Origin of the sequence: Oryzibacillus soli (assembly GCF_051594765.1) — a bacterium.
Taxonomy (GTDB): Bacteria; Bacillota; Bacilli; order Paenibacillales; family NBRC-103111; genus Paenibacillus_AR.
This window is the reverse complement of sequence record NZ_JBPPGJ010000004.1, coordinates 171,125-228,795: the sequence shown is the minus strand read 5'-3', so window position 1 is coordinate 228,795 and position 57,671 is coordinate 171,125. Positions and strand designations below refer to the sequence as shown.

Sequence of the window (57,671 nt, the reverse complement as noted above, 5' to 3'; positions counted from 1 at the left end):
CCTCGTGGCCGTCCCCGGCCGGACGAACGTTGACGATCACCGCGACGCTGTCATCGTCCATATCCACCGCCTCCGCCTTGCAGGAGCCTTCGGACAGAATCTCCGCGCCAATGTTCATAATGGCGAATTTGTAGAGGGGCAGATCGCTGCCCCGCTTGGCCTTCAGCTGGTGGAAGCGGTCGATCTTCAGGAGCACGAGCCGGTAATCCTCCTGGAACGAGAAGGCGATGCCCAAGCTCTTCAGATGCTCCAGCCTCTGGACGCTGGATAGGGTGCGCGTGCCGAGCAGCAGGGCCCGGAGGGCATTCTGCTTCAGGGTCTGGGAGTTGTTGCGCTTCTCCGTCTCTAAGGAATTGATCTTATTCACGATCCGCCGGATCGGCACATAGAGGATGCCGGAGAGCAGCCAAGAGATCAGAAGTCCGGCCAGCAGGATGAAAGCGGCGATGGTGACCGTCGTATTCCGCACCGTCCGGATGGTATCCGTAATCGTGTGATAGGGGGTCACCCGGATGTACTGCCAGCCCAGGGCGTCCTTCTCCGTTATGGAGATCAGAGACTTCTCCTGGTTGAAGGTCTTGATGAAATACCCCGTCGTGTTGTTCGCCGCGGCGCCGGCGATCAGATCCGCCTCCGCCTCCGTCCACAGAGGGGGGAGCAGGGTTTTGGCGGAGAGCATGCGCCCCTGGTCATCCAGGATGAACGTCTGGCCTGGCTGTTGCCCATTGTCGGGAGCGGCCTCCTTGTGGATCCAGGCGGCGGATATATTCACGATGACGGCCGAATTGATGGATTGATTCTTATTGATGGCGTCGTAGCACAGGTATGTGTAAGCGCTTATATTTTCCGGGTTGTCAGCATCCGTCCGGTAGGTTCTGGGAATGGGGGTGAACGGCTTGTATTCCCGGAAGTGCTCCAGGATGTCCATAATGTTCTTGTCGGCCAGCTCCTTGCGGCTGAAGATGCCGTTCTGCCCGCTGTGGGCGGCGATATAGAAGGTCTCCGAGGCGGAGTTGTAGACCAGGATCGATTCGATGAACGGCATGGAGTTCAGGTAGTTCGAGATCTCTCCCATGGCGGCCGTCACGTCGAAAATATGCGGCACGGGATAGTACAGGAGCTTGGCGATGGTGCCGTTGCGGTAGATCTGGAAGGCCAGGGACTGGGCGCTGTCCGTCATGCCGCTGATCTCCTTGCTGGTGCGGCTTAAGCCGTTCAGGTCCGACTGATAGGCCTGCTTCAGGGCGATTCCGGAGTAATTTCTATAGTAGAGATACGAGGAGCTGAGCAGGGTCACGACAATGCACAGGGTGATGGAGAGCAGGAAGGTGGTGAAGAGCCTGCGGTTCTTGACAAAGGATCGAGCTTTCATGCACCGGCACCCCCGATATTATGAAGTTCTTCTCTATACTGGAGAATCGTATCATAAACCGCAGGACCCCATCTAGTGTAAAAAGGTGACCGATGTGCACTTTTCATACCTCGTTGAACAAACCGAACTTGTTCAAGCTGCCACCGGGAATGTTCACTTGCCGCCGGATCGTTCACCCGCTCCGGCTCCGGCCGTTTCACACCTCGGCGGATCGTTCATGCGCACTTCCGCAGAATAGTTCACCTCCCGCCGGAAGCTTCACTTTTCGCCCTTGCCGGCAGGGCCTATACTTCGAATCAAGCAAGCCCGACGCAGCAGACGGCGGAACCCTTAAGGAAGGTGATGAACGTTGAACCCAGGCACCCTAGCAAGAGAAAGCGCGGACCGTGCGGCAGGCATGACCGTCATCAAGAAGAAGAAACGAGGCTTCTGGTATGAGCTGATCACGAACCGGATCATGTTCTTGATGCTGCTGCCCGCACTCCTGTTCTTTCTGATCAACTCGTATTTCCCTATGGTGGGCATCTATTATGCCTTTACGAAATTCGATTTCAACAAGAGCTTGTTCGAGAGCGATTTCGTCGGGCTGGAGAATTTCAAATTCCTATGGAGGTCCGGCATTCTTGTCCGGCTGACGCTGAATACCTTCGGTTACAACCTGGCCTTCATCGTGTTGGGGAACGTACTGGCCGTCGCGCTGGCCATTATGCTGAGCGAGCTCAGGCTCAAGTGGTTCAAGAAGCTGACCCAATCGGTCATGTTCCTGCCCTACTTCGTCTCCTTCGTCATCCTGAGCGTCATCGTGTACAACATCTTCAATTATGAGACCGGCTTCCTGAACACGACGCTGAAGAGCTTCGGCATGGAGCCCTTGGATGTCTACAGCAAGCCTGTCGTCTGGATCTTCCTCATCATTCTCTTCTACCTGTGGAAGAACATCGGATACAGCATGGTCATCTACCTGGCCTCCATCACCGGCATCAACGACGAGTATTACGAGGCGGCGAAGATCGACGGGGCGAATATTTTCCAACGAATCTGGTACATTACGGTTCCCATGCTGAAGACCACCTTCGTCATGCTCCTCCTGTTCGCGCTGGGCAGCATCATGAAGGGCCAGTTCGACCTGTTCTACCAGCTGGTGGGCAACAACGGCCTGCTCTACAACACCACGGACATTCTCGATACCTATGTATACCGGTCGCTGAAGGTCACCTTCGAGATCGGGATGGCCACCGCCGCAGGGGTCTACCAATCCGTATTCGGCTTCGTGCTGATCATGACGGTGAACTGGATCATCCGCCGGATCAACGACGAATATGCACTGTTCTAAGGAGGGAGTCCCTTGAAGATCAAAGACGAGAAGTACTACCGGTCCTTCCAGGCCGTCGCTTATCTGGTCATACTGCTGGCCGCCGCCGCCTGCCTGTTCCCATTCCTGCTCATCATCGCCGCATCCCTCACGGACAATGCCACCATCATCCGCCAAGGGTATCACCTGATTCCGCCCAAGTTCTCCCTGGAGGGCTACCGGATGGTGTTCAAGTTCCCGGACGAGGTTCTCCGGGCATACGGAGTTACGACCTCGGCCACCCTGATCGGTACTGTCTGCGGGCTGTTCTTCATGACCATGGCGGGATATGTCCTGCAGCGCAAGGATTTTAAGTACCGGAACCAAGCGGCGTTCTTCATCTACTTCACCACCCTGTTCGGCGGGGGGCTGATCCCCTGGTACATCATGCTGACGAAGTACTTTAAGCTCATGGACCGATTCGCCGTGCTGGTGCTGCCGGGTCTGATGACTCCGTTCCTCATCATCCTGATGAAGAACTTCATCCGCTCCGCCGTGCCGGACGAGATCATCGAATCGGCGAAGATCGACGGGGCCAACGATTTCACCATATATTGGAGAATCGTGCTCGCGCTGTCCATGCCCGGCATCGCCACCGTAGGCCTGTTCCTGGCCCTGCATTACTGGAACGACTGGTTCACCTCGTCCCTGTTCATCAACGACAAGGCGCTCTACCAGCTCCAGTATTACCTGTACAACATCATGAACACCATCTCGTTTATGACCAACATGGGAGCGGGCACAGGAATCACCCTGGCGGAGGAGATCCCGACGGAATCCACCAAGATGGCCATGGCATTGATCGTCACCGGACCCATCGTGCTCTTGTACCCGTTCGTCCAGCGGTATTTCGTGAAGGGCTTGACGATCGGCGCGGTCAAAGGTTAAAACCGGATTAGGTACCTCCGTCCGGCTAACATATCTATCCAGGTAAAGGGAGGATTCACATGGTACACAAAAAGGGTAAGGTCACCGCATCGCTCGTGACCGCAGGCTTAGTGGCCGGCATGCTGGCCGGCTGCTCCGGCGGGGATAAGGACGCAAGCTCCAGCCCGGCGGTTACGGCAGCCGCAGGCGGGACATCGCCGCAGGCACAAGCTACGGCCACGGCCAAGCCGGGTCTCGACACCTCCAAGAAGGTGGAGCTCCAGTTCTACATGCTGGGGGGAGCACCGAAGGATCTGCCGGTCATCGAGGAAGAGGTGAACAAGCTGGCGCTGGCGGACCTGAACGCCACGGTGAAGTTCAACTTCACCACCTGGACCGACTGGGAGCAGAAGTATAAGCTTCTCCTGTCCTCCGGCCAAGCGGTGGACCTGATCTATACGGCGGAATGGACCAAGTTCCAGGCTTATGCCAAGAGCGGCGCCTTCCTGGCTCTTGACGATCTGCTGCCCAAGGCTGCACCCAAGCTCCAGTCCTTCGTGCCGAAGGATATGTGGGAAGCGGTGAAGATCGACAACAAGATTTATACCGTGCCGGCCACCTATAAGGAGTATGTCACCGACGGCTTCGTCTGGCGGGAGGATCTGCGGAAGAAGTACAATCTGCCCAAGCCGGTGGATCTGGCCTCCTTCGAGGCGTATCTCGACGGCATCAAGAAGAATGAGCAGGGGATGATGCCTCTGGCCCTGAACTCCGACATCAGCGGTGGACTTATCGATCGCATCCGGGAGCTGAACAAGTGGGTCGGCGGACCGATTCCATACGGCGTGGGCATGAAGTATGACAAGCCTAACGAGGTCTATTCCTACTGGGGCTCCGACGAGCAGAAGCAGGACCTGACCATGATCAAGCGCTGGGCGGACAAAGGCTTCTTCCCGAAGAACGTCCTGAACGTGAAGGATACGCTGCCGGACCAGATCGTCAACGGCAAAGCGGCCGCCATCATCGGAGATAACCCGACCCGCTTCAACGACTCGCTGGCCAAGATGAAGTCGGCGCACCCAGACTGGGATCTGGCCTACCATCCGTTCCCGCTGACCACCGGGTACGCTACGCCGGTGCATCCGATCCACAACGGCTTCGCCGTGCCGAAGAGCAGCAAGAACGCCGAGAGGGCTCTGGCTTTCTACGAGAAGCTGGTTACGGACAAACGCTACAATTGGCTGACCCAATACGGCATCCAAGGCAAGAATTTCGACATAGAGAACGGCTATTACAAGATGCTGGGCGACAGCACCTCCAACGGCTTCCCACGTGAAGGCATGCAGGGCTGGGCTTGGCGGAATCCGGAGTTCATGCTGTTCGATAAGGGCTATGACAATGTGAAGGCCATCTTCCAGCAATTGGACAAAATCCAGAAGCCCGACATCTTCATGGGCTTCGCCGAGGACTACAGCTCCTACCAGGCGGAGCGGGCGGCGCTGGAGCAGGTGGAGAAGCAGTACCTGTACCCGCTGCAGGCCGGTCTGGTGGCGGATATCAACGACGGCTTGAACACCTTTATGAGCAAGGCCAAGACGGCCGGACTCGAGAAGGTGCAGGCGGAGTACAAGAAGCAGTGGCTGGAGTACACCGCAGGCAAGGGCATTAAATAAACGATTGGCAACGCAGCAGGACCGGCGGATCTGGAGGATCAGGAGAAGCCGGTCCTGCTTTTTGATTCTAATCATGTGAGGAGGAGTAATGATGAGAAGCAAGATGTGGCCGAAGCGGGCAGCCTGGTGGCTGAGTCTCCTGCTGCTGCTGGTCCTGTACCCGCAGTCGGGAATGGCCGCCGGGGTGACGATTACGAACGGTCCGGTCTGGTATGACACCACGGGGGGCACCATTCAGGCCCACGGAGGAGGAATCATCAAATCGGGCTCCACCTATTATTGGATCGGGGAGGACAAGATCCACAATTCCGCCACCTTCCGTGATGTGGTCTGTTACTCCTCCACGGACCTGAAGAACTGGAAGTGGGTCAGCTATCCGCTGAAGACGACCTCCGCAGCGGAGCTGGCCAGCAGCAAGGTGGAGCGCCCCAAGGTGATCTACAACGCTTCGACGGGCAAGTACGTCATGTGGATGCATTACGAGAACGCGGCGGATTATTCCCTGGGCCGGGTGGCGGTGGCCTCCAGCGACTCGGTGTGCGGGAATTATACGTATCACGGCAGCTTCCGGCCTTTGAATTATGAATCCCGGGATATGACCGTATTCAAGGATGATGACGGGAGCGCGTACCTGATCACCGCGTCCAACTCGGGGGGCGGCGCCAACGATTCCCTGGCCTCGTTCAAGCTGACCTCCGACTACCTGAATGTGGCTTCGTTCCAGGGCTGGGTGTTCCAGAACGGGCATCGGGAGGCGCCGGCCATCGCCAAGCAGGGCGGCAAGTACTTCATGATCACCTCGGGAGCCTCCGGCTGGTACCCGAACCAGGCGATGTATGCCACGGCTTCCTCCATGGCCGGCCCATGGTCGGCGCTGCAGCCTCTGGGGAACACCTCGGCGTTCTTCTCGCAGTCCACCTTCATTCTGCCGGTTCAGGGCAGCTCCGCGACGACCTATCTCTACATGGGGGACCGTTGGAACTCCGGCCAGCTGGGCGATTCCCGCTACATCTGGCTGCCGCTGACCTTGAACGGGGCGGCGGGGACGGCCGCGCTGGAGTGGAGCAGCAGCTGGACCCTAGATGCCGCGACGGGTGTAACGACGGCCAACGGCATGACGAACCACGCCCTCAACAAAACCGCCACCGCCAGCTCGACCGCTACCGGTTATGCGGCATCCCGGGTTAATGACGGCAATTACCAGACGGAATGGAAGGCATCCGCCGTGACGTGGCCGTCCTGGTGGCAGGTCGACCTGGGAGCTGCGAAGAACATCCGGGAGGTGGATATCTCCTGGTTCATGTACAAGGGCTCCGAAGGGTATTATCAGTACAAGATCGAATACAGTACGGACGGCACCACCTGGACCGCCATCGACAAGACCTCGAACAAGACGTATGGCTTTACATCGGACAGCGTTAACTTCACCGCCAGGTATGTGCGCATCAACATGGTCAATGCCGTGCTCTGGAACAATCCGAATAATTGGTACACCCCGACGCTCTATGAAGTGAAGCTGCTCGGGAATTAAGGACGGACCCTGCGCGGATGGCGGCGCAGGGTTTCTTTTGTGGGATCGGTACGGGGGGTTGATTTTCGGCAGGCTGGAAATACTTAGTGGAGAGGATGATGGTTCAAGAAAGGAAGTCCCATGATCTACATCTACAATGATTTCGGCGGAACGCATACGAGCGTAATGGCCGCCTCCTACCATCTGGGCCGTCTGGATGAGAGCCGGGAGCCGACCGAAGAGGAGATCCTCGGCGTGCCCTACTTCAACGAGCTGGAGTACCAGGACCGGGGCCAGCTGATCTTCCATGGGGAGGATTCAGAGGGGCATCGGGTCTACACCATGGCGAGAGGCCGCTCCAAAATCCTGGTGCCGGGACTCTGCAATCTGATCCGGACTCTTCAGGAGACCGGGGAGCTTCAAACCCGGATCGTACTGTCCAATACGTCCCCAACCGTCCCGCTGCCGATGACCATCGGCGGCTTCCTGTCGCGGATGCTCCGCATTCACCTCCTCGGCGTGCCCCTCCTGCTGATGGGGGCGAAGATGACCTATCCCCGGATCATCCGGCTGGTTCACCGGACCAAGGAGACGGCGCGAGCGGCGAAGTCGGAGCTGGTCATATTGAACAATTCGGATTTGTAGCCCGCCCGAAAGCGAATCCTCCCTTCTCAGCACCGGAGGCTTCGGCTTCCGGGCTGTTTTTTTGAAGGGGGGAAGGTGCGCGGGTGGAAGGAAATGTTAGAGGGGATGAAGAAGTAATAGGGATGGTTTGATGCAGACATCGGGCAGGAGGGATGGGTGATCGGGTGACGATCATATATTTCGTACGGCATGCGGAATCGGTGTATATTCCCCATCGGGAGAGGGAGCGGGGACTGACGGAGAAGGGCCGGGAGGCTGCGAATCGGATGGCGGACCTGCTGGGGGAAGCCGACATCGATGGTATGCTGTCCAGCCCGTATGAACGGGCGATCGAGACGGTTCGTCCCATGGCAGAGAGGCGCAAGCAGGAGATCCGGCTGGTGGAGGATCTGAGAGAGCGGGCGATCGGGGAGATTCCGGAGGATGGCTTCCAATCGGCCAAGAAGCGGGTGTACGAGGATTTTCAGTACGCCTATCCGTCGGGTGAATCGGGCTATCAGGCTCAAGACCGGGCCTTGCGGGCGCTCCTGTCGATTCTGGAGGAGTATGATGGGAAGCGAATCGTGATCGGGACCCATGGGGATATCCTGACGTTGATGCTGCATGCATTCGATCCGTCATACGGGTATGACTTCTGGCAGGCATCTACCATGCCGGATCTGTACCGGGCGACCTTCAGCGGCCGGACGCTGGAGCGGGTGGAGCGGTTGTGGGGGCAATCTTGAAGGGAAGGCCGGCTGATAAAGCTTTGACTGACTGGACTCTAGTGAATGGGAGGAATCATTACGATGGATCCTAATGTGTTGGCCCGCATTCAAGCCAGCGGACTACAGGAGCCGGTGCTGGTCCGGCAGGCGCTGGAGTCGGTACGGCTGTGGACGGAACCGGCGGAGGAGGAGGACATACCCGCGGCTCATTCCAAAATAGGAGGGAGGCCGGATCTGCCTCCTTCCGCCGAATGGCCGGCTTATGAGGGCCGGCCGCTGCATTTTATCGCACAGGTGAATCTGGAGCAGCTCGGCTGTGAGCCGCCAGAGCTGCCCCGTAAGGGGATGCTGAGCTTCTTCTATGACGCGCTGGAGCAGCCTTGGGGCTTCGATCCGGCGGACCGGGGCAGGTGGAAGGTGCAATACTTCGAATCCCTGACAGACCTGGTGCGGCGGGAGGAACCGGAGGAGCTGGTAGAGCAGGGCACTTTCGGGGCTGCAAGGATCGGCCGGTGCTCGGTGCAAACCACGCTGCCGGACTATGAAAGCTTCTGCCTGCGGTCGATGGATTGGTCCCCGGAGCAGAGGGAGCGCTATCTCCAATTGGCCGAAGAAGTGGGAGAATATAACCGGACCACTTCGGTGACCCATCAGCTGCTCGGCCATCCGGGCTTGATCCAGGGGGATATGCAGCTGGAATGCCAACTGGCCAGCAATGGCCTGTATTGCGGAGACGGGAGCGGCTACAGGGATCCCCGTCGGGCCGAGCTGGAAGCCGGTGCAGCGGCATGGAGGCTTCTCTTGCAGGTCGATTCCGAGGAGGAAGCTGGCATGATGTGGGGCGATTCCGGACGGCTCTACTTCTGGATCCGTGAGGAGGATCTGCGGGAGAGACAGTTTGACCGTGTCTGGCTGAGCCTGCAGTGCTGTTAGCTACCGGGACACGATATTGGAGAAAGGGCGGGTTGATGATGCATCCAAGCGCTATCTATCCGGTTGTGGACCGGCTACGGAAACACCGGATTCGCTTTGCTCTGGGCGGGAGCGGCATGCTGCACGCTATGGGCTTGGTTCAAGTGGTGAATGACTGGGACTTGTCCGTGGAATGTAAGAAGGAAGAGCTTCTTCAAGCGCTCCATGGCTTAGATTGGGAGGAGCTGGGCTGCGGTACGGCCCCGTTCGCCAGCGGGTATCGCATCAGCATCCCCTCCTTGAACGCGGATGTGATCGGGAATTTCGCCATGCAGACGGAGCTCGGGAAGGTGGAGCTTCCGGTCCGGGTCGGATGGGAGTGGGAAGGCATTCCCGTTTCTGCCCCGGAAGTCTGGTTCGTCGCCTACAGCCTGATGGGACGGGAAGAAAAGGCGGCTCTCATCCTGGAGCATCTGAAGAGACATCCCGAACGGATCCATGCCGGGCTAGTGGAGGCACTGCTGGAGTCTCCGGCACTACCGGCTCTGGAGCGGCAAGAGCTGGAGGGACTTCTAGTCTTGTCTGGCTCGAGGGGGAATATCATGGACACCGAAAGGCTGCGAATCAGGCGGTACCAGGTAGAGGACTTGGCAGAGCTTCATGGCCTCTTGTCCGATCCGTTGACAATGAGCTTCTGGCCGGCGCCCTTCGACTTGGAGCAGAGCGAGCGTTGGCTGAAGGACCGGGCATTAGCCCTCTATCCTTCGGGTATGGGCCGGATGGCGGTCGAGTTGAAGGATACGGGGGAGCTGATCGGGGATGTGGGTCTGATCCGCCAGGAGCTCGACGGTGCGGCCGAATACGATCTGGGCTACATCGTGTCCTCCCGGCATTGGGGCCACGGCTACGGCCTTGAGGCGGCGCGGTCCATGCTGGAGTATGGACTGAATACGCTGCGGCTCCCACGGATCTGTGCGAATATGCCCGCGGACCATACCTCCTCCAGAGCGGTTGCCGAGAAGCTGGACTTCACGCTGGAGAAGACGTTCCGCAACAGCCGGAACCGGAACATCGAGACTTGCCTGTATGTGAAGGAAGGGCTTTAAGTGATATTGAACCTGCTGAGAATGCCCGGACCCCAACATAGTTGGGACTCGGGCCGTCTTTTTGTCTGCGGGCATGTTCAGTTTCATGAATCAAGTGCGCTGTTCGGTGAGATACGTTTTGACTGAAGGAGCCTTATATATGGAGAATTGCTTCAGGATCCCTTCTGGCGTATCATCCGAAATGACCATAGCACGATACTTTGACTGCATGAAATGGTTGCGTTCCATCGTATCAAACATGGATACAATGGGATCAAAATAATGATTGATATTTAGTAATCCACATGGCTTTTGATGCAATCCTAACTGACCCCATGTAAAGATCTCAAAATACTCTTCTAACGTTCCGGGTCCACCAGGAAGAGCAATAAATCCATCTGCCAATTCAGCCATCTTTGCTTTACGCTCGTGCATGGAGTCTACCATGATAAGCTCTGTTAAGCCCTTATGCGCGATCTCACGATTCTGGAGAAATTGAGGGAGCACTCCAATAACAGAACCTCCGTGTTCCAGAACAGCATCCGCAACAATTCCCATCAGTCCGACATTAGCTCCGCCGTAAATAAGAGTGATTTGATGTTTGGCAAGCTCTTGGCCCAATTTTATTGCGCTTTCTTTGAAAATGGAGGAGCTTCCTTCACTAGAACCACAAAATACTGCGACTGATTTCATAACCGATCTCCCATTTCATTAAGTTTCTGAGTAACGTGCTTGAAGCTTTTGTTTATGCGAGATTAAGATATCTTCAAGAGAGATATCATACTTATTAGCAATCACAATGAGGTTTCCTAACACATCACCAAGTTCTTCCGTCAATTCCATCTTGTTCTCTTGAAATGTGCCTGAAACCTCATCCGGACGATCCCTGCCAATCTCTAATGCACGAATTGCGCGAGCTACTTCCCCGGTTTCCTCAGCAAGAAATCCAATACGGACAAAGATATCTAAGTCTGACCAGTTGCGATTCTTGTAATACTGTTTAACCCATTGTTGAAATTCAATAATATCCATGTATCCCTCCAAGATAACAAGAAAGTTCGAACTCAAAACTTTGATAAAATCGTCTCGCATTCAAGCAATCGCAAACACGTGTTCCCATAAATGTTACCATTTTCTTGGGCATAAAAACAAGGGCAAAATATGCTGCCCGTTATTGTCGCAATAGCCGACGTTGGTTTGGCTGCGGGACCGGGTGTTGGCTCTCTACCCTTCGGGCATGGGCCGGATGGCGGTCGAGCTGATTTGTTGCTGCAATCAACTTATCCGCCTTGAATCAAATCGTTCTTAACTAAATCGAAGGCTACTGCGATTTTAATCTGAAAGGTTTTACTTAGACCCTTCATCCAATTCTCAATTGGATACACTTCAACTATTGGAGCCATTGTTTTTTCATAACGATCCAGCTCAACAGTTATAACGGAGTGAGTATCAACAAGAAAGCTAATGATATCTTCACCTTGTTCAGGTGTCCAAGATAAGACGTGCGCTGTCGTCATCGTAGGAAATGTCTCTCTAATTACGTTCAAAAACCTACGCATGGATGAGTCATTGAATAAATGATGTTTAGATGCTATTAATTCTTTTCGATATGCTTGTTCTGTCATCGTCCCTTTGAGTTTCATGTGGCACCACCTAAGCGCTATCGTAATCTCATGGGTGAGTTACTCGAAAAAATCCATTTTACTGCATCATTTATATTTTGAGCTATAAAATCTGGAGTGGTTTCGTCCCATTTATATCTGTACTCCGTAAGCGACCCTTCTCCCCACCCGGTTTTTACCATAATCTTCATTGCACCAACCGCATGTGCAGCAAGCATATCGGTATCCCCGACATCTCCAATAACGATACATTTCGTTAAATCCAACCTATATTGTTCCGCAGCTCGATACAGCATTCCTGGTTTTGGTTTTTTACAATCACAGCTTTCGTTGCTGCCATGTGGACATATGAATGAATCGTCAAAGCCGAACTCAGAAAATTGCCTTTTAAAATCGTCTATAGAAGCTTGCCCTCTAGATATCCTGTGTTGATTGGTAAATGCAAATACTCTTATACCAGCCGCTTTAAGTTCGTTAATGGCATCCTGTGCACCTTCAAACAAGGAGAAGTCCTTCGGATGAATGAAGTGTCCCGTTCCGCCGATTGTTCCGTCCCTATCTATAAAAACTGCTTGTAAAATAGGCACTTCCTTCCTCCTTTTTAACAATCCCTTTATCATCCATTTATTCGGTTGAAATCGGGGAATCCCTTTATTGGGGGTGATAGCGGTACACCCCATCATGCAAGGCCACCGGTGAGTTGAATGGAAATTGAAGGATATAGAACCCTCGCTGTCAAAATACACGAGGTGAACATCAGGCTGGAAGGGAGATCTAAGCAAAATTATGAAAAGAATACCGGACAATTTCCATGAGAAAATGGTATCCGTATACGGTTCGCATGTTGAAGAATGGGTTCGTTCGCTGCCACAGTTGATCGCTAAGAGTGAGGCGCATTTTGGCATTAAGGTGGAGGCGCCATTTGACAATTTGTCTTATAACTATATCGCGCATGGAGTTAATAGAGAGGGGAAGGCAATCGTACTCAAACTCTCGTTCATGAAAGACGATCTTGCCAAAGAGATGCGAACCTTGACCGCGTTCGAGGGGAAAGGGGCCGTTCAAGTGATTGAATGGAATGATGAACTCGGCGCAGCTGTGCTTGAACGTGCTATCCCAGGTACACCACTGTCCGCTACGGTGGATGACAGGGTGGCGACAGAAATTTTCTGTGAGGTTTTCAGACGTCTTCGTAGTCCGTTTGTCGGCGATGATGGGGATTTCCATACGATGCGAAAATGGTTTGGTGGAATAGCCCGTTATCGCAACCGCTTCGGTTCCAATGGTCCACTACCCGAGCATTGGGTCGTTCGGGCTGAAGAGGCATTAGAGGAGCTGCTTACGACAACCACCGAATCGGTGCTCATTCATGGCGATCTGCATCATGGGAATATTCTACGCAAGGGTGATGACGACTGGGTGGTCATCGATCCAAAAGGTATAATGGGAGATATTTACTTTGAGACGATCCAGTTTTTACTCAATTATGTCGATAGGGACGGTGACTGCGATACGGTCCTCATCCGCCGTGTGGAGATGATGTCGGAGCGACTTGGACTTGATCGCAGCCGCATTGCTCAGTGGGGCATTGCTCGCGGTGTGCTTGAAGCATGCTGGGCAATCGAGGGGAGAGCGGACTGGAAGGAGGGCATCGATATCTCAGTGCGCTTTGCGAAGCTGCTGAACGAAGCGTGAATCACATGATACTTTAACTCGCTTACGGCAGCTTCTTCACCTGAGTCTCAAACAGGACTTATTCCTGGACAATCGAAGCTGTTGTTTTCTCTGCCTCTCCGTGTCCAGCTCCGAATAAGTTTAGTACAACTACCCCAATAACGATGAGAGCAATTCCGACGATGCTTCCTGTGTTTAATTTTTCTTTCCAAATCCATACAGAAATGAGTGCTGTTGCAACTGCTCCTATTCCTGACCAGATGGCATAAGTCATGTTTAAGGGAAGTGTTTTTAAGGTAAGAGAGATAAAGTAGAACGAGCAAACATAGGCGACAAGCGTGAAGAACGTGGGATATAACTTGGTAAAACCTTGAGATGCCTTAAGCATCGATGTGCCGATTAACTCGCTAATGATAGAGATTGCCAAGTATGCATACGCCATTAAATTACTCCCTGCCAGTCCGACTTTTCAGCAAACCAACTAATGGCCTACCTGAATCGTTAAGGACTTGAATTTTGTTAAATCACTTTTTCCACCTCTTACAATACTGTATACGCCTGCTATCACAATATCAAGCACGCTGCCGCGAAAGCGCATTTACCTGTGATACACCGGAATGAAGCCGGTCAGCCGGTTGCATCACGAATGTCTCTTGGGGAGGGATCCCGATCTCTGCATCAGCAGGTGATGGATCTGAGAAGTGAGGAGTACGAGCAAGACGCTGGTGGACATGATTCAGCCTGGAAACTTTTCCAGCTTCGAGGTATTCTGGTTAAGACAGTTCTTCATTCCGTATTATCGATAATCGTTACGAAAGGATAATGTCTCATGTTGTTCGGAAACGTATGGCTGCACAATATAGAGGAAGCCGCGCCGGTGGAGGGGGGCTTCATGCTGGAGCGGGTCCCCCGGAGTGTCGGGGCCTTGCTTCGGGAGAGCACTCAAGCCCAGTACCGGCGGGCGGGAGCAAGCGAGATCCGCTTCGTGAGCATCGAGGGGAAACCCGTCACCGTCACCCTGTCCTGTCCGGACGGGAATGGGACGGCCTATCTGTATTACGGGGATTTCCCTTGCGGAACGGTGCCGTTGACCCCGACTCCCGTCCCGGTCCGGATGGAGCCTCAGCATCCCTACCACCTGCTGCATGAAGCGGTGAAGCCGGAGCCGCTGGCATTCTCGAGGCAGGTCTGGCGGATCCTGCTGCACGGCAGCCGGGTCTGCCTCCATGGTATCGAAGGGGAAGCCGTCCGGCCACCGCTGCCCGGCGAAACACCGGAGCTCACGTATTTGGCCTACGGCACCTCCATCACCTTCGGGGAGGCGGCATCGGTGCCGGACGTCACCTATGTGATGCAGGCCGGGCGGCACCTGGGGGCGGATGTGCTGAATCTAGGTGCGGCTGGCTCCTGCCACTGCGAGCCGGGCTTGGCCGACTACATAGCGGTCCGCCGGGACTGGGACGTGGCCAGCCTGTGCATCTCCATCAATATGCTGAACCAAGGGATAAGTTTGGCGGAATACTCGGACAAGGCCTCGTATATGGCATACACCGTGGCCAGTCGGAACCCGGGCAAGCCGGTGGTGTGCATCGGGCTGTTTCCGAGCTTCGCTGACTTCGGCTTGGCATGGCCGGATCGGCACCCGGCGGCCACGGCCCAGGAGTACCGGGACACGCTCCGGCGGATCGTGGAGGAGTCGGGGTTGTCCAACCTCCACTACATAGACGGCCGGACGCTCCTGACCCGGTACAGCGGCCTGTCCCATGATCTGCTTCATCCGAATCACCACGGCATGATTGAGATCGGACGGAATCTGGCAGAGGCCATCGGGCCTCTGGTGCGCAGGAAGCCGGAGCATTGACGGCGGCTGCATCGGATATGCAGCAATTAACCTGAATCAGCAGATGGGAGCCAGCCGGCCTATAAATCACACTTTCGGTGCAATGGGGAGCAAATCCGCCGGCCGGAGGCGCGTATCTGCAAGGTTCTGATCTGATGATTATGGTGATTGCGCGGGGGATCGCTCTATAATGACAATGGTCAGACGAATGCGCAATGTGAGAGCCTTGTCATTCTACCATGGGTACATAAGGAGCGATTCGAGTATGAGTATAAGCAGCAACGGCAACCGCAGCAGGTTCAGCCGCAAGTATCCCGCTAAGGTGTTATCCGCCGCAGTGGCCTTCACCTTGGCCGCCGGTCCGTGGACCGTATCCGCCGCTTCCGCAGCGGAAGCGGCAGGTCCCGTAACCCGGGCATCCTTGCTGGAGGCGGTCACCCAGGCATTGAACGTGAAGGAGCAATCGGCGTTCTCGGCTCCCTTCAAGGATGTTCAAGCGAATTCTTCGGACAGCATCCTGCTGGGCAAAGCACGCTACGCCGGTCTGATGAACGGCTTCCCGGACGGGACCGCCCGTCTGCAGGAAACGGTCACCCGGGAACAGGCGGCCGTTATCGTGGCCAAGGCGAAGAAGCTGGCTCTCAATGCTGCTGCGGCGGACGTATATAAGGATGCCCAGGCCATTTCCTATTGGAGCAAGGCGTATGTGGGCGCCGTGACGGAGGCCGGTCTGATGGCGGCCCTGCCGGACGGTACCTTCGGTCCCGAGGCCGTGCTGAGATCGGATGAGCTGGCCCGTCTGAAGAAGGCCATCGAGGAAGTGCGATATATGGAGGTGCTGAGCGCCAAGGCCGTGAATGCCCATACCGTAGAGGTGGTGTTGAACGGGAAGGTCAGCGACTTCAAGGCCTCCGACCTTCAGCTGTCCGCTCCGACCGCCAAGTGGGCCGACCTGAATCCCGCGCTGGACCGGACTCTGACGGTGAAAAGCGTGAAGGCGGCCGCAGGCGCCAACGGCCAGACCGTCGTCACCCTGGAGGTCCAAGAAGCCTTGGAGGCGGACGGGACCATTCTGCCGGCAGCTGCCCCATCCTCCATCCCTTATCTGAAGGCCGCCTATTACACCGGTGATCTGGAGAAGGACAAGAAGACGGCCGACCAGATCCTGACCTATCAGCTGGACGGCGGCTGGAGCAAGGAGACGCCCAAGCTGGTTCTCGAGAAAGGCGCCTGGGACGGCAAGGAAAAACGTTCCAGCTGGATCAATAATAACGGTGTGGAATTGGCCACCATCGACAACAATGCTACCACGGACGAGATTCTGTTCTTGTCCTATATGTACGGCGCAACCAAGGATGTCCGCTACAAGGAAGCGGCTCTGAAGGGCATCGGCATGCTCCTGAAGATGCAGTACCCCACAGGCGGGTGGCCTCAGGTGTACCCTGCGCGGGGGAACTATTCGGATTATGTGACGTTCAACGACAATGCAATGGTTCGCGTCATGTACGTGCTCTCCATGGTGAAGGATAAGAAGTTCCCCTTCAACACCGATCTGGCGGACGCTGCCGGCATTCAAGCCGTTCAGTCCTCGCTCGATAAGGGTCTCGACTATATTCTGAAGTCCCAGATCACCGCCAACGGCCAACTGACCGCTTGGTGCGCCCAGAGCGATCCGGTCACCTACGAGCCCCGGCCGGCCCGAGCCTACGAGCATCCGTCCATCTCCGGCTCCGAGTCCGTCGGCATCATCGCTTACCTGATGTCCCTCCCGGATCAGACGCCTGCGGTGAAGAAGGCTGTGGACAGCGCCCTGCGCTACTTCCAGGATGTCCGGGTGGACGGCATGAAGTTCGACAAGAAAGATCCGAAGGGCATCTACATCCTGCCGGATCCATCGAAGACCTTATGGTACCGCTTCTACGAGATCGGCACCAACAAGCCGATCTTCTCCGGACGGGACGGCGTCATCAAGCATCAGGTGAATGAGATCGAACTGGAGCGCATCCAGGGCTATTCCTGGACCGGCGAATGGCCGGCCAAGATCCTGAATATCGCGGCCACTACCGGCTACTACGAGAACCGGGTCTACGTGCAGGTTGCCGGCACCGCATCCAAGAGCGAGTCGGGCCTAACCCTCCAAAAGGGGAAGATCACCCTGGTTACGGGTGCCAAGTAGCACCGCACGGAAAAACGCCAAAGAACCCGTTCCCTAGCGCTAGGGAACGGGTTCTTCCATTAGGGTGGTGCTTATCGGGAAACGGACCAGATGAGACCGCCGTGCTCCACCCGGAGCTCCTCGGGGGACACGGTCAAGACTGGAGGCTTCGGCCATAAGGATACGGGAGCTTCGGGAGCGATGCTCCCCAGTACGGCGGAAGCCAGCCAATGGGTGCCCGGCTGAAGGAGGCCTTTCAGGGTAGGAATCGCCGTCTGGGGATGGATCAGGTTCGTATTCGGCTCCACGTTGATCAGCTCGGGCGTCAGGCTGCCGTCGGCAAACAGGTTCACGATCCCGCTGGTTCCCCATGGATAGTGGGCCATGACGCCGTTCTCGTCCTGCGTAATGCCGTCCTTCACGGAGAGCTTCTCCAGTCCGACCCGCTTCAGAGCGAAGCCTCCTTCTGCGGTGTGGAGCTCTCGTTCCGACACGATCCGGTGTAACCGGACATGCCACATACCGGCGGGCAGGAGCCAGGTTTCCACCTGCACGTTCTTCCACGGCTTCCAGCGGGAGTACAGACTGCCTGACTCGACCCGGTACTCCTCGCACTCGTGGCGGGTCCGGTAATAGGAGCCGTCCTCGCTTAAGGCCAGCATGGAGTCGAATGCGCCCTGCACCAGATTCAGATTGGACTTGGTGATGCTGAAGCCGAAGGCGCTGGAGTAGGCGAACTTGGCGTACTTAGCCCCGTAATGCATGGGCCGGAAGCCGGCGGTTTGCCCGGAGGTCAGCGCAACGACATGGCCGGGCTCTTTGGTGAGAATCATCCGCGCGTGTGTCTGTACGGAAACCTCGGCCCGGGCAGGCAGCTCCTCCTCTTCGGCGGTCCAGAAGGGGTGTCCGTCTGCAAGCGCCAGCGGCAGGAACGCCTTCATGGCCCAATACGGAGAGCCGGGAGCGTTATAGCCCTCGCTCATATGGAGGTTGGAATACGCGTAACCAATGGTGAGCAAGCCGTCGGAGGTGAAGATGTTCTTCTGGAACCACCACCGGAGGTTGCGCAGCAGGAGCCCCTTCATGACTCCCCAGCTGAATACTTCCACGTCGGCATAGGCGAGTGCGCCCCAGAGGGCCGACATGGCGAACCGGTAGGTCAGACTCCGGCCGTAGGGCAGCGCCGTACCGTCCTCGGCGAACCAGTGGATGAAGTCCTGCGCGAACAGACGGGCTCTCTCCTTGTAGCGTGCGGAGCGCTCCGGGTCGCGGTGTTCCATCAGCTTGGCGTAGATCAGGCTGTAGAAGTGCATGGCGAAGGGAATGTAATAGTCCAGCTGGTCGGTCTTCCCGTCCGAATACCAGCCGTCTCCCACATAGAAGGTGTCCAGCAGCTCCAGAGCACGTTCTCTCGAGCCGGCGTCGAACTCGGCGCCTACCCGTTCCAGTCCCGTATTGACGAATACGATGAAGAACCGCCAATTGTTCGGGGGCATATCGTAATGGTTGATCTGATCCAGCCAAGTCCGGAAGCGCTTCTTCTCATCCTCCGTAAGAGGCGACCAGACCTTCTCAGGCGCAAGACATAATGCCAGACCCAATGCGGCCATCTCGACAAAACGCTGGTCATAAACGTCGGTGACTCCCCAATATTCCGGATGCTCCGGGTTCGTTCCGTTGCGGATGCCCTCTGCGTAGGTATCCCACAAGGTGCTTTCACCGCCGCCCGCGGACAAGGGCACGAGTCCCCACAAGGGCCGTGCGAATGCTTCCACCAGCGCGGATACCTCCTCATACTGCGCGGCGGAGCTGCCGAGCGTAAGCCAGGCTTTTCCTTCGCTGAAGTGGGGCTCCAGCGGGCGGCACAGCTGCCGGACGGCCTCCTGGAGATCTTCCTTGGTCTTCAAGGGGTTATGGCGAATAGGCAGATCAAAGATTGTCATAGCTGTCAGGACCTCCGGAGGTTCGATAGATTCATGGCATTTAAACGTTTTAATTGTGCTGGTTTCTATTTTACCTCATGAAGGAGGGGGAGTGTACCGTTTTTGTGCTTGATTACGCAAACGTTCATGATTGTTGGGGCTATTCGTCTCTGGCCGGACAGGCTGTATAATGGTGGAAAAGACTGCGATTCTTCAAATCATCGAACCGGGGAGCTGCTGTGGAATGAACGCTACGCTATACTTGAACGGAAATCTTCGGTTTCCGGCACCGGAAGGACCCGATGCCAGGCTTCTGTCCTCCGCAGCGGACGCCGTGTATGTGGAGAACGGCATCATCCGCGCCGTCGGCCCAGGGGCGGAGCTGAAGCTCCAGTTGACGGGACGAGACTACCGTACCGTGGACTGGGACGGAGCTTATGTGCTGCCCGGGCTGACGGATTCCCACATGCACCTGGGCATGTACGGATTGAAGAGGAGCATGCTGGATTTCACCGGAATCGCCTCGAAGGAGGAGATGCTCTCCATGATCCGACGCCGGGCGGCCGTAACGCCGACCGGAGAATGGATTCTCGGGCTCAACTGGAACGAGAATCTATTCCGTCCGGCAGAGGCTCCTCATCGGACCGAATTGGATGAAGCGGCCGGCAGCCATCCCTTATTCTTGACCCGCACCTGCTATCACGCCTAGTTGGCCAATTCGGAAGCCTTCCGCCGTGCGGGCATCACGGATTCCGTCTCCGACAGCAAGGACGGTGCATACGGCCGCGACGCCGGCGGGAGATTGAACGGCTGGATCTACGAGGAGGCGTCGGTGCCGTTCCAGAGCGTGCTGCCGCAGCCGGATTATGCCGCGAAGAAGGAGGCGGTGCGCCGCGCCTGCCAGGATGCGCTGAGCCTGGGACTCACAGCCGCCCACACAGAGGATCTCCGTTTCTTGGGCAGTGTAGAGACGATGCTCCGGATTCACAGAGAGCTGCAGGAGGAGGGGCTTGCCTTCCGGACGCACCAGCTGCTCTTCCATACGTTCCTCCGGGAGGCGCAGGAACGGGGGCTCCGAGCGGGGGATGGCGATGCTTGGTGTCGCATTGGAGCAGTGAAGCTGTTCGCGGACGGAGCCATCGGCGGCCGGACGGCCCTTCTCAAGGAGCCTTACAGCGATGCTCCCCATACGAGGGGCACGGCGATCCATTCCGAAGAGGAGCTCCACGCCATCGTCTTCCGGGCGAGGGAAGCGGGATACCCGGTGGCCGTCCATGCCATCGGCGATGCGGCCGCGGAACTGCTGGCGGACGTCCTGGAGCGGCATCCGCTTCCTGGAGGTTCCCTGCTGCCGGACCGGTACATCCATGCCCAGGTCCTCCGGGAGGAGACGCTGACTCGCCTTGCGAGGCTGCCGCTGGCCGCCGATATTCAGCCCCGGTTCGTGCCGAGCGACTTCCCTTGGGTGCTGGATCGTGTCGGTCCCGGACGGACCGGCGGCTTGTACGCCTGGCGGACGCTCCTGCGGGCGGGAGTGGCTTGTGCGGGAGGCAGTGACGCGCCCATTGAGCCGCTCGACCCCTTCTTGGGCATTCACGCCGTCGTGACGCGGCGAAAGCCGGAGGAGGTCCACGAAGGTTATCTTCCCTCCGAGAAGCTGACGCTGGGGGAAGCGGTCCGCCTGTTCACGGAGGGAAGCGCCCTGGCAGCCGGCGAAGCCGATCTGCGGGGGGGAATCGGTGCGGGCAAGGCGGCGGATTTTACCGTGGTGGACCGTCCCTTGGAGGGAGATCCCGATGAGCTCTTGAAGGTGAAGGTGCGGATGACGGTGGTGAATGGCAAGATGGGCTATGAGTCAGGGGCGTGAGAAGAAGGGCGTGACGTTGGGGGAAGGAACCGGTAAACAGTGTACGAGGAAGTGCATGGTGTGGGCATAGGTGCGGATCATACCCGGAAAAACCGGCGGATCTGCTCCCATTGCTCCTCCTTGCGCAGAATATCCAGCTGCTTCGGGCCCAGCAGATCGAAGTGGGGATAAGGAGGGCGATGGTGGATATAGGCAGGGTTCAAGCCATGTCTTCGGCACCATGCCGACAGTCTGTCAAGATCGCTGCAGCCCACCTTGGTCACCGTCCGTACAGCCGGAAACCGGGGGTCCGTCCAATAATGGGTCAGGAAGGCGATCTCCCCGCGGGCAACCGCCTCCTTCCACAGCTGCAGCTCTTGCCGTTTGATTCCGAATGCCATAGTTAACCCTCCCGGCGGAATGTGATCTGGTTGCTTGGTCTATTCAGTGTACCATAGGAGGCGCAGTGTGATGAAACCAACGGACAGAGAGGCGGGAATGTCATGGAGAGAATGAACGGAGCGGAGCCGATGAACGTGATCCTGACGGGAGCGACCGGCATGGTGGGGGAAGGGGTGCTGCACGAATGTCTGCACTCCCCGGAGGTGGGCCGAGTTCTGGTACTGGGACGCAGATCATGCGGGGCAACCCACCCCAAGCTTCAGGAGCTTGTGCGGGAAGATCTGTTCGAGCTGGCGGCGGATGAGGAGCTGTTATCGGGCTATGATGCCTGCTTCTATTGCCTGGGCATCTCCTCGGTCGGAAGGACGGAGGAAGATTACAGCCGGATCACGTACGACTTGACGCTCCGTCTGGCGGAAACGATGGCACGCTTGAATCCCCGGATGGTGTTCTGCTACGTGACCGGTGAAGGTACCGGGCGGGGCGGGAGCATGTGGGCCCGGGTGAAGGGGCGAACGGAGCAGGCGCTGCTGCAGCTGCCCTTCCGTGGGGCTTATATGTTCCGGCCCGGCTACATCCATCCGACCCCCGGGCTGAAGAACACCCATGGCTATTATCGGGCCATCGCCTGGATGTATCCGGTGCTGCGCAAGCTGTTTCCTAGGCACGTGACGACGCTCCGGGAGCTGGGGACCGCTATGATCCGGTGCGGAATCCGGGGAAGCGGCCAAGCTGTCCTGGAAAATCCCGATATCGCCGCATGGGCCGAGAATTGATGCCCGAACAGAAGAATGGACCGTCGGACTCCGGCTTGCAGCCGGGACTGACGGTCCATTGTCCTTTACTTCTTCTTCGCGGCGTCCGTTACGTTGCCGGCGATGGCGGAGGCGCCTTGGCCGATCGACTTGGCCGCTGCTTTGGCGGTGTCGCCGATGACATCGCCTGTATCCTGAACGACGTCAAGGCCATCCTTCGCCCAATCCTTCGCTTGGTCCATCATGGAATCCTTCCCGGTCATCTTCGTTTCCCTCCCATCCGATGGATTGGAATGCGTCTATTAGGGTGCTTGATTCACAGGTTCTCCATACATACTCCATACTTTCTCCATTCTTTTCGGTTAGAATAACGGGAAACCATATCTATCCATTGGGGGTTAAGGCGTTGAAACGAAGATGTGCAGTTTGGAAGTTCCTTGCAGCCGGACTGACCCTCTTTCCGGGCACCATCTGGGCGGATGCGGCACATGGGGAGGCCCAGACGGACGCTATGGGCTGGAGGACTTATCTGCTCTTAGCATTCCTGGTGCTGTGGATCGTCTTCCTGGCCGCTTCCTTCCTGCCGGACACGAAGAGCATTCGCAGAAGCCGGAGCTTCCGGCGTCTGAGCTGGGCGGCCCTTGCCGGCCTGGTGCTGATGGGCAGTTGGAACGTATGGGCGTCCCGGGAGCTTAAGGACTCGGTCACCCTGCAGCATATACACGGCATGGGATATACGGCGGACGGACAGAAGCTGTTGTTCGCAGCACATGACGGACTGAAGGTGCTCTCCGGAGGACATTGGTCCTCGGGTCTAGGCGAGAAGCATGACTATATGGGCTTCTCCGTCACGGATCAAGGCTTCTACAGCAGCGGTCATCCGGCACCCGGCTCCAAGCTGAAGAACCCGCTGGGAGTAGTCCGGAGCACGGACGGAGGGGCAACGCTGGAGACGCTGGCCTACTACGGGCAGATCGACTTTCATCTGCTTGCTGCAGGCTACAAGAGTCATGCGGTTTACCTCTACAACCCCGCCCCGCAGACCGGCTTGAAGGAACCGGGACTATACCTCACCACAGATGACGGCAAAAGCTGGACCCGAGCCTCCGGGAAAGGGCTGGGTGGGGAAGTGACGGCCTTGGCGGTTCATCCCGACCAGCCGTCGGTGGCTGCCGTCGGCACCGTCTTAGGGGTGTACCTGTCCAAGGACTCCGGCGGCTCCTTCGAGCCCCTCTTGACCGGCAAGCAGATTACGGCTCTTAGCTTCGCCCCGGACGGCACCCTGCTTGCTGGCACCTATGCGTCCAATCAGGCCGGTCTGGTGCGGATCACGGTGGATTCGAAGCAGATGAAGGACATTCGGCTTCCGGCTCTGACCGGGGATGCGGTGGCCTATGCAGCAGTGAATCCGGCACGGCCCGGAGAAATGTCCATTGCGACTTACAATCTTCAAGCCTACACCTCTACGGACGGCGGTGCTGCCTGGACTCTCATTCTGGAGAAGGGGAAGAATCCGTAACTCGGCGAATGTTCGCTTCCCGAAGCGCACAAAAAAAGGATTGGACGGAGCTCATGGCTCCGTACCAATCCTTTTTGCATGGGGTTATTCCATGTCCATGCTGAACCACGGACTGCCGTCCGGGCGAAGGATGCTTAAGCGGCCTTCATGCACGGCTGCGACCGGCATAGCGGCGGAGTCGTCCGGCGCTCCCTCTCCGCTTCCATAGAACGCGGTCACCAGCCAAGAGGTGCCGGTCTCTAGGGAAACCTTCACAGTAGGGATGACTGTCCGGGGGAACATCACGCTGGTATTGGAATGGGGCTGGACCAGTGCGGGCGCGCCATTCCCCCAGAGGACTGCTGCGGCGCATGTGCCGAATACGGTCCGCACCGATACGGCGGCATCGCTCTCCGTTACCTGCCCTCGGCTGGTATGGTATGGACTGTCCTCCAGCCCCAGGGCGAAGCCTCCGTCGGCCGCATCCAGCGGACGCCCCGACTCGATGCGGTGGATCCGTACGTGCCATGGCAGCCCCGGGAGAATCCAGGTCCGGACAGATACGTCGGACCAGGGGCGCCAGACGGCATATACCATTTCCCCGGAGACCTCCGACGCCTCCGTCCTGCGCTTCACCCGGTACAGGTTGTCGCCCTCGCTTAGTGCCAGCATGCTGTCGAAGGCGCCTTGGGCCAGCCCCCATTCGGCCCGGGGAACGCTGAAGCCGAAGACGTTCGAATACACGAACTTTTCGTACTTGGCGGAGGTGTGGGTATGCTCGTTGCTGGAGGGGTGGCCGGAGTTGAAGGCCAGCACCTGGCGGTCCGAATCCCGGCGCAAGAGCACCAGATGGGGCGGCTTCTGAACAGACACCGGCGGCAGGTCGGGCATCGGCAGCTCCTCCGCGGTCCAGAACGGGTGGTCCTCGCCCAGAGCCAGCGGCAGAAAGGACTTGAACGCCCAATAGGGAGAGCCCGGCGAGTTGTAATTCTCCGCCATGATCAGATTGGGATACGCATATCCGACGGTCAGGGTCCCGTCCGTATGGAAGATGGGACGCTGGAACCACCAGCGAAGATTACGGAGCAACAGACCCTTCATGACCCCGATGGGGAACGGCTCGATGCCCGCGTACACCGCCATCCCCCAGAACGAGGACATGGCGAACCGGTAGCTCAGGCTTCTGCCGTACGGCAGAGCGGAGCCATCCTCGGCGAACCAGTGGATGAAGTCCCGGGCGAATTCTTCGGCGCGGCTCTTATACAGCCGGGAGCGCTCGGGATCCTCCTTCTCCATGACCTTGGCGTAGAACAGTCCGTAATAATGGATGGCGAACGGCCCGTAGTAATCGCAGTGGCCGCCATCGCCGTCCGAATACCAGCCGTCCGAGAGATAGTAGGCATCCAGCGCCGTCAAGCATTCCTCCATCCGCTCACGGTCGTAAGGCTGTCCGACGGAGCGGAGCCCCAGATTCACCAGCACCGCGAAGAACAGCCAGTTGCAGTCCCACAGCTTGCAGCGGTTGATCTGAGTCAGCCATGCGGCGAGATTGGATTTCTCCCGTTCGGAGAGCGGCTCCCAGACGGCCTCCGGCGCAAGCACGAGCGACAAGCCGAAGGCGGCCATCTCCACCAGCCGTTGGTCGTAGTCGTTCAGATCGCCCCAATATTCTTCATGCTGGGGGTCCGTTCCGTTCTTGATTCCGGTCAGGTGGCGGGACCAATGCTCGTAGAAGCCGCCTCCGGCCAAGAGGGGGGCCAATCCCCAGAGCAGGCGGGAGAAGCCTTCGAACCCGGCAATCCGGGGCGGGTAGGCGGCGCCGCTGCCGGCCAGCTCCAGACGGGCGAAGCCTTCGCTGTAGTAGGGTTGAACCGAACCGCACAGACCCTTCAGGGCGGCGGCCAGATCTTGGCGGGTGAGTAATGGATTGGTGTGTACGGGGTGCATATTGGGATGAGCCATGTCAGAGAACCTCCATCACGACAAAATAGGGATCTATCATTCATCAGCAAGAAGAAGACGCTCTTCTCACTATAACGACGGATCCCGGCGGTAGCATGCGAATCCTTTGATCGATTTGCAACTATTTTGACCAATCTGGCTCTATACTTGGAAGGAAATGGTGAACAGGGTACCCTTGGGGGAGGAATCCACCGTGAGCTCGGCATGGTGACGGGAGGCGATGTCATAGCAGATGCCGAGTCCCAGTCCGGTGCCCCCCTCCTTGGTGGTAAAGAAGGGCTTGCCCAGCTTCTCTATAACCTCGGGTGGCATGCCGTGCCCTTCGTCCTGTACGGAGAGCATCACCTTGCCGTCCTGATGGCGGGTCCGGATCGTGACGCTTCCGGGGGAAGCCATAGCCTCCAGAGCGTTGCGGCACAGATTCAGCAGGAGCTGGCGGATTTCCTTCTCATCCAGCGGAAGCAAGGGGACTGGCTGCAGGTCCAAGATCACCTGATGAGAGCTCAGGTTCGCTTCGGCTTCGATCAGAGGATAGACGGGACGGATAATCTCGTTCAGGTCGCCGGGCTCCAGCTGCATCGGTTTGTACCGGGCCATCCCCAGAAACTCGGTTAGGATGCCGTTGGCCCGGTCCAGCTCTTCGATCATGATGTCGAAGTAGGGCCGTTCCTTAAGATATTGCTCCTTGCGGCTCAACAGCTGCAGGAAGCCCCGGATGGTGGTCATCGGATTGCGGATCTCATGGCCGATGCCGGCAGCCAACTGCCCGATGGAGTTCAGACGGTCCATCCGGTTGATCTCCTGCTGCATCCGGCTCTTCTCCAAGGCTTCCTCGTGGAGCTGTCCATGAAGCTGCACCAGGCTCTTGGTGCGTTCCGCCACCATAACTTCCAGCCGGGTCTCCAAGGCGCGCCGGTCCGTAATGTCCATGATGGCCACTACCGCGCCCAGAATTTGTCCACCCGAGCCGATGATCGGGGCTGCCGAGTTCATGATGGTGGCGGTTTCTCCGTCGAAGCGCACCAGGTCCAGCACTTCGCCGACGGTGGTCTCGCCGAAGCGGATGGCTTTGGCAAGGGCCCAATCCTCCGGATCAAGCTTCTCGCCCGTGTCTGTCCACGACGCCTGGAATTGCCCGTAGTCCTGGATCTTCAGGATAGGCGAAGCGGGAGCTCCCGCACAGATTTCAATGAACTGACGGTTGGTCTCCACGATCCGGCCGTTGGCGTCGGCGATGATGACACCGACAGGAAGCGAATCCAGGATGGCCCGGATGGTGCCCTTTTCCTCTTCGATCTCCTGGACCTGGCTGCGGATCTGCTCGAGCATATGGTTGAAGGCTCGCCCGGTGGAGCCCAGTTCGTCCATGCCCAGATCAGGCACCCGGGCTTCCAGGTCGCCGCCGCCATAGCGCTTCGCCGTATAGAAGAGCTGCATCACCGGATTGACGATGGTGCGCCCGAACAGATACGCTGCCGCCAACAGCGCACCGGCCGTAACGGCCGACAGAATCAGGATGTCCTTCAGAGCCTTGGAGCGGGTTTCGGTCAACAGCTCGTTCAGGGAAACCGTGATGTAGCAGGCCCAGCCGATCTCAGGTATCGGGTAGTCCACCCCGAACCGGGCCGATCCGTCGAAGCTGGAATTCCGGGATTGGGTCAGCACCAGCTCCCCACGGAGCGCACGCCAGGTCGGCGAGGTGTCGGAGATCTTGCGTTTATCCTCCGGCACGGTATCCAGACCGGATCTGTACACGAGGGTACCCGTAGGATCCACCAGTCCGAACCGGGCGCTGCTCCGCAGCTTCATGGACTTGAAGACCGTTCCCACCTTGTCGTCGTCGAGAATGGCGACCATGATTCCCATGAGTTGGTCCCCCTGATAGATGCCTCTTGCAATCGGGATGATGGCTCCGTTATCCGCCTTGCTCATCACCAGCGGCGAGAGAACCTTTTCCTCACCGTCCCGGATGCGCCGGACATATTGCCGCTCCCGGAAATTCTTGAGGTAGAGGGAAGGCTGGGTGGTGAGCAGAACATTGCCCTCCGGGTCCAGCCAGGTTAAGCCGTCAATGACGCCTTCCTTAGCCAGGATCGATTCCAGGTAATTTTCCTTCTCGGAGAGATCCCAGGACTCGTTGTCCAAGAGAGACTGGCCGATGGAGAGCTCGGTCAGCCAGATCTGCTCCAGGAAGTTGACGAAGGACATGCTGAAGGCTCCCGCCAGCTCCACATTGTTGTTCAGCTGCTCGTCCACACTGTCCTTGTACTGCCGGAACGTAAGGTAGGCGAAAAAAGAGATAAAAGGAATCATGATGCTGAGAACCAGGAGCATGAGCTTCACCCGGATGCTTCTTCGAAGGGGGACCACCGATTTCATCCTCTTATTCACCAACGTTTTCCGTTATGATCAGGAATACTCGATTCGATTCGTGTTCTTATCTGAAAATATGACTATTTTTAATTATAATCACCAAAGAATGATATGGGTAGAGAGAAAATGCATGGGTTCCTAAAATTTGGAGAATACGCGTGTTTCATTTATCGGTAAGTCCCATTTGCAGACAAAAAAATCCCCGCAATCGCGAGGATTGGGGGCGGGGGAGGATCTTATTTGGAGAAACGCACGCCTTGGTCGCTAAGACGGCGATGAACCTCCGATATGGAAACGCCGGACAGAGCGGCTGCATCATCGATGGCCACGGCTGCGGCAATGCCTGCAGCCTGCCCCAGCGCATAGCACGTAGGCTGGACGCGCATGGAGGACATGGCGACATGGGTGGCGCTGATGCTGCGGCCGGCCACAAGAAGACCTTCGACGTCGGCGGGCACCATACAACGGTAGGGAATGTCGTAGCCGTCAATGTGGCGCTCGTCGGTGGACTTGCGACCGTCCGGGCTGTGGATGTCGATCTCGTAGTTGGTCTGCGCCACAACGTCGTCGAACCGGCGGCCATCGGTCAAATCCTGCTCGGTCAGGGTGTAGAGCCCTTCGATCTGATTGGTTTCCCGCACCCCCACTTGACCCGGAATATGGGAAATGACGTAGGTGGCGAAGCCGTTGCGCTGCAGGTAATGGGCCACGGAGAAGACCTGCTTCAGCGCTTCCTTCTCCGCGGCATTCACATCCTCGACCTTGGCGCCGTTGCCCTTGACCCGGGTCATATTGACAAGCAGCGTGCCTTCGCTGTTGCGCTCCCAGTAGAGATGCCGACCTTGGGGCAGATCCTCCACGGAGTTGTAGTGGTAGCAGTCCTCCGGAAGATAGGGCTCCACCGGCTTGCCCGTGTTCTGCATCATGAACATCAAGGTCATGGGCTGGGTCAGACCGTCGCCTTCCCGGCCGCTGCGCACGGGTACACCTGCATCCGCAGCCACCGCGGCGTCGCCCGTTGCGTCAATGACGACCGTGCCGGCGAAGGCGAGGAGCCCTTGGCGGGTATGGGCGACGACGCCGGTAACCCGGTTGCCTTCCTTGACGGAGGCGACAAAAGCGGTATGGTAATAGACCTTCACGCCCTCCTTCTCCAGCTTGCGGTTCAGATAGTGGCGGAGGACGAACGGAGAATATTGGGGAGCGATGGAAGTGTGATGCGAATCGGGCAGGCTGGCGGGCAGCACCTCGTTGATGATCTCTCGGTAGATGCCCGTTACATTGCCTACCGGCATGAAGATGCTGACGTTGCCTAGGGTTCCCATACCGCCCAGTTGGCCGGATTGCTCGAGGAGGATGACTTTTTTGCCGCAGCGGGCGCCTGCGATGGCTGCTGCCGTACCGGCCGGTCCTCCTCCGATGATGAGGATATCCGCCGAATCGTAGATCTCGATGGCACGTTCCAGTTTCACGCTGTTCGAGGACATATGATCCCTTCCTTTTGTTTGGTCTTGCCTTCATTATAGGAACAGCGAAGGAACGGTTATAGTTCCATTTTAGTTACACTCAAAACAAACGATTGACAATTTAAGGGAATCTGCATATATTTGTTGTACATACAAAATAGACATAAGGGGGAAGTAAGGTGGAGCTCGGATTTCTGCATTCGTGTCTGTTTTTCACCGCCAACCGGCTCAGCCGGGCGATTACCCGTATTGCGGAGGAGGAGTTTGCCGATACCGGCCTGACCCCGATGTACGGCTATTTGATCCGGATCGTGAACGGGGAGCCGGGCATTACCCAGAAGCGCTTGGCAGAGCTCCTGTACATTACGCCTTCCACCTTGACCCGCTTTATCGACAAGCTGGAGGCGAAGCATCTGGTGGAGCGCAAGGTGCACGGCAAGACGGTGCTGGTGTATCCGACGGATAAGGGGCAGGACATGGAGGAGCGGATCCGGCGCGCGTCCAAAAATTTCGAGATGCGGTATTATGAGCTTCTCGGGAAGGAAGTGGCCAGACAGTTGTCCGCGCAGATGGAAGCGGCCAGCGAGAAGCTGGAAGGGACCTGAGAGTAAGGAAGGTTCTTCAAGGTCTGTGTGGGTTGGATGGCTTATCAAACTGTTGTATGTACAAACAAAATATGTGATGACAAAGGAGTGTCTGCCATGACCGGTGTAAGGAAACAGCCGCGGCTCTTCTATGGGTGGCTGGTCATTCTCATTACCTTCGGAGTGCTGCTGGTATCGGCAGGAATCCGCTCCATGCCGAGCATTCTGATGACGCCGTTGGAGGAGGAATTCGGATGGAGCCGGGGAAGCATCTCCGGCGTCGTCTCGACCGGCATCTTCCTCTACGGGCTGATGGGTCCATTCTCGGCGGCCATCCTATCCAAATACGGGGTCCGCCGGTCCGTCGTCGCCGCCTTGGCGCTGGTGGGCGGAAGCCTGGCCGTAACCCCCTATATGACGTCCCTCTGGCAATTTCAGCTGCTCTGGGGGGTGGCGTCCGGACTGGGAACGGGGATGATGGCCAATGTTCTCGGCGTCACGGTAGCCAATCGTTGGTTCGCTGAGAGAAGAGGGCTGATCGTCGGCATTCTAACGGCCAGCGCCGCGACCGGCCAGCTTCTGTTCCTGCCGATGCTAGCCCAGATCATCGCTGCGTCAGGCTGGAGGACCGCAGTATACGCGGCCGTCGGAGCGATCGCGGTGATACTGGCCGTTGCAGCCATCTGGATGAGGAACCATCCCTACGATGTCGGCGCGGCTCCTTACGGTGCGGTTGAGGCGGTGAAGCCGGAGCCCTTCACCGGCAGCATCCTGCTCACACCGCTGACCACCCTGCGTTCGGCTATGGGCAGCAAGACCTTCTGGCTTCTGGCGGGAACCTTCTTCTTCTGCGGCTTCACCACCAACGGGCTGATCGGCACCCACCTGATCTCCGCGTGTATGGACCATGGCATCGAACAGGTCATGGCCGCCGGCCTGCTGGCGATGATGGGCATGTTCGATCTGGTGGGCACGACGCTGTCGGGATGGCTGACGGACCGTTACGACGCCCGGCGCCTGCTGTTCATGTATTACGGCCTTCGCGGGCTCTCCCTGTTGTTCCTGCCCTACGCCCTGGAATACTCGTCTATCCCTCTGGTGGTCTTCTCGGTGTTCTACGGACTCGATTGGATCGCCACCGTTCCGCCTACCGTCAAGCTGGCCACCCAGGAATTCGGCCGCGAGCGGGCCGGTATGATCGTCGGCTGGGTTGTGGTGGCGCATCAGATTGGCGCTTCTGCGGCCGCTTACGGGGCCGGTCTGGTTCGGGAATGGACGGGAACCTACTCCATCTTCTTCCTCCTTGCCGGCCTGACCTGCCTGATCGCTTCCGTCATGGCCCTGCGGATCTCGAAGGGACACAAGACAGCCCTTCAAGCCGGCATCTGACGCCGGGTTCCACGGTCTAGAGGCAGCCACACCTATACCGGGAGGATCCAATCCGATATGCTAATGCTATAACCAAATCGTAAAGGAACGCACCGGTCCGCACAAGCGGTCCGGTCATCGAATCGAGGACCTGTTCGCCAAGATCCGGCGCACGGCGATGGAGGAGAACAATTATTAAGAAGAGGGAGGCAGAAGGATGACACCGAATATCGTCGTCGTCGGCAGCTTGAATATGGACATCGTCGTTACCATGGACCGGATGCCGCATAAGGGAGAGACCGTACACGGAAGAGCCGTCCACTATGTGCCGGGAGGAAAAGGGGCGAACCAAGCCGCAGCGGCGGCTCGCCTGGGAGCAGCCGTAACCATGATCGGCGCCGTGGGAGACGACGCCTTCGGCGGACGGTTGACCTCTGGGCTGCAGGCCTTCGGCGTGGATACGAGCTACGTCCGGGTCATGGACGGGATGGAAACGGGGACGGCGCATATCCTGCACACGGCGGAGGACAACTGCATCGTGGTGGTTCCGGGCGCCAACGGCCGGCTAAGCCCGGAGGACATCCGCCGCTGCAGCGGGATCATCAGCCGGGCGGATGTCCTGATCACCCAACTGGAGGTGCCGCTGGAGACGGTTCGGGAAGCTCTGCGGCTTGCACGGGAGGCCGGGGTTCGGACGATCTTGAACCCGGCTCCGGCGGTGCGGCTGCCCGAGGAGCTGCTGAAGCTGGTCGATGTTCTGACTCCGAACGAAACGGAGTTCGCTTTCTTATCGGGACGACCGGTTGCGGAAAGTGAGGAGGCGCTGCGAGAGGATCTTGCGGCTTGGCAGGACCGGTACGGGGGACGGGTCGTCGTGACCCGGGGGCCGGCCGGAAGCTCGTATCTGGAGGAGGGGGAGCTCCGCACTGCATCGTCCCTGCAGGTGGAGGTGGCGGACACGACCGGCGCGGGAGACGCCTTCAACGGGGCGCTGGGCTTCTGTCTGGCGTCCGGGAAGTCGTTCGGCGAAGCGGCGGTTTTTGCCTGCCGGGCTGGCTCCTTGTCCGTTACAAAGTTCGGAGCTCAGGGCGGACTGCCCAGCCTAACGGAAGTAAGGGCCACCTACGATTAACGGTTGTGCGGCATGGCCGGAAGGGGAATTCTCCCTTCCGGTTTTTTTTGCTGTGGACGAGGCTGCTGGCCGCGGGAGATGTGGAGCGTGAAGGCCATGGATGGCCTTTAATCCATGGCGAAGCTGGAGGTGGGGGAAATGAAGGCCACCGGTGGCCATGAATGCCGTGGCTGGGGACTGTGGGCTCCGGGGAAGCAGGAATGGTTTTATCAATATATAATCTTAAATAAAAATTTATATAAAATTATGCCTTGATAAGTTCCCTTTCCGACTAAAATATGGTAACCTGAAAAGGCGAACTTTTGTTCTGGTCAAGGAGGCTCCCGAATGCTGATCGTAAGGTCGGAAATCGATGAAGTGATCGAATATATCCAAGCCCACTTGTACGACCCGCTGCCGTTGAACCGGCTGGCCGGCCACATCTCCTACAGTCCGTCCCACTTTGCTCGGATCTTCAAGGAACGGACCGGGCTCCCGCCGCTCTACTACGTCTCGTCGCTTCGGCTGCAGAGAGCGAAGGATCTGCTCTTGCGCACGACTCTGCCGATCCGGGACGTGGGACTGGAGATCGGCCAGCAGAGCTTGGGAACCTTCACGACCCGCTTCACGGAACGGGTGGGGGTCACGCCCTCCGAATTCCGCCAGTCCGCGCTTCAGGGGGATACACCGCTCCAGAGCCTCCGCAGGCTCCGGCATTGGCATGAGCCTGAGCTCCGTAATGATCACGGCTTGTCCCAGGTTCACGGGGCTGTCCACGCAGAGGTCCCCTTCCAGGGGATCGTTCTGATCGGGTTATTCCCCAAACCGATTCCAGAGGGGATGCCCCTGTACGGCACCGTGCTTCCGGGAGCGGGAAGCTTCCGGTTTACCGGTGTGAAGCCGGGAACCTATTACTTGATGGCCACATCGGTAGCCTGGGGCATGCAGGCGATGGATTTTTTGCTGCCGCATCATACGCTGCGCTCCCGTTCCAAGGAACCGGTCCGGGTGGAGCCCGGCAAGCCTGCGCCCCATCGGATATTGACCCTGCATCCGCCCCGAACGGATGATCCGCCCATCCTGATCTCCATCCCGCTTCTTATGAACACGTTCCTGAAGCGCGTCGCTCAGGATGGCGATCGGTGAGAAATTGTTCCCGCGGGAAGATGCTACAATGATCCAAACGACTGAAGGAGGTCAATAACGATATGCATGCGGTAGAGAGCAAGGAAAATCCGGCGGCGTCTGCCGCGCCGGGAATGAGAAAGAGCGTGCTGTGGATTTACTATGTGATCTTCTTCGCCGTCTTGAACGAATCGGTGTTCAATGTATCGACGCCCAACATCGCGGAGGAATTCGGACTGGACGCGTCAGGCGTTAGCTGGGTCGTGACCATCTTCTTCATCGTCTTCGGCATGGGCACCGTCATATTCGGCAAGCTGGCGGATATGCACAGCATCAGACGGCTGATCACGATCGGGATATTGGTCTACTGCGCAGGATCGTTATTGGGCTTTCTGCTGCAGAGCTGGTATCCGGCCGTCATCCTGGCCCGCGCGGTACAAGGAGCGGGAGGGGCGGCGATCCCAGCTTTGGTTTTCGTCATGGTTGCCCGATTCTTCAGCCCGGAGGAGCGGGGAAGGATGTTCGGCATCATCACCTCGACCGCCTCGTTCGCCGTCGGAATCGGCCCTGTGCTGGGGGGCTATATCGCCGGCTCCTTCCATTGGACCTACCTGTTCCTGATCCCGCTTCCGGTGCTGGTGGCGGTGCCGGCTCTGCGCAAGCATCTGCCCGATGAGGAGAAAGGTGAGGGACGGCTTGACCTGCCGGGGGCGCTGCTTCTGGGTTTGGCCGTATCGATGCTCATTCTGTTCACCACGAATACGAGCTGGATCTATCTTCTGTTGACGGCGGCGGCGCTGGCCGGGTTCATCGTACGCATCCGAAGGGTCCGGGAGCCCTTCGTCGATCCGGAGCTGTTCTCGAATCCGCTCTACCGGAGCGGCCTTATTATCGGCTTCATCATCTTTGGCACCGTCATGTCGGTCATGTTCGTCATCCCTCTGATGCTGAACGGCATCTACCGCCTGGACACGAGCAGTATCGGACTGGTCATGTTCCCGGGGGCCTTCAGCGCCGTCATCTTCGGGGGCGTGGCGGGGAGGCTGACGGTGAAGAGGGGCAGCCATTTCGTGGTCTACCTGGGTCTCGGGTTCATCGCCTTGAGCCTGCTCGTACAATCGTCGGCCATCGGCCTGTGGGTCTGGTACATCGGTGCAGCCTTGGTGCTTATGTATATCGGATTGTCCTTCGTCCAGACGGCGTTGACGGAGAGTGTGACGCAGATTCTGCCGAACCGTCAGATCGGCGTCGGCATGGGACTGTTCAACATGATGTCCATCATCGCGGGAGCACTAGTCACATCCCTGGTGGCCAAATCCATGGAGGCCGAACTGTTCGCCTTCAAGCTTCACCCGGCCATTACCAATGAGCAAGCTTACCTATATGCCAATATGATCCTGTTCTTAAGCGTAGTGGTTATGGGGAGTGCGGTGTTGTACGTTCTCTCGTTCGGCAAAAAGTCGCCCCAGCCCGCACACGGTCAGGGTTGAGCACACAAGAACAGCCGGGATGTGTCCCGGCTGTTTTTGGTAAGCACGGAGAGAACCCTGCGCTGCACCCGGAGGGACTACCCGGTTGCTATTAGCACATGGAACCTGTTACACTAGGTGCGATGATTGATTAATCACTAAATCGTGTAAAAGGGGAGTGCAAAGCATGTCCAAGAACGAAGCCGTTTCGGTGAACCGGCGAATGGAGATTATCTCGGCGGCTATTGAAGTGTTTGCAGAAACCGGCTATTACCGGACGACCACCATGCAGGTAGCCAAGCGGGCAGGGATCTCGCAGCCGTACATTTTCCGCTTCTTCGCCACCAAGGAGGAGCTGCTGCATGCCGCACTGGAAGCATCTTGGCAGCGGATCGCCGAATCCTTCCGCAGGGTCATCGCCACGGCAAGCTCCGACCGGTTGGAGCAGGAGCTGATTGCCGCATACGTGGAGATCATGAATGTGCACCGCTCGGAGACGCTGCTCCAGATGCAGGCTCATACGATTCAGGAGGAGCCGATCCGCTTGGCGATGCAGGCAGGCTACAGAGAGATCCGCGGGATCGTGCTGGAGGCCTTCCGGCGCCACGAAGTACCGGACTCCGAGGAGAGGACGAAGCTGTTTCTCGCGAGGGGGATGCTGTGCAACATCTCGATGGCCCTGGATTTGCCGGAGCTGATGGAAGGGTGAAGGGGCGGGATGCCTCTTTTTCAAAAATAGTGATTGATCAATCACTAACCGTGTGGTATAGTTGTTCTAACAAAACAGTGATTGATCAATCACTAACTGAAATGGAGGATGGTTCGATGAAAAAGGCGATTGTAATTGGAGCGACTGGCGGTACAGGTGCTGTGATGGTGGAGGAATTGGTGCGTCGGGGGATACCGGTTATTGCTTTCGGCCGTTCCCGCTCGAAGCTGGAGCAGGCGGCCGCACGCTTGGGCCATCCCGCCAACATGGAAATTGCGGTAGGGGATGCCTTCCGTACCGAAGACCTGGAAGCGGCGTCCCAAGGGGCGGACGTCATGTTCCATTGCGCGAACGTCCCCTACCACGAGATGGCGGAGCGGCTGCTGCCGCTTGGAGAGGCGGTCATGACCGCCGCGGACCGTCTCGGGATGAAGGTGGTGGTCGTCGACGGGATCTACCCCTATGGGAAAAAGCAGTCGGATCCCGTAACCGAGGAGCATCCGAAGGCGCCTCATACCCGGAAGGGACGGATCCGGTTGAATTTTGCCAACCTGGTGTTTGACCGCCGATGGCGGCATGCGCGCCCCCTTCTTGTCCGATTGCCGGACTACTATGGGCCCACGGGAAACCAAGCTTCTTACTTGGGAGGAACTCTTGAAGCCATCGCGAAGGGGAAAATGGGATTCTTCATCGGGAACATGGATGTGCCGAGAGAGTATGTGTATCTGCCTGATGCGGCGAAAATGACGGTGGAGCTTGCTCTGCACGATCACGCATACGGCCAGGAGTGGAACATACCCGGGTCGGGCGTCATCTCCGGTCATGAGATCGTCCGGCTCGCACGGAAGGCTGCCGGTGTGGCGAAGCCCGTCCTGCCTCTGGGAAGAATCGGCTTATCCGTGCTGGGGTTGTTCGTTCCGGTCATGAAGGAAGTGGTGGAAATGCTGTATCTGACGGAGGAGCCGCTGCGCTTGAGCGGGGAGAAGTATGAGCGGCATATCGGCCCGATCCCGGCCACCAGCTACGAGGAAGGTATTGCCGCTACCGTGCGGCATTTGAAGGGAAGATGAACCGTACGGTTGAAGCTTGAACGGAACAGACCGATTGCCGGTAACCCGGAATCGGTCTTTTTTTTAGTTGTATGTAAAGTTTGTTTGACATTAAGTATGATATGTATTACATTGTGTATAACAGACATGACTTCGTGTCCAATTTAACGTACAGGTGGTGTTGGGAATGACCTATCAAGAAAAGAAAAGCATTGTCTCCTTGATCAGCGCAATCGTCATATTCGGTTTGTATGCCGCGTACATGGTCCCCCGGTATCCCGGAGGGGGAGACAGTCCCGAAACCCTGCATTATTGGGGTTCCTATGTGCTTTTGCTGACGTTGTTCTCCATCCTTGCGCATATTGCGATCGGCATAGGGTTCAACATCGTCTACCGGATCACAACCGGCGAGAAGGAGCCTTCCTTCCAGGATGAGTTGGATACCCTTATTGGTCTTCGGGCCTTCCGGAATTCCTTCTTCGTGTTCGTTATCGGCTTCCTGCTTGCCATGGGAGCCCTGGTGGCGGATCAGCCCTTGCGGGTCATGTTCCTCCTCTTGATCGGATCGGGATTCGTATCCGACTTGACCGGCTCCGTGACGAGATGGTACCACTACCGGAGAGGCGTGTAAGATGGGCAAAAATCTGGTCGGCAATCACATTCGAACCTTACGCTTTCATCATAACGAGATGACGCAGCAGCAGCTGGCCGATATGGTCGGCGTAACCCGGCAAACCATCGTCGCCTTGGAGAAGGGAAACTACTCTCCCTCCCTGGAGCTGGCCTTCCGCATTGCCCGTGCCTTCCAGCGTCCGCTGGAGGACGTATTCTATTATGGAGATGAGGGAGAAACAAAATGAAATCCAAGCGGTTGTCCGCCACCATGACAGGGATCTTCTTTATTGCTGCGGCGCTTTCGTCCATTGTGGGTCTGATCCTGTATGATCCGATTCTGAACGGCGCCGATTACCTGCAGACGGGCTCCGCTCACAGCAATCAGATTATTCTGGGCGCACTGATGGAGCTTGTGCTGGTCGTATCCGCCGTCGGCACCTCCATCAGCATGTTCCCCTACCTGAGAACGTATAACGAGACTCTGGCGCTCGGCCATGTCCTCTTCCGTTTCCTGGAAGCTGTAATCATCACCATCGGCATCGTCAGCGTGCTGTCCCTCTTGACGCTAAGCCGGGAATTCGTATCCTCCGCATCACCGGACACCACCGCTTATCTCGCATCCGGAACCGTGTTGAAAGCCGTGCATGACTGGACTTTTATGCTGGGGCCTAACTTTATGCTGGGCATCAATACGATGCTGTACAGCTACATTTTCTTCCGAACCAGACTTGTGCCGAGGGCCATCTCCACCTTAGGCTTAACCGGCTCCGTGCTGGTCTTCGCGGCTGCCTGTCTCGAAATGTTCGGCGTTTTCCCGCAGCTCTCGGTCTGGGGAGCACTTCTGTCGCTGCCGGTGGCGGCCAACGAGATGATTCTGGCTGTATGGCTCCTTGCCAAAGGCTTCCGTTCATAGGAAGCGGCAGTGGACGACAAAAAACCAAGGAGCTTAGCGAGGAATATCCGCTTAGCTCCTTGGTTTCTTTTGCATGTTTGATTAGGCCGCACGTCTCTTTACGGCAGAGGCTTCACGGTGACGATGAACGCTTTGGTATCGGCCAGGCCGCCCTTCGTAAGGATGGCGGTCAAGACGACAGAAACCTCGGCGCTGCCGGCAGCGGGCCGGGTAACCGCTCCGCTGTTGGAGATGACGGAGGTGTTGCTGGAGACCCAAGTGATGGCCGTGCCGTTGGTGCCTGTAAGGGGCAGCGTCAGATTCTGGGTCACTTGGGCGGCGCTGTCACCACTGGCGAAGGTCAGAGCCAATGCCGCTTTGTCTGCTTCGACGGCTTGGGCGTCGGTCAACTGCTGTTTGACGGTCAACGTGAAGGTCTTCAACTCCGTGTAGCCGCCGGAAGTGATCGTGGCGTTCAAGACCACATTCACGTCACCTTGGCCGGCAGCCGGCCGGACCACTGTCTTGCCGTCGTTGGAGATAACGGCGGGATTGCTGGAGAACCAGGTCACGGCAGATCCGTTACCGCCGGCAGCCGGCAGTGAAAGGGCGCGGGTTACGCAGGAGGCCGAATCGCCAGCAGCGAAGCCGACGGCCAAAGACTCCTTATCGGCAGCCGCCTTCTGAGCCTCGGTCAATTGCTGCTTGACGGTCAGCGTGAAGGACTTGGTATCCGAGACGGACCCGGACGTAAGCACGGCTGTCAGAACCACCGTGGCGTCGCCGGAGCCTGCGGCAGGACGGGTTACCGTCTTCCCGTCATGGGAGATGACGGCGGTATTGCTGGAGATCCAGATGACCTTGGACCCGTTGGTCCCGGTGGCGGGCAGGGTCAGCGGCTTGGTTACGCTGGCGGCCGTATCGGGTTCCGTCAAGGTGATGGACAGATTCGCCTTGTCGGAGGCAACGCGCTCCGCATCGGTGTAGCTCGCCTTCACGATTACGGGGAAGCTCTTGGTATCGGTTACAGAGCCGTACGTGACCGTAGCGGTCAGCGTAACCGAAGCATCACCGGCGCCTGCTGCCGGACGGTTGACGGTCTTGCCGTCATGAGAGATGACGGAGGGATTGCTGGATACCCAAGTGATGACGGTGCCATTGGAGCCCAGCACCGGCAAGGTCAACGGTCCGGTCACGCTGGCGGCCGTATCGCCGGTCTTGTAGGTGATGGCCAGCACCGCCTTGTCTGCTGCAACACGCTGGGCATCGTTGGTTTCGGCTTTCACTGTAACGGTGAAGACTTTGGTCTTGGAGACGGAGCCGTACGTGACGGTGGCCGTCAATGTGACTGCTGCATCCGGCTGGCCGGCCGCCGGACGGTTGACCTCCAGACCGTCATCGGAGAGGACAGTAGGATTGCTGGATGCCCAAGTAATGGTGGAGCCGTGTGCACCTGCGACGGGCAGGGCCAAAGCGCGGGTTACGCTGTCCTTGGAGTCGGAGGCTCCGTATGTAACGGACAGCTTGGCCCAATCGGCCGCCACGCGCTGGGTGTCCGTCCATTCCTCATGATGACTTCTCTCTTCCTTGCGTTCAAGGGCACGGCGGATGGCTTCCCGGGCCTTGTCGTTCTTGTTGCCCCGTTCGAGGGCGTTTTCCAATCCGGTCTTCTTATTCTGGTGCTTCTGCATATCGTCCGGCTGCTTGGCGTAGGCGGAGCCAGCCAGCATCAGGGACAGCGCCGCCGTACAGAATACGATCTTCTTCTTCATCCTTCGTTCCTCCTTGACCTTCAATACTGGATTGCCCTAAAGGATTCGGAGGAGGAAGTATATTGATGGGGGTGACCGTGGAACTATTTCAATGATTTACCGGAATCCGCCTGTTCTGTTTGGACCTGGTAATCACTGGATACATACGTGACCGCCTTCGGAGTGGTCAGTACCTCAGCATAGGACATGCCGGGCTGAGGGTCGGTCAGCTTGTAGGTGACGATGGCCTTGCCGTCCTCGCCGAACCGGATCCCCGTGATGGCGATTCCATAGCCGGCGTTAGGCTTTTCCCCGCGGGACAGGGTAATGCGGTTCAGACCGTCGGCGATCTTCTCCACCGTCAGCTCCACCTGCTCCGCAGGCGCCGGCTTCTCCGCGTGGGCCTCCTTGAAGGCAAGTGCCTTATTCAGCCACACCGCAGCCTGGCCCCGTGTCAGCTCATCCTTCGGATGAAAGCGGCCGTCCCGGTCCAGCTCCGCAATCTTATAGAGCAGGAGACGCTGCAGCGCGCCTTGGTATTCCGGGGTAATCTGATCCTCATCCTGGATGTGGATATACATCTTGATCAGCGGATAGTTGCCCTGCTTCTCCAGCGTGCGCACCAGAAGCTCGCCGAACTGTTCCCGGGTCATGGGGGCGGTGGGATTCACGTCGCGGGGAAGCTCCATGCCCTTCACCTGTGCAATGATGAAGGCCTTCGCATACCAAGCGTCATTCGGCACGTTCGTGAAATAATCCGAGGCTAACGGCTGCTTGATGAACCTGACATTGTCTATGTTCAGGCCGAAGGCCTTCACCAACAGCTGTACGCCTTCGGCATACGTAATCTTGCCCTTCGGCACAAAGTGCTGGTCATCCACGCCGCTGACGATGCCGCGTTCCTGCAGAGCCTGCACGGCTGCACTGTTCTCCGGGTCCAGATCGTTGAAGGCAAATGCCGTGCCAAAAGTCAAGCTTCCCACCAACAGGGAAGACAAGGTAAGGGCGGTCCACGTTTTCTTCGTATTCATCTTCATCACTCCTTGAATGTTCTGGCTTGTGTGCTCGAGCACTATCCTTAACGAAGCGTCTTCCCAAAAGGTTGCACCTTATGGGTTCAGCTGCTTGATCCAGCTCCCGATATCGCGGTTAAGGGCCGTCAGATCCGGGACGGGGACCGTTTTATCACTCAGCTGGTAACCGGTCTTCAAGCTCAGAATTCGGGTGATGCTTTCGTCGATCCGCTTCTCTGTAAGAGCTCCGCTCCGGACGCTCCCGAGCAGCGTGTCGAAGACCAGCCTCGCATCCCCATAGCCGTGTCCCACCAGCAGAATGTCGCTGCCGGCCTTCACGGTGCTTACTGCTGCGGCAGCCAGGTCGTAGTGCTTCTTGATGGCGCCCATGCCCAAGTCATCGGTAATGACCACACCCTTGTAGCCCATCCGCCCCCGCAGCTCCCGGCCGATAATCGCCTCCGACAGGGAGGCGGGCTTATCCGAATCCAGCTTGGGAAACAGTATGTGGGCGACCATCACCGCCTCCGCATTCTCCTTGACGGCAGCCTCGAAGGGCTGCCATTCCAGGGCGCGAAGCTGGGCCGAAGTCTTGTTCACCACCGGTAGCTCCAGGTGGGAATCGACGGAGGTGTCTCCGTGGCCGGGAAAATGCTTGACTACAGGGATGATCCGCTCCCCGCGAAGGCCCTTCAGCTCCGCGATGCCCAGCTTGGTCACTTTATCCGCCGTATTCCCGAAGGAGCGCTCGCCGATGACCGGATTGCCGGGGTTGCTGTTGATATCCAAGACCGGAGCGAAGTCCATATTGAAGCCCGCCGACCGCAGCTCCCGGGCCAACAGCCGGCCCATGGTTCCGGCCAGCTCCGGGCTGCCGCTCTTGCCGACGGCTGCGTTGGCGGGAATGGCGGCGTATTCCTTCGGCAGGCGGCTGACCTTGCCGCCCTCCTGGTCCACGCTGATGAAGAGGGGAGCGGGACTTCCCGCATTCGCCGTCTTCAGCGCGTTGACGAGAGTGACCGCACTCTCGAGCGACTTCAGGTTGTTGGCGTATAGAATGATGCCTCCCACCCGCCGCGAGGCGATCATCGACTTCGCATTCTCGTCCAGCTCGGTGCCGTCGATTCCGGCCAGAATCATCTGGCCGATCTTCTCCTCCAGCGTCATGCGGGAAAGCACGTCCTGTGCGGAGGAACCGGTGGATCCCGCAGTTGGGGCAGACGGAGCCGGCTTGGGCGTAGCTGCCGGAGACGGTGCCGCTGAGTGAACGGACAGGGATGGAGAGACGGTGGGGGAGGAGGTTATGGCAGGAGATACGCCGGACGCTTCTCCCGCAGATCGGCCGGAGCCGCAGCCGCCGGAGAGCAGAAGACCTGTCAGACAGAGGAGCAGGGCGATAGGTTTGGACATGGGCGGTGACCTCTCTTCATTAGGAATGGATAACGGATCAGACCGAATGTAGGTTGGACGGCAGTCAATCCCGTTCGGTTCATGTGCTTGTCTGTTCCCCATTATCGTCCGGTTACATACCAGCTAATCATACTATGGCATGAATATATAATTACTATATGTCTCGACATAAATAATCTGAGAAAAATATGAATGGTTGTCTTATAATAAACAACAAAGCACCGTGAACCCAAACCAAGGAGTGGACATCGATGGGGATATCGATTCAGAAGAGCGAAGGCAGGACGGACCGCCCGGAGGCGATCGTCCGTGACTATATCGAAGAGGTGCTCCGGCTGCATGAGCAGGGACCTCTGGGAGAGACATCCCCGTTGTTCGCAGACGGGTTCCATGTGGATTCCCGGGAGCCGTTCCGTTGGCTCTGCGAGGGGGAGCAGTGGACGCTGTCCAATCTGGCCAGCCAGCAAAATTGGCTCCGCACCCTGTGCGCCATGAGCGCGGTAAGCGGCGATTCCGGGTACCGCAAGAAGGCAGAGGATACCGTCCGCTATGCGATGAGCAGTTTGCGGTACGGCAAGCTGCTCCAATGGGGCGGGCATCTGGCCTACGATCTGTCGGGACGCCGGGTCGTCCATGCACCCGACAAGGGGCCGCAGCACGAGCTCAAATGCCATTATCCGTTCTATGAGCTGATGTTCGACGTGGATCCGGCCGGAACGAAGGAGTATATTGAAGCATACTGGAACAGCCATGTGACGGATTGGGGCAATCTGGAATTCAGCCGTCACGGTTTGCCGGCGGAGGAGCCGGCTCAAGGCGGCGTATGGGACCGGGTGTATGCGGGCGGCGAGCCCTTTTTTACCGCGAAGGGGTTGACGTTCATCAATGCGGGCAGCGACCTATATTATGCGGCAGGGATGCTCCACCGCTTCACCGGTGATCCCAAGCCTCTGACCTGGGCCAAGAGGCTGAACGGACGCTATACGGATTCCCGGAACCCGAAGACCGGCATGGGCGGATACCAATTCAGCATCTCCGTGCTGCCGGGTGTCCGCGGCGACCGGGCCATCGAGCAGTTCGGGGAGCAGCTGAAGGAGCATGCTCCGCTGGAGGGGACGCTGTCCGTCGCCCGCCAGGTCGTGGCCATTACGGGCAAAGCGGCGATCTGCCGCATGGTGATGGCCGAGAAGCTGGGGGCGGCCGGTCAAGAATTTGCGGACACGGCCTTGGAGGACCTCCTTGCATACGGTACCTACACCTACGATGCGGAACAGAATCTCATCCATCCGGTCTTGACGAACGGAACCCGTCTAACCGGCCTCATCATGGAGAAATCCGGCTATTACGGCAAGGCGGGCGAGCCTCTTCAAGCCATGCCGGCCAACGCGCTGATGCTCTGGTCTTATGCCCTGGGCTACCGGATCAGCGGGGAAGCAAGGCTCTGGTCCGTCATTCGGGGGATGGCGGCGGGGAACGGCTTGGGGGACTTCGGCGCGGACGGCCGTTCGAGTCCGCAGGTGAAGGCGGATACGGCGTGTGCCGACCCGTACGCCATCTTCGCGCTTCTGGAGCTGCATAAGGCCACCGGCTGCAAGGATTATCTGAAGCTGGCGGATGCGGTTGCGGCCCACGTGATCCGCCGTCATTACCATCACGGCCTCTTCGTTCGCTCGGAGCAGCACCTGTATGGTAAACTGGACCATATTGCTCCGTTGGCGCTGCTTCACTTGGCTGCGGAGCATCGCGGCATCCGGGAGGAGCTTCCATCCTATTGCGGGGGAAGCGCGTTCTTCGGATCCGCGTATGACGGCATGGGCCACATGATGGACCAGCAATTCTATGATTCGGTCATGCGTTAATTCTCTGGAGGTGCTTCAAGGTTGGGCGAATGGTTCCCCAGGCAGTACGATAGGCTCATGGCGCCTCTGGAGCGCAGGCGGCTGCAGGAGGTCCGCAGGGCGCTTGTGGGACAAGCCGCCGGCCGCGTATTGGAGATCGGCTCGGGCACGGGCTTGAACTTTCCTTATTATGCGCAGGCGGAGGAGGTAACGGCGGTAGAGCCCGGTGAGAGGATGCGGGAGCATTCCTTGGTCCGGGCCGAGGCGGCGGACGTTCCGATCCGGGTGGTGGACGGAAGCGCGGAGAAGCTGCCCTTCGGCGACGGCATCTTCGATACGGTCGTCTGCACGCTCGTGCTGTGCACGGTGGAGGATCCGCTGCGGGTGCTGGCCGAGCTGCGAAGAGTCTGCAAGCCGGGCGGACGGCTTCTGTTTCTGGAGCACGTCCGGCTGGAGCGCCGGCCTCTCTTGGCCAAGCTGCAGGATGTATTGACTCCCCTATGGAAGAGACTATGCGACGGCTGCCGGTTGAACCGGAGCACGTCGGACCTCATTCGCCGGTCCGGAATCGAAGCGGTGCGGACCGAGTCGTTCTACGGCGGGCTGTTCCTGATCCTGGAGGGCCGCAACGGCGCGGAAGCTTCGGCCATCCACCTCTCCTAATAATTAGCACCCTGCGGCGGTGCTCATCCTTCCAAGAAACCCACATCTTTTTCAAGATGGCGGGTTTCTTTTTTTGTTTTCAGGAGCGAGTGCTAGAAGCTCCGCCGGATCATCACGAGGAAATGATCACATCATCAAGACTCGACATTATGTTACATTAACTGACAAGAAAAGAGCGACCGACGCAGTCATACCTCCTAGCAACTGGAATAAAATCTATTTATAAGGACATAAATATCTTTTTTGCTGACAAAAATAATTGACCGCTGTAAAATCTGTGTTAATATTACTAACATAATTGTAGCGTAAATAAATCTACTACTAGTAAATGGATAAGCGAAGGTGATCCCTGGTGTCCGAGGCGGTATTGGACGTGAAGCAGTTAAGGACGGTATTGAAGGGTAAGAATCGGGACCTGGCCGTCGTGGACGGGATTGATTTCCGGATCGGCAAGAATGAAGTGGTCGCACTCGTAGGGGAATCAGGCTGCGGCAAGAGCATGACCTCCTTGTCCATAATGGGGCTTCTTCCGCGCATCGGCACGGTGGACCAGGGGGAAGTCCGTTTTCAGGGCCGCAACCTGCTGGAGTTGAACAAAAAAGAGATGTCCAAGGTTCGGGGGCATCATCTCGCCATGATCTTTCAGGAGCCGATGACCTCCCTGAATCCGGTGCTGACCATCGGCAGGCAGCTCACGGAAGGCATCCGGCGGCACTTGAAGCTTGGGCAGAAGGAGGCCGAGGACCGCGCTGATCTGTGGCTGAAGCGGGTCGGATTCCCGGAGCCCGCCCGGATCCGCAAGGAGTATGCCCACCGGTTGTCCGGAGGCATGCGGCAGAGAGTCATGCTGGCTATGGCGATGGCCTGCGAGCCCAGACTCCTCATCGCGGATGAGCCCACGACGGCCCTTGACGTGACGATCCAGGCTCAGGTGCTCGACCTGATGCGCAAGCTGCAGGCGGAGAGCGACATGTCCATGCTCTTCATTACTCATGACTTGGGCGTTGTCGCCGAGATGGCCAATCGGGTTATCGTCATGTACGCAGGCCAGATCGTAGAGCAATGCGATGTACGGACCTTGTTCACCGCCCCCCTGCATCCTTATACGGTAGGACTCCTGCAGTCCACGCCCAAGCTCAGGGGATCGGCCGGCCCGCTGGTGCCGATTCCGGGAACCGTTCCGCCTGCCGGCCGGTATTCCTCCGGCTGCCGCTTCGCTGACCGCTGCCGGATGGCCGCACCCGAATGCCGGGCAGCCATGCCGGAGCTTCGCGAAGTGGAGCGGAATCACTTCGTCCGCTGCACTCTAATCTAATGACGAAAGGAGGTACCCCCGCATGAGTTCCCCACTCCTACAGGTGGAAGGGATTAAGAAGGTTTTTCATACGGGTGGCAGGCTGAATAAGACGTCCATCCATGCGGTGAACGGAATCAGCTTCTCGGTCAAACCCGGCGAAACGCTGGGCATTGTTGGTGAGTCCGGCTGCGGCAAGTCTACGGTCGGCAGATTGATTTTACGATTGACAGAATTGACCGACGGTGAAATTACCTTTGAAGGGAAGTCCCTTAGCAGAATGAAGCCTGGTGAGCTTAGACGGTTCAGGCGGCAGCTCCAATGCATCTTCCAGGATCCCTACGCTTCCCTGAATCCCCGGATGTCCGTCGGTAAAGCTATCGCCGAGCCCATGGTGGTCCACGATAAGATCAGCTGGAAAGAAGCCATGGCCCGGGCTGAAGAGCTATTGGTCACGGTCGGACTCAGCAAGGAAGCGGCCGCCCTCTATCCGCACGAATTCTCAGGCGGCCAGCGTCAGCGGATTGCCATCGCCCGGGCTCTTGCCCTGAATCCGAAGCTGATCGTGGCCGATGAAGCCGTGTCCGCCCTGGATGTCTCCATCCAAGCCCAGATCGTCAATCTCCTCTCGGAGCTTCAGGCGAAGACCAATGTCTCCTATCTGTTCATCTCCCATAATCTTAGCATTGTCCGGCACATCTCGGACCGCGTGGCGGTCATGTATCTGGGCAAGATTGTGGAGCTGGCGGACAAGAACGACTTGTATGACACACCGAAGCACCCATACACCCGGGCGCTCCTGTCCTCCGTACCGGAGCCGGATGTGGACGTTCACCGGGAGCGCATTCTGCTCACCGGCGAAGTGCCCAACGCGGCCCACCCGCCGTCCGGGTGCGCCTTCCATCCGCGCTGTCCTTATGTACAAGACCGGTGCCGCAAGGAAGAGCCGCAGCTAAGGGAAGCCGGCGAGGGGCATTACGCCTCCTGCCATTTCATAGAAAGTCTGTAAGTCCATTTATTCATTGAGAGGGGTAATACCATGTTGCCAATTGCTTCGAGTACCAAGACCAAGGCTCTATTATCCGTTCTGCTGACCGGATCGGTGGTGTTATCCGCCTGCTCGTCCAACAGCAGCGATCAAGCCAAATCCAGCGCCTCTCCGGCAGCCAGTCCCGCCGCATCGGCCGCCGCATCCGCCGCCCCTGCCAAGGCGAAGGTGGACGGAGGAGAAGTGACCACCGCCTACCTGTCGGATCCCCAGGGCTTCATCCGCCTGTGGGCGACCACAACCACCTCCAGCGAGGTGGCTGAGCTGGTGTTCAGCTATCTGTACAAGGTGAATGAGAACCAGGACATCGTGCCGGATCTGGCCACAGGCCTGCCTGTATTTTCGGATGACAAGCTGACCATGACCATCAAGATCCGCAAGGACGCCAAGTTTACCGACGGGCAGCCGCTGACGGCGGAGGATGTGGTCTTTACCTATAATGTGGCATTAAGCCCCGACTACACCGGACCCCGCAAAGGCACCTTCTCGGAGCTCAGCAAGGTGGAGAAGGTGGACGACGAAACCGTCAAATTCACCTTCAAGTCGCCGTTTGCCGGCTACATCGATATCTTCCCGTACAACATCCTGCCGAAGCACCTGCTGAAGGACGTTCCGGTCAAGGAATTGGACAAATCCGAATTCTATAAGAAACCGATCGGCTCCGGTCCTTATAAGCTCGTAGAGTGGAAGACCGGACAGTACCTGACCTTCATCCGTAACGACGCGTACTACAAAGGCAAGCCGGCCATTGAGAAGATCACGGCGAAGATCATACCGGATGCGAACTCCATGATGGCGCAGCTGCAGACCGGCGAAATCAACGTCATCGGCGTACCGGCCGACCAGCTGTCGGTCATCGAGCAGTATGCCAAGACCTCCGGCAAGATCAAGCTGCAGAAGGGAATCGTGACTACCTCCTATTCCTTCGTCGGCTGGAATCTGACCAACCCGCTGTTCGCGGATAAGAAGGTCCGCCAGGCGTTGACCATGTCCATCGACAGACAGGGCATCATCGACGGCGTGGCCGAGGGGCAAGGCAAGATCGTTCACGGCCAGACGGTACCTTCGTATTGGACCTACAGCGACAATGTGCCGAAGTTCCCGTACGATGTGAATAAAGCGAAGAAGACCTTCGAGGAAGCCGGCTGGAAGGACACGAACGGCGACGGCGTGCTGGATAAGGACGGCAAGAAATTTGAGTTCGAGATGCAGGTCAACCAAGGCAACAAGATCCGTGAGAAGGCCGTCACCGTCATCCAGCAGCAGCTGAAGAAGGTCGGCATCAACGTGAACATCCGCGTGGTTGAAGGCTCCGCCTTCACAAAGAACTTCCAGGAGAAGAAGTTCGAATCTATTTACTACGCTTGGAACATTACCGGGGACCCGAATCCGAAGGGCATCTGGCATTCCAGTGAAATTGAGCACGGCCTGAACACCGTTTCCTACAAAAATCCGGAGGTCGACAAGCTCATCGAGGAAGACCTGAAGACCTTCGACAAGAACAAGCGCAAGGAGCTGCTCGGCAAGGTGGACGCCCTGATCTCCGAAGACCAGCCGTATACCTTCTTGTACACGCCTACTACCGTCATGGCATACCCGAGCAATCTGGAAGGCTTCAATCCGCTGCGCGACAGCCTGAAGGAAATCGACAAGTGGTACTTTACCAAATAAGAAACCGGGAAAGAAGTGACCCTCCTTGGCCCTCTATCTGATTAAGCGTGTGCTGAACGCCATTCCGATCCTGATCGGAATTACGATTATCTCCTTTGCGATCATTCATCTGGCACCGGGAGGCCCGCTGTCCCAATTTACGGAGGATCCCACGATCAAGGCGGTCGACATCGAGAATATGACCAAGGCGTACGGCTTGGATAAACCGCTCTACCGGCAGTACCTGGACTGGGTGGGAGGCATGCTGAAGGGTGACTTCGGCACCTCCTTCCAGAAGTCCGAGCCGGTATCCAAGCTGGTGTTGGACCGGATTCCAACCACCCTGCTCTTCACGGTCTCGAGCTTCCTGTTGTCCATCCTGATCGCGGTGCCCTTAGGAATCCTATGTGCCATCAAGGCCAATTCCAAGCTGGACCAGCTGATCTCCGGCTTCACCTTCGCAGGCATTGCGGTTCCCGGCTTCTGGCTGGCGCTCCTCCTCATGATGTTCTTCGCTGTCAAGCTGGGATGGCTCCCATCGGGAGGGCTTAAGACCATCAATGCGGAATTCAGCCTGATGGACCGGATCAAGCATATGATCCTGCCGGTCGCTACGATGACGCTGGGCGAGGTGGCCCTGTGGATTCGTCATATCCGCTCCAGCATGCTGGAGGTCATCCACCAGGACTACATGAGAACCGCCCACGCCAAGGGCCTCCCCAGCTTCCTGGTGCTCTTCCGGCATGGACTCCGCAACGCGCTGATTCCGGTGGCGACGCTGTTCGGCCTGACCCTGGCCGGCTTCTTCACCGGCTCGCTCATTCTGGAGAACATCTTCAGCATTCCGGGTATGGGACGGCTGTTCATCGAATCCGCCTTCCAGCGGGATTACCCCGTCCTGTTCGCTGTCACGACGATGGCGTCCATTCTGACGGTGGTGGGAAGCATTGTGGCGGATGTGCTGATTGCCCTTCTCGACCCGAGAATCAACCTGAACCGTTCACAGGAAGCGAGGGCTTGATGCGATGAATGCTGCTGTAACCGAACCGTTGCCGAAGCTTGCCGTTACGGCCCCCAAGAACCGGGCTTGGGAGCGTTTCAGGAAGAACCGTATGGCTGTCATCAGCCTGGCTATTCTCCTGATCCTGATCCTTCTGGCGCTCTTGGCTCCTGTGATCGCCCCGTTCGACCCCGCGGAGCAGGATCTGTTGAACCGGCTGAAGCCTCCGAGCGCCGACCACTGGTTCGGCACCGATGACTTGGGCCGGGACCTGTTTACTCGGGTGCTGTACGGCGCCCGAGTATCCCTCTCGGTCGGGATCTTCTCCGTTCTGTTCAACGTCATTATCGGTGTGACAGTGGGGGCCATCGCCGGATATTACGGTGGAAAGGTGGACAGCATCCTCATGAGATTCGTGGATGTGATGCTGGCTTTCCCCCAATTTTTCCTGCTGATCACCGTCGTGACGCTCTTGAAGCCCAGCCTGTTCAACATCATCGTGGTGCTGACGGCCTTCGGATGGATGGGCAAGGCCCGGCTCCTGCGGGGACAGATCCTCTCCGTCAAGAACCGGGAGTATATAGATGCGGCCCGATCCATGGGTCTTCCGGACAGGCGCATCATCTTCTTCCATGTGCTGCCCAACGCCATCGCCCCTGTCATCGTCGCGGCCGCCATGAATATGGGCAGCATGATCCTGACGGAGTCGGGGCTCAGCTTCCTGGGCTTGGGCATTCAGCCCCCCACCGCAAGCTGGGGCAATCTGCTCCAGTCCGCCCAGAGCCTGAAGATTATGATCGAGGCGCCTTGGTACCCCATCTTCCCGGGCATGATGATCTTCATTACGATCATGTGCTTCAACTTTGTGGGTGACGGGCTGCGCAATGCCTTTGACTCCAAGTGATAGAACGACAACAAGCTGCCTTCGGGAATCCCGGAGGCAGCTTGTTTGAATTGCAGGAAGACCTGTCAAGCCGCCGTCCGGTCAGATTCTTCCGGGGGCCTGCTGCAGGAGCCAATCCATGCTGGTCATGATCCATTGAACGTATTCGGGCTGGGTGAAGGAGGGACGGTGGTGGCCGGGCATCAAATATACGACATGACCTTCGCCTTGGCGGCGGTACCAAGCGGCAGGGACGCGCTGCCCTTCCCACTCGTACTCCATCAGCAGCTGGATCTGCGAATCCGGGGCGAATGCGAACTGGTAAGGCTCCTCCTCCATGGCGAAGGAGGGAAGGCCGGCTTCCGTAATGGGATGAGAGCCGTTAGCCGCCGGATGGAAGTTCAAGGTCTGGTAAGGCGGATGCCCTGTGAACCGTGCGCCGATGAGCCGGAACAGGCTGTCATGAGCCTGTAGGGAGATGCCGTTATGGAGAACCATGAGGGGGCCTCCTTCCTCCACGAACCGGATCAGTCCGGCTGCCTGGTCGTCGCTGACCGTGCCGTTCCAGCAGTCGGTGTAAGAGATGCACAGATCATAGGAGGATAGATCCTTCAGACGGTCATATTCCTCCGTTCCATTCAGGTTGATGAAGTCCGGCAGAAAGCCGGACAGCTCCTCCAGCAGGGGTGTCACGGGATGGTAGGGGGCGCGATCGCCGGTATCTCCGACGATCAAGACGCGGTACGTATGGTCGTTCATGATATTCTTCTCCTTCGGTTTGCGTCTTACCAGGGAAGGGAACGCCCTTCCTCATCCAAATAGACGGGGGTCTCTCCCATGTAGTTCTTGTGGTCTTGAATCAGCTTCAGCAGCTTATGGGCCGATTCTGCCGGCTCCAGCCTGCCCTCCGTATCCAACCGGCCTTGCATATAGGTTCTGACGTGCCCGGGGTGAAGCGCCATCACCTGTCCTCCAGCGTGCTTAAGCTCATTGTGGATCAGCGCGGATTGCATGTTGAGCGCCGCCTTGGACATGCAGTACGCATACCAGCTGTCCCTCCAGCAGCTCCCAATACTCCCGGCTTCGGAGGATATGTTCACGATCAGCTTCATCCCGCTGTTCATTACCAAGGGGACCAATGCCTGCACCATCCGGAGAGGGCCGAGGGCATTCACCCTGAAAACCTGCTCCATCTCCTCAAAATCCAGCTGTTCCGTCACCTTCGACCGGATGTCGCCGAGGACGGCGGCGTTATTGATCAGAAGGTCCAGCGCTCCGGTCAGGGAGCGTATCCGATCCGCAGCCCGCTCGACACTGGCGGGATCCGAAATATCCAGCCGTATTCGGTGGAGTCTGCCTTCCGAAGAGGCTTCCAGCCGCTCCAATGCGCCGCATTCATCTGCATATTGTCCGGCAATCACCGTCCAGTCCCGGTTCAAGAGCTCCTGAACCAAGGCCAGACCAACTCCCCGATCCGCACCGGTTACACAGGCATAGGAAGTCATCCGAGATCTCCTTCCATGAAATCGCTATCAACCCATTGTAAACCAATCCTGCCTCTTTGAACAGGCGGTGATGGGCAAGGTGAGGGGCGAAGGGAGATAAAATTTATTTTTTACCAGATTTTTGAACCGATGGTATAATGGAAGCTAATATTTAGTCCGTATCTTCGGCATATGGAGAGGCTGCTGTGATCCGATGAGAAGATTAACCATACCGTGCCTGATCTTGGCAGCCGTCCTTTTGCTTCCGGCATGGTTCGGACTCCGGGCGTACCGGAATCATCATGACCCGGATATCATTATGGAGCGAATTCTAAGCGGTAACGGTTATTCGTTTCGTATCATGGAGGAGTCGGTTCCCATGACCCTGCATGTGAAGCCGGAGTGGATCCCCATTGCCGGCAAGGAGCAGAGATTCCTGCACGAGAAGCTGTACGAGGCTTACGGAACCGAGATCTATCTGGAGCAAATCTGGAACCGGGGGGACGATCTTTACTTCGGCTTCCACACGGTCTTCCGGCCGGATGATGACAGAGGGGAGTTCCTGCATAATCAGAGGTTCCTAGGTAACGGGACGGTCTCCACCAGCGGCGGCTTCCGGGAGCTCTTGCCGTTCGATGCAAGCGGCAAGCCGATCGATCCCAGCCAGGGGGGAAGCGGCCCTATGGCGGATTTCTCCTTCAAGGTGAGTACGGAGCAGATCAACCGTCTGCGGGACGGTATCGACGTGTCGTATACGGGAATGAAGCTTTATGAATATTGGAGAAGTGACAGCTGATTGCGGAGCGGGGATACAGAGGGAGGCCTATTATGATCAACCGGATTCATATTCTGGGCGCCTCCGGCTCGGGGGCTTCAACCTTGGGGAAGTCGCTGGCCCGCAGGCTTCCTCATGCTCATTTCGATGGAGATGACTACTTCTGGGCAGAGAAGTTTACGGTACCGCGGGCGCCGGCCGAGCGGATTCGTCTGTTGAAGCAGGATTTGGCTATGCATGACCGGTGGATCTTGTCTGGAGCGGTCTGCGGGTGGGGAGATGAGCTCCAGAACGAGTTGGATTTGGTGATCTTCCTGCACATTCCGAAGGAGGTCCGGCTTCATAGACTGCAGGAGCGGGAGCGGCAGCGCTATGGGGATGCGGTACTGCCCGGCGGCGTTCTGTACGAGCAATCGAGAGCATTCCTGAAGTGGGCTTCCTTGTACGATGAAGCCGGGATGGACGTGAGGAGCCTTCGGCTGCACGAAAGCTGGTTGTCGGAGCTGCCTTGTCCGGTGCTGCGGTTGGAGGGAGATCTGTCCGTAGCCGAGAGGGTAAGCCGGGTGTTGGCGTATGCAGCCGTTCAGGAAAGGGACTAGAGGAGGATTGGCGGGATGACCATCTTCGGAATCATATTGGCCATCATCGTGACCATCGGGTTGACGATGATGATGGGGCCTTATGGGGGAATGCTGATTCTGGCCGTGCTGTTCGGAATGGTCTTCAGCACCCATCTACGCACCAGGGAGATGCAGAAGGATCTGCTGCTGATTAAGGAGAAGCTGGGGATCCAAGACCCGGAGGAGCTGGAGGTCTATCCTGATCCGGAGGAGACGCTGGCTGAAGGGAACGAGGAAGACAAACGCAAGCTCCTCGCCATGAATGAAGAAATCGAGAGGGAGCTCGAAGTGGACTTGGATGCACAGAGGCGGGCTGGCGAAGGAGTGGATGACGCGCCGGCCGGAAGGGCAGAACACGATCAAGCGGACGGAACGAAGAAGGGAAACGATTAGGTAAGGGAAGTCAGATTGCATGAACCATGAAGCCTCACCGGCCACGAAACAAGTGGCAAGTGAGGCTATGGGTCTTTCTTGGCGGGTTATTCTTCCGCGCGGATGGCCATGACGATGTCCATACGTTCGATGCGCTTCATCGGCACCCGGGAGGCCATGAGGCAGATCAGCCCTGAGGCGATGCCAGCGGTGAGGAGGGCTCCCAGAGGGAACCGGTACGGGATGTCCTGGACCGCATTCACATTGGAATAGAACCAATATGCCAGCATCGACCCCACCGTGCCTCCCGCAAGCGTGGCCATGATGCCATACCAGATGCTCTCGAAGACGATCATGCGCCGCATCTGCTTCATCGTCATGCCTACAGCCCGGAGGGTTCCGAACTCCCGGGTTCGGAGGATCAGGTTCGTGCTGATGGTGTTGATGATGTTGATGGCGCTTATGACGGAGATGGCCGCCACCAGGCCGTACAGCAGGATGGAAATCTGAAGTTCGATGACCTTCGTGTCATTGCCGATGTAATCCTGTAGGCGGCCTTCGGGGTTCCGGTCGGATATGGCTCTTAGCTGTGGCTTTACGGCCTCCGGATCGGCTCCATGCTGAAGCTCAACGTCAAACCGGGCATAGTCGCTCCGGCCGGTGATGCGGGTGAACATCTTTTCCGAGGTGATGATCTGATATTGGAGGGAGCCGATATACGGGGAGCCGTCCAGGATGCCCAACACCTTGACTTCCCGGGCTTGCGCCAGACCGGTACCGGAGGCATCCAGCTCGCCAAGCCGGATCGTGTCGCCGATCTTCAGATCGGTGGGCACGACTATTCCCTTGGACGTCTCCAGCTTCTGGAGCACCAGAACGCCGTTGTCTGCATCCATCCGGTCCGAATCCAAGCTTCCCTTCACCAGATAAGGCTCCAGCAGGGCCAGGTCGCGGGGAGAATAGGCTTGAATCGTGGTCGCGAACGGAACGGTCTTGAATTCCATCCGGTCCTTCCGGTATACGGGCGTCAGCTGCTCCGCCGCGACCTCCGCATACCGGTTCACCTGTTCCATCGTCCGGTAGACCCGCTCCACGCCTGGAACGGCGGCAACGGCTTCGTAATCCTCCACGCTGTAGCCTTGAGCCTGCCGATCGAAGGTCGTAAGCTGATAGTCCTTAGAGAACCCGCTGGATTCGGCATCATGGATGAACTGAAGGAAGGAGGTGAAGAACACATAGAGCACGATCCCGATGGACATGGATAACAACGTGACCCGATACCGTTTCCGGTTCCGCTTCAGATTGTCCTGCGACATCCTAAGGACGATGCCCCGGGGGAAGAACCCGCGGAACTTCCGGCTGCGGAAGGCCTTTTCCTTATTAAAGCGATTGTGGTGGAGAAGTGCCTCCAAGGGCGATACCCGGCCGGCCGCGTAGGCGGGACCGAAGGCGGAGATCAGGACGGTGGCCAGTCCGATCAGCACTGTAGCAACCGGGATATACCAGTGGATCTGAACCTTCAGCATCCCGAGGAATGCACCTTGATCCATCCATGCGAAGAGGGCCATAAGGGCTTCGATGCCGCCCCAGCCCAGCAGGATGCCGGCCGGAATGCCGGCCGCTGCCAGGATGGAGGCTTCCCGTAGGACCAGGCCCCGGATCTGGCGCGGGGTCATGCCGATGGACCTCAGCAAGCCGAACTGTTTGATCCGCTCCAGCACCGTGATGTGAAAGGCGTTATAAATGACGGCCACCGTCGCGGTCATGATGATCGCGATAACGATGGCTTGGGCGAACAGCACGTTCCGGTTCTGCCCGGAATGAGCGCCTTCTCCTAATGCGGTCAGCAGAGCCGTGTTCGGAGCGGTCTGTCCGGCGCCCGCACCGATGGCCTCCGCCGTATCCCGGATAGCGGCTTGGAGCTTGATCCCGTCCTTGAACAGGACGGCGGCATCCCACTCGTTCACGGGAGCCTGGAAGCCCTGCCGAAGCGCATCCGCATACTCCAGCGTCACGATGCCCATGCCGGTGCCGTATTGCTGCGTCTCCATCTTATTCTTGAATATACCGGTCAGGACCACTTCCTTATCCTGCTTCCGCACCGCAGATGAGCTGCCGTCCGCCGGGGCCGGGGCACCGGGCTTCGTATCTGTCAGCGGAAGCTTCAGCTTGTCGCCGATGTGGAGGGATCCCGGCAGATTCTCCAGCATCCATCGCTCCAGCGCGATCTCCCCATCCTTCGCAGGCAGAGTGCCTTCCTCCAGCTCCAGCGACATGACATCCAGGAATTCCGGTCCGCCGCCCGTTACTTGAATGGTAAGACCGGTCCGGACCGGCATGTACCCGGCATCGCGCTTCACGGCGACGGACCGGATCTTCGCATTGTTCTTCAGCCGATCCACCTGCTCCTGCGTCAGGTTCAGGTAAGCGGCATGATAGTTGCCGTGTTGGAGCTTGATGCTCTCGAGCAGGTAATCCTTCAGCGCTTCACCCATCGCGGTGGAGGAGAAGACCAAGGCCATGGACAGCATGATCCCGACGATGGTCAAAAGGGAGCGCCTCTTCTGCTGCTTCAGATAGCGGAGGGCCAGTTGGGTCAGGTTGTTCATGCGCGCACCGTCTCATTCCGGACGATCCGGCCGTCCTCAATCCCGATGATGCGGTCCGCTTGGGAAGCGATCTCCAGATCATGGGTAATGACGATCAGCGTTTGATGGTACTTCGTGACGGTCAGCCGGAGCAGATCCAGCACTTCCTTGCTGTTCTTGCGGTCCAGATTCCCGGTAGGCTCGTCTGCAAGAATGACGGAGGGCTTGTAGGCTAAGGCCCTGCCGATGGATACCCGCTGCTGCTGGCCTCCCGACAGCTCGGACGGAAGATGCTTGCGCCGGTCGCTTAAGCCCAGAATCCGCAGCAGCTCTTCCATATAGCCGTGATCGATGTCCTTGCCGTCCAGCATCAGAGGCAGGAGCATGTTTTCCTCGGCCGAGAGGACGGGAACCAGGTGGAACGATTGGAAAATAAACCCGACCTGCCTGCGGCGGAAGATCGACAGCTCCTCTTCGGGCAGCTTGTAGATGTCCTTGCCGCCGATGATCACTTGGCCCTCGGTAGGCCGGTCCAGACCTCCGAGCAGGTGGAGCAGCGTGCTCTTGCCCGAGCCGCTAGGGCCGATAACGGCGGCGAACTCTCCCTGCTTGATCGTTAGGTCCACCCGGCTTAAGGCATCCACCCGGGCCTCTCCTTTGCCGTAGGACTTGGTCAATCCGATGGTTTCAACCATATTCATGGCAGTCATGCCTCCTTAAGGT

General features: G+C 57.9%; 53 protein-coding genes and 1 pseudogene (1 of these 54 cut by a window edge). 35 read left to right on the top strand and 19 right to left on the bottom strand.

Annotated elements, in window-relative coordinates:
- Positions 1-1,372, bottom strand: the 5' portion of a protein-coding gene (locus ACSEXW_RS07060) for an AraC family transcriptional regulator (RefSeq protein ID WP_438445404.1). The gene continues 887 nt to the left of window position 1, outside the view; 1,372 of the gene's 2,259 nt are visible here — the first part of the coding sequence; the start codon lies at positions 1,370-1,372; the stop codon falls past the left edge of the window.
- 397 nt (positions 1,373-1,769) lie between these two features.
- On the opposite strand from ACSEXW_RS07060, the gene ACSEXW_RS07055 reads away from it, so the two are divergent.
- From ACSEXW_RS07055 to ACSEXW_RS07020, 8 genes are all read left to right on the top strand, one after another.
- Positions 1,770-2,705: an ABC transporter permease gene (locus ACSEXW_RS07055; RefSeq protein ID WP_438445514.1), complete on the top strand. Its 936-nt coding sequence runs from the start codon at positions 1,770-1,772 to the stop codon at positions 2,703-2,705.
- Positions 2,706-2,717: 12 nt separating this feature from the next.
- Positions 2,718-3,611, top strand: a complete 894-nt coding sequence (locus tag ACSEXW_RS07050) for a carbohydrate ABC transporter permease (RefSeq protein ID WP_438445403.1) — start codon at positions 2,718-2,720, stop codon at positions 3,609-3,611.
- 53 nt (positions 3,612-3,664) lie between these two features.
- Complete coding sequence (locus ACSEXW_RS07045; RefSeq protein ID WP_438445513.1) at positions 3,665-5,263, top strand: extracellular solute-binding protein; 1,599 nt, start codon at positions 3,665-3,667, stop codon at positions 5,261-5,263.
- A 91-nt stretch (positions 5,264-5,354) separates the two neighbouring features.
- Positions 5,355-6,794 (top strand): family 43 glycosylhydrolase, encoded by a 1,440-nt coding sequence (locus ACSEXW_RS07040; RefSeq protein WP_438445402.1) that lies wholly within the window; start codon positions 5,355-5,357, stop codon positions 6,792-6,794.
- Between the two features lie 120 nt (positions 6,795-6,914).
- Positions 6,915-7,418, top strand: coding sequence for a DUF3189 family protein (locus tag ACSEXW_RS07035; RefSeq protein ID WP_438445401.1), 504 nt, complete (start codon positions 6,915-6,917; stop codon positions 7,416-7,418).
- A gap of 164 nt (positions 7,419-7,582) precedes the next feature.
- On the top strand, positions 7,583-8,143 hold the full coding sequence (locus ACSEXW_RS07030) for a histidine phosphatase family protein (RefSeq protein WP_438445400.1): 561 nt from the start codon (positions 7,583-7,585) through the stop codon (positions 8,141-8,143).
- Between the two features lie 63 nt (positions 8,144-8,206).
- Positions 8,207-9,058 (top strand): YwqG family protein, encoded by an 852-nt coding sequence (locus ACSEXW_RS07025; RefSeq protein WP_438445399.1) that lies wholly within the window; start codon positions 8,207-8,209, stop codon positions 9,056-9,058.
- Positions 9,059-9,093: 35 nt separating this feature from the next.
- On the top strand, positions 9,094-10,143 hold the full coding sequence (locus tag ACSEXW_RS07020) for a GNAT family N-acetyltransferase (RefSeq protein WP_438445398.1): 1,050 nt from the start codon (positions 9,094-9,096) through the stop codon (positions 10,141-10,143).
- 90 nt (positions 10,144-10,233) lie between these two features.
- Here ACSEXW_RS07020 and ACSEXW_RS07015 read toward each other — a convergent pair whose 3' ends face one another.
- The 4 genes from ACSEXW_RS07015 to ACSEXW_RS07000 all read right to left on the bottom strand — a co-directional run bounded on the left by ACSEXW_RS07015 (position 10,234) and on the right by ACSEXW_RS07000 (position 12,331).
- A complete protein-coding gene (locus ACSEXW_RS07015; protein ID WP_438445397.1) occupies positions 10,234-10,815 on the bottom strand; it encodes an LOG family protein in 582 nt (193 codons plus the stop codon).
- Between the two features lie 18 nt (positions 10,816-10,833).
- Positions 10,834-11,154 (bottom strand): MazG nucleotide pyrophosphohydrolase domain-containing protein, encoded by a 321-nt coding sequence (locus tag ACSEXW_RS07010; RefSeq protein WP_438445396.1) that lies wholly within the window; start codon positions 11,152-11,154, stop codon positions 10,834-10,836.
- 248 nt (positions 11,155-11,402) lie between these two features.
- Positions 11,403-11,765, bottom strand: coding sequence for a hypothetical protein (locus tag ACSEXW_RS07005; RefSeq protein ID WP_438445395.1), 363 nt, complete (start codon positions 11,763-11,765; stop codon positions 11,403-11,405).
- Between the two features lie 17 nt (positions 11,766-11,782).
- The gene (locus ACSEXW_RS07000; protein ID WP_438445394.1) at positions 11,783-12,331 is read right to left on the bottom strand and encodes an HAD-IIIA family hydrolase; all 549 of its coding nucleotides are present in this window, start codon (positions 12,329-12,331) and stop codon (positions 11,783-11,785) included.
- 199 nt (positions 12,332-12,530) lie between these two features.
- Here ACSEXW_RS07000 and ACSEXW_RS06995 point away from each other — a divergent pair, with 199 nt between their 5' ends.
- Positions 12,531-13,439: an aminoglycoside phosphotransferase family protein gene (locus tag ACSEXW_RS06995; RefSeq protein WP_438445393.1), complete on the top strand. Its 909-nt coding sequence runs from the start codon at positions 12,531-12,533 to the stop codon at positions 13,437-13,439.
- 58 nt (positions 13,440-13,497) lie between these two features.
- Here ACSEXW_RS06995 and ACSEXW_RS06990 read toward each other — a convergent pair whose 3' ends face one another.
- A complete protein-coding gene (locus tag ACSEXW_RS06990; RefSeq protein ID WP_438445392.1) occupies positions 13,498-13,860 on the bottom strand; it encodes a DMT family transporter in 363 nt (120 codons plus the stop codon).
- A 387-nt stretch (positions 13,861-14,247) separates the two neighbouring features.
- Between ACSEXW_RS06990 and ACSEXW_RS06985 the strand changes: the two genes are divergently transcribed.
- Both ACSEXW_RS06985 and pelA read left to right on the top strand, forming a co-directional pair.
- On the top strand, positions 14,248-15,279 hold the full coding sequence (locus tag ACSEXW_RS06985) for an SGNH/GDSL hydrolase family protein (protein WP_438445391.1): 1,032 nt from the start codon (positions 14,248-14,250) through the stop codon (positions 15,277-15,279).
- Between the two features lie 244 nt (positions 15,280-15,523).
- Complete coding sequence (gene pelA / locus ACSEXW_RS06980) at positions 15,524-17,434, top strand: pectate lyase (RefSeq protein ID WP_438445390.1); 1,911 nt, start codon at positions 15,524-15,526, stop codon at positions 17,432-17,434.
- Positions 17,435-17,505: 71 nt separating this feature from the next.
- Here the strand turns inward: pelA and ACSEXW_RS06975 are convergent, their stop codons facing one another.
- Entirely contained in the window at positions 17,506-19,356 is a 1,851-nt protein-coding gene (locus tag ACSEXW_RS06975) for a DUF2264 domain-containing protein (protein WP_438445389.1), read from the bottom strand.
- A gap of 223 nt (positions 19,357-19,579) precedes the next feature.
- Between ACSEXW_RS06975 and ACSEXW_RS06970 the strand changes: the two are divergent.
- Positions 19,580-21,202 (top strand): annotated as a pseudogene (locus tag ACSEXW_RS06970) (amidohydrolase).
- Positions 21,203-21,279: 77 nt separating this feature from the next.
- Here the strand turns inward: ACSEXW_RS06970 and ACSEXW_RS06965 are convergent.
- Positions 21,280-21,582, bottom strand: a complete 303-nt coding sequence (locus tag ACSEXW_RS06965; protein ID WP_438445388.1) for a hypothetical protein — start codon at positions 21,580-21,582, stop codon at positions 21,280-21,282.
- A 102-nt stretch (positions 21,583-21,684) separates the two neighbouring features.
- On the opposite strand from ACSEXW_RS06965, the gene ACSEXW_RS06960 reads away from it, so the two are divergent.
- Positions 21,685-22,359: an NAD-dependent epimerase/dehydratase family protein gene (locus ACSEXW_RS06960; protein ID WP_438445387.1), complete on the top strand. Its 675-nt coding sequence runs from the start codon at positions 21,685-21,687 to the stop codon at positions 22,357-22,359.
- Positions 22,360-22,424: 65 nt separating this feature from the next.
- On the opposite strand, the gene ACSEXW_RS06955 is transcribed toward ACSEXW_RS06960, so the two are convergent.
- Positions 22,425-22,601 (bottom strand): hypothetical protein, encoded by a 177-nt coding sequence (locus tag ACSEXW_RS06955; protein ID WP_438445386.1) that lies wholly within the window; start codon positions 22,599-22,601, stop codon positions 22,425-22,427.
- Between the two features lie 143 nt (positions 22,602-22,744).
- On the opposite strand from ACSEXW_RS06955, the gene ACSEXW_RS06950 reads away from it, so the two are divergent.
- Positions 22,745-23,857, top strand: coding sequence for a F510_1955 family glycosylhydrolase (locus ACSEXW_RS06950; RefSeq protein WP_438445385.1), 1,113 nt, complete (start codon positions 22,745-22,747; stop codon positions 23,855-23,857).
- A gap of 84 nt (positions 23,858-23,941) precedes the next feature.
- Here the strand turns inward: ACSEXW_RS06950 and ACSEXW_RS06945 are convergent, their stop codons facing one another.
- The 3 genes from ACSEXW_RS06945 to ACSEXW_RS06935 form a co-directional block, all read right to left on the bottom strand.
- Positions 23,942-25,798 carry a DUF2264 domain-containing protein gene (locus ACSEXW_RS06945; protein ID WP_438445384.1) on the bottom strand — a complete coding sequence of 619 codons (1,857 nt, stop codon included), beginning with the start codon at positions 25,796-25,798 and terminating at the stop codon, positions 23,942-23,944.
- Positions 25,799-25,939: 141 nt separating this feature from the next.
- Positions 25,940-28,177 (bottom strand): ATP-binding protein, encoded by a 2,238-nt coding sequence (locus ACSEXW_RS06940; protein ID WP_438445383.1) that lies wholly within the window; start codon positions 28,175-28,177, stop codon positions 25,940-25,942.
- 230 nt (positions 28,178-28,407) lie between these two features.
- Positions 28,408-29,658 carry an FAD-dependent oxidoreductase gene (locus ACSEXW_RS06935; protein ID WP_438445382.1) on the bottom strand — a complete coding sequence of 417 codons (1,251 nt, stop codon included), beginning with the start codon at positions 29,656-29,658 and terminating at the stop codon, positions 28,408-28,410.
- 158 nt (positions 29,659-29,816) lie between these two features.
- Here ACSEXW_RS06935 and ACSEXW_RS06930 point away from each other — a divergent pair, with 158 nt between their 5' ends.
- The 11 genes from ACSEXW_RS06930 to ACSEXW_RS06880 all read left to right on the top strand — a co-directional run bounded on the left by ACSEXW_RS06930 (position 29,817) and on the right by ACSEXW_RS06880 (position 38,580).
- Complete coding sequence (locus tag ACSEXW_RS06930; protein WP_438445381.1) at positions 29,817-30,242, top strand: MarR family winged helix-turn-helix transcriptional regulator; 426 nt, start codon at positions 29,817-29,819, stop codon at positions 30,240-30,242.
- Between the two features lie 96 nt (positions 30,243-30,338).
- On the top strand, positions 30,339-31,610 hold the full coding sequence (locus ACSEXW_RS06925) for an MFS transporter (RefSeq protein WP_438445380.1): 1,272 nt from the start codon (positions 30,339-30,341) through the stop codon (positions 31,608-31,610).
- Positions 31,611-31,806: 196 nt separating this feature from the next.
- The gene (rbsK, locus tag ACSEXW_RS06920) at positions 31,807-32,721 is read left to right on the top strand and encodes a ribokinase (protein WP_438445379.1); all 915 of its coding nucleotides are present in this window, start codon (positions 31,807-31,809) and stop codon (positions 32,719-32,721) included.
- Between the two features lie 114 nt (positions 32,722-32,835).
- Positions 32,836-32,976 carry a hypothetical protein gene (locus ACSEXW_RS06915; protein ID WP_438445378.1) on the top strand — a complete coding sequence of 47 codons (141 nt, stop codon included), beginning with the start codon at positions 32,836-32,838 and terminating at the stop codon, positions 32,974-32,976.
- 72 nt (positions 32,977-33,048) lie between these two features.
- The gene (locus tag ACSEXW_RS06910) at positions 33,049-33,846 is read left to right on the top strand and encodes a helix-turn-helix transcriptional regulator (protein WP_438445377.1); all 798 of its coding nucleotides are present in this window, start codon (positions 33,049-33,051) and stop codon (positions 33,844-33,846) included.
- A 62-nt stretch (positions 33,847-33,908) separates the two neighbouring features.
- Positions 33,909-35,315 carry an MFS transporter gene (locus ACSEXW_RS06905; RefSeq protein ID WP_438445376.1) on the top strand — a complete coding sequence of 469 codons (1,407 nt, stop codon included), beginning with the start codon at positions 33,909-33,911 and terminating at the stop codon, positions 35,313-35,315.
- A 166-nt stretch (positions 35,316-35,481) separates the two neighbouring features.
- Positions 35,482-36,003 (top strand): TetR/AcrR family transcriptional regulator, encoded by a 522-nt coding sequence (locus tag ACSEXW_RS06900; protein WP_438445375.1) that lies wholly within the window; start codon positions 35,482-35,484, stop codon positions 36,001-36,003.
- Positions 36,004-36,119: 116 nt separating this feature from the next.
- Complete coding sequence (locus tag ACSEXW_RS06895; RefSeq protein ID WP_438445374.1) at positions 36,120-37,073, top strand: SDR family NAD(P)-dependent oxidoreductase; 954 nt, start codon at positions 36,120-36,122, stop codon at positions 37,071-37,073.
- 166 nt (positions 37,074-37,239) lie between these two features.
- Positions 37,240-37,683 carry a hypothetical protein gene (locus ACSEXW_RS06890; protein WP_438445373.1) on the top strand — a complete coding sequence of 148 codons (444 nt, stop codon included), beginning with the start codon at positions 37,240-37,242 and terminating at the stop codon, positions 37,681-37,683.
- 1 nt (position 37,684) lies between these two features.
- Entirely contained in the window at positions 37,685-37,912 is a 228-nt protein-coding gene (locus tag ACSEXW_RS06885; protein ID WP_438445372.1) for a helix-turn-helix transcriptional regulator, read from the top strand.
- Positions 37,909-38,580 carry a DUF4386 domain-containing protein gene (locus tag ACSEXW_RS06880; RefSeq protein WP_438445371.1) on the top strand — a complete coding sequence of 224 codons (672 nt, stop codon included), beginning with the start codon at positions 37,909-37,911 and terminating at the stop codon, positions 38,578-38,580. Before ACSEXW_RS06885 ends, ACSEXW_RS06880 begins: the two co-directional genes overlap by 4 nt.
- A gap of 98 nt (positions 38,581-38,678) precedes the next feature.
- On the opposite strand, the gene ACSEXW_RS06875 is transcribed toward ACSEXW_RS06880, so the two are convergent.
- From ACSEXW_RS06875 to nagZ, 3 genes are all read right to left on the bottom strand, one after another.
- A complete protein-coding gene (locus tag ACSEXW_RS06875; RefSeq protein ID WP_438445370.1) occupies positions 38,679-40,331 on the bottom strand; it encodes an immunoglobulin-like domain-containing protein in 1,653 nt (550 codons plus the stop codon).
- Between the two features lie 83 nt (positions 40,332-40,414).
- A complete protein-coding gene (locus ACSEXW_RS06870; protein WP_438445369.1) occupies positions 40,415-41,341 on the bottom strand; it encodes an S-layer homology domain-containing protein in 927 nt (308 codons plus the stop codon).
- 78 nt (positions 41,342-41,419) lie between these two features.
- On the bottom strand, positions 41,420-42,733 hold the full coding sequence (gene nagZ / locus ACSEXW_RS06865) for a beta-N-acetylhexosaminidase (RefSeq protein WP_438445368.1): 1,314 nt from the start codon (positions 42,731-42,733) through the stop codon (positions 41,420-41,422).
- Positions 42,734-42,984: 251 nt separating this feature from the next.
- Here nagZ and ACSEXW_RS06860 point away from each other — a divergent pair, with 251 nt between their 5' ends.
- From ACSEXW_RS06860 to opp4C, 7 genes are all read left to right on the top strand, one after another.
- Positions 42,985-44,592 carry a hypothetical protein gene (locus ACSEXW_RS06860; protein WP_438445367.1) on the top strand — a complete coding sequence of 536 codons (1,608 nt, stop codon included), beginning with the start codon at positions 42,985-42,987 and terminating at the stop codon, positions 44,590-44,592.
- A gap of 21 nt (positions 44,593-44,613) precedes the next feature.
- Positions 44,614-45,234, top strand: coding sequence for a class I SAM-dependent methyltransferase (locus ACSEXW_RS06855; protein ID WP_438445366.1), 621 nt, complete (start codon positions 44,614-44,616; stop codon positions 45,232-45,234).
- A gap of 367 nt (positions 45,235-45,601) precedes the next feature.
- Positions 45,602-46,549, top strand: a complete 948-nt coding sequence (locus ACSEXW_RS06850) for an ABC transporter ATP-binding protein (protein ID WP_438445512.1) — start codon at positions 45,602-45,604, stop codon at positions 46,547-46,549.
- 22 nt (positions 46,550-46,571) lie between these two features.
- Positions 46,572-47,537, top strand: coding sequence for an ABC transporter ATP-binding protein (locus ACSEXW_RS06845; RefSeq protein ID WP_438445365.1), 966 nt, complete (start codon positions 46,572-46,574; stop codon positions 47,535-47,537).
- Between the two features lie 30 nt (positions 47,538-47,567).
- Positions 47,568-49,247: a peptide-binding protein gene (locus tag ACSEXW_RS06840; protein WP_438445364.1), complete on the top strand. Its 1,680-nt coding sequence runs from the start codon at positions 47,568-47,570 to the stop codon at positions 49,245-49,247.
- 25 nt (positions 49,248-49,272) lie between these two features.
- The gene (locus ACSEXW_RS06835) at positions 49,273-50,247 is read left to right on the top strand and encodes an ABC transporter permease (RefSeq protein WP_438445363.1); all 975 of its coding nucleotides are present in this window, start codon (positions 49,273-49,275) and stop codon (positions 50,245-50,247) included.
- Between the two features lie 4 nt (positions 50,248-50,251).
- Entirely contained in the window at positions 50,252-51,130 is an 879-nt protein-coding gene (gene opp4C, locus ACSEXW_RS06830; protein ID WP_438445362.1) for an oligopeptide ABC transporter permease, read from the top strand.
- A gap of 81 nt (positions 51,131-51,211) precedes the next feature.
- On the opposite strand, the gene ACSEXW_RS06825 is transcribed toward opp4C, so the two are convergent.
- Entirely contained in the window at positions 51,212-51,868 is a 657-nt protein-coding gene (locus ACSEXW_RS06825; RefSeq protein WP_438445361.1) for a ThuA domain-containing protein, read from the bottom strand.
- A gap of 26 nt (positions 51,869-51,894) precedes the next feature.
- Positions 51,895-52,614 (bottom strand): SDR family oxidoreductase, encoded by a 720-nt coding sequence (locus tag ACSEXW_RS06820; protein ID WP_438445360.1) that lies wholly within the window; start codon positions 52,612-52,614, stop codon positions 51,895-51,897.
- 193 nt (positions 52,615-52,807) lie between these two features.
- Here ACSEXW_RS06820 and ACSEXW_RS06815 point away from each other — a divergent pair, with 193 nt between their 5' ends.
- From ACSEXW_RS06815 to ACSEXW_RS06805, 3 genes are read left to right on the top strand one after another with little or no spacing between them, the layout of a single operon-like run.
- On the top strand, positions 52,808-53,389 hold the full coding sequence (locus ACSEXW_RS06815) for a hypothetical protein (protein ID WP_438445359.1): 582 nt from the start codon (positions 52,808-52,810) through the stop codon (positions 53,387-53,389).
- A gap of 32 nt (positions 53,390-53,421) precedes the next feature.
- The gene (locus ACSEXW_RS06810) at positions 53,422-53,967 is read left to right on the top strand and encodes an AAA family ATPase (protein ID WP_438445358.1); all 546 of its coding nucleotides are present in this window, start codon (positions 53,422-53,424) and stop codon (positions 53,965-53,967) included.
- A 15-nt stretch (positions 53,968-53,982) separates the two neighbouring features.
- Entirely contained in the window at positions 53,983-54,381 is a 399-nt protein-coding gene (locus ACSEXW_RS06805) for a hypothetical protein (RefSeq protein ID WP_438445357.1), read from the top strand.
- An 86-nt stretch (positions 54,382-54,467) separates the two neighbouring features.
- On the opposite strand, the gene ACSEXW_RS06800 is transcribed toward ACSEXW_RS06805, so the two are convergent.
- The gene (locus ACSEXW_RS06800) at positions 54,468-56,969 is read right to left on the bottom strand and encodes an ABC transporter permease (RefSeq protein ID WP_438445356.1); all 2,502 of its coding nucleotides are present in this window, start codon (positions 56,967-56,969) and stop codon (positions 54,468-54,470) included.
- The gene (locus ACSEXW_RS06795) at positions 56,966-57,649 is read right to left on the bottom strand and encodes an ABC transporter ATP-binding protein (RefSeq protein ID WP_438445355.1); all 684 of its coding nucleotides are present in this window, start codon (positions 57,647-57,649) and stop codon (positions 56,966-56,968) included. The genes ACSEXW_RS06800 and ACSEXW_RS06795 overlap by 4 nt, the downstream gene beginning before the upstream one ends.
- Between the last annotated feature and the right edge of the window lie 22 nt (positions 57,650-57,671).

Coding starts and splice junctions, on each gene's coding strand:
- ACSEXW_RS07055 (WP_438445514.1), top strand. CDS start 1,770: ATGACCGTCATCAAGAAGAAGAAACGAGGCTTCTGGTATGAGCTGATC.
- ACSEXW_RS07040 (WP_438445402.1), top strand. CDS start 5,355: ATGAGAAGCAAGATGTGGCCGAAGCGGGCAGCCTGGTGGCTGAGTCTC.
- ACSEXW_RS07035 (WP_438445401.1), top strand. CDS start 6,915: ATGATCTACATCTACAATGATTTCGGCGGAACGCATACGAGCGTAATG.
- ACSEXW_RS07025 (WP_438445399.1), top strand. CDS start 8,207: ATGGATCCTAATGTGTTGGCCCGCATTCAAGCCAGCGGACTACAGGAG.
- ACSEXW_RS07020 (WP_438445398.1), top strand. CDS start 9,094: ATGATGCATCCAAGCGCTATCTATCCGGTTGTGGACCGGCTACGGAAA.
- ACSEXW_RS07015 (WP_438445397.1), bottom strand. CDS start 10,815: ATGAAATCAGTCGCAGTATTTTGTGGTTCTAGTGAAGGAAGCTCCTCC.
- ACSEXW_RS07010 (WP_438445396.1), bottom strand. CDS start 11,154: ATGGATATTATTGAATTTCAACAATGGGTTAAACAGTATTACAAGAAT.
- ACSEXW_RS07005 (WP_438445395.1), bottom strand. CDS start 11,765: ATGAAACTCAAAGGGACGATGACAGAACAAGCATATCGAAAAGAATTA.
- ACSEXW_RS06995 (WP_438445393.1), top strand. CDS start 12,531: ATGAAAAGAATACCGGACAATTTCCATGAGAAAATGGTATCCGTATAC.
- ACSEXW_RS06990 (WP_438445392.1), bottom strand. CDS start 13,860: ATGGCGTATGCATACTTGGCAATCTCTATCATTAGCGAGTTAATCGGC.
- ACSEXW_RS06985 (WP_438445391.1), top strand. CDS start 14,248: ATGTTGTTCGGAAACGTATGGCTGCACAATATAGAGGAAGCCGCGCCG.
- pelA (WP_438445390.1), top strand. CDS start 15,524: ATGAGTATAAGCAGCAACGGCAACCGCAGCAGGTTCAGCCGCAAGTAT.
- ACSEXW_RS06975 (WP_438445389.1), bottom strand. CDS start 19,356: ATGACAATCTTTGATCTGCCTATTCGCCATAACCCCTTGAAGACCAAG.
- ACSEXW_RS06965 (WP_438445388.1), bottom strand. CDS start 21,582: ATGGCATTCGGAATCAAACGGCAAGAGCTGCAGCTGTGGAAGGAGGCG.
- ACSEXW_RS06960 (WP_438445387.1), top strand. CDS start 21,685: ATGGAGAGAATGAACGGAGCGGAGCCGATGAACGTGATCCTGACGGGA.
- ACSEXW_RS06955 (WP_438445386.1), bottom strand. CDS start 22,601: ATGACCGGGAAGGATTCCATGATGGACCAAGCGAAGGATTGGGCGAAG.
- ACSEXW_RS06945 (WP_438445384.1), bottom strand. CDS start 25,798: ATGGCTCATCCCAATATGCACCCCGTACACACCAATCCATTACTCACC.
- ACSEXW_RS06940 (WP_438445383.1), bottom strand. CDS start 28,177: ATGAAATCGGTGGTCCCCCTTCGAAGAAGCATCCGGGTGAAGCTCATG.
- ACSEXW_RS06935 (WP_438445382.1), bottom strand. CDS start 29,658: ATGTCCTCGAACAGCGTGAAACTGGAACGTGCCATCGAGATCTACGAT.
- ACSEXW_RS06925 (WP_438445380.1), top strand. CDS start 30,339: ATGACCGGTGTAAGGAAACAGCCGCGGCTCTTCTATGGGTGGCTGGTC.
- rbsK (WP_438445379.1), top strand. CDS start 31,807: ATGACACCGAATATCGTCGTCGTCGGCAGCTTGAATATGGACATCGTC.
- ACSEXW_RS06915 (WP_438445378.1), top strand. CDS start 32,836: ATGGCGAAGCTGGAGGTGGGGGAAATGAAGGCCACCGGTGGCCATGAA.
- ACSEXW_RS06910 (WP_438445377.1), top strand. CDS start 33,049: ATGCTGATCGTAAGGTCGGAAATCGATGAAGTGATCGAATATATCCAA.
- ACSEXW_RS06905 (WP_438445376.1), top strand. CDS start 33,909: ATGCATGCGGTAGAGAGCAAGGAAAATCCGGCGGCGTCTGCCGCGCCG.
- ACSEXW_RS06900 (WP_438445375.1), top strand. CDS start 35,482: ATGTCCAAGAACGAAGCCGTTTCGGTGAACCGGCGAATGGAGATTATC.
- ACSEXW_RS06895 (WP_438445374.1), top strand. CDS start 36,120: ATGAAAAAGGCGATTGTAATTGGAGCGACTGGCGGTACAGGTGCTGTG.
- ACSEXW_RS06890 (WP_438445373.1), top strand. CDS start 37,240: ATGACCTATCAAGAAAAGAAAAGCATTGTCTCCTTGATCAGCGCAATC.
- ACSEXW_RS06885 (WP_438445372.1), top strand. CDS start 37,685: ATGGGCAAAAATCTGGTCGGCAATCACATTCGAACCTTACGCTTTCAT.
- ACSEXW_RS06880 (WP_438445371.1), top strand. CDS start 37,909: ATGAAATCCAAGCGGTTGTCCGCCACCATGACAGGGATCTTCTTTATT.
- ACSEXW_RS06875 (WP_438445370.1), bottom strand. CDS start 40,331: ATGAAGAAGAAGATCGTATTCTGTACGGCGGCGCTGTCCCTGATGCTG.
- ACSEXW_RS06870 (WP_438445369.1), bottom strand. CDS start 41,341: ATGAATACGAAGAAAACGTGGACCGCCCTTACCTTGTCTTCCCTGTTG.
- nagZ (WP_438445368.1), bottom strand. CDS start 42,733: ATGTCCAAACCTATCGCCCTGCTCCTCTGTCTGACAGGTCTTCTGCTC.
- ACSEXW_RS06860 (WP_438445367.1), top strand. CDS start 42,985: ATGGGGATATCGATTCAGAAGAGCGAAGGCAGGACGGACCGCCCGGAG.
- ACSEXW_RS06845 (WP_438445365.1), top strand. CDS start 46,572: ATGAGTTCCCCACTCCTACAGGTGGAAGGGATTAAGAAGGTTTTTCAT.
- ACSEXW_RS06840 (WP_438445364.1), top strand. CDS start 47,568: ATGTTGCCAATTGCTTCGAGTACCAAGACCAAGGCTCTATTATCCGTT.
- opp4C (WP_438445362.1), top strand. CDS start 50,252: ATGAATGCTGCTGTAACCGAACCGTTGCCGAAGCTTGCCGTTACGGCC.
- ACSEXW_RS06825 (WP_438445361.1), bottom strand. CDS start 51,868: ATGAACGACCATACGTACCGCGTCTTGATCGTCGGAGATACCGGCGAT.
- ACSEXW_RS06820 (WP_438445360.1), bottom strand. CDS start 52,614: ATGACTTCCTATGCCTGTGTAACCGGTGCGGATCGGGGAGTTGGTCTG.
- ACSEXW_RS06815 (WP_438445359.1), top strand. CDS start 52,808: ATGAGAAGATTAACCATACCGTGCCTGATCTTGGCAGCCGTCCTTTTG.
- ACSEXW_RS06810 (WP_438445358.1), top strand. CDS start 53,422: ATGATCAACCGGATTCATATTCTGGGCGCCTCCGGCTCGGGGGCTTCA.
- ACSEXW_RS06805 (WP_438445357.1), top strand. CDS start 53,983: ATGACCATCTTCGGAATCATATTGGCCATCATCGTGACCATCGGGTTG.
- ACSEXW_RS06800 (WP_438445356.1), bottom strand. CDS start 56,969: ATGAACAACCTGACCCAACTGGCCCTCCGCTATCTGAAGCAGCAGAAG.
- ACSEXW_RS06795 (WP_438445355.1), bottom strand. CDS start 57,649: ATGAATATGGTTGAAACCATCGGATTGACCAAGTCCTACGGCAAAGGA.